This window comes from Ruegeria sp. CRTD044, assembly GCF_059613485.1.
On sequence record NZ_JBXWSP010000005.1, the window covers coordinates 53425 to 108422 of the forward strand.

Sequence of the window (54998 nt, forward strand, 5' to 3'; positions counted from 1 at the left end):
CGTGGCGGGCTCTGCCCGGTCCTGCAGTGAAGCTCTGGCTGGAGCTTCACACCCGCTTCAATGGCGGCAACAACGGCAAGGTGTTTCTGTCGATGAACGAGGCGGCAGAGATACTGGGTCTGGGCAAGGCCACCGTTCAACGCGCTTTCGAGGATCTGCAGGACAAAGGCTTCCTTGTGCTGGAGCAGGAAGGCAACTGGTATCACCGGCGAGCGCATGAATGGCGGTTGACGACTAAGGCGACGCAGACCCGGTTCGGCAAGAAAGCCGCCACAAACGACTGGCGCTTTTGGCAGCCCGAAAAAACAAAACGCGGTTTTGGGACGGACCCGTCACCATCCTCTGTGGTTCCGTTTGAGAACCCAAAGACCTCCCATGGTTCCAAATCAGAACCCGTCAGGCCGGTTTCTATCAGGTCCCTCGGTTCTGAAACGGAACACTAATACTTACCACTCCCAGCTATGCGAGGCGGACATGAGCAAGACACCGAAAGACGAAGGCAACGATCTGCAGACAAAGAACTCCGAGCTTACCGAAGCGGAGACCATTGCTGTTGCCGATTTGAGGGAACGGAAGAGATCACGCGTCCGGGCCCCGGACATCAAGTTGGATTTTGATGAGGGCACACGCCGGCTCACGGTTGGGCACAAAGGAAAAGATCCAACGACGGCTTGTGCTCTGGCAATGCATGAGCTTGGCACAACAGACTGCCGGTTCTTCGAAGGCGTCATGGATCAAATCGCGACTCTTGGGCAACAAGACAGCTCTGTCTCAGAGACGGCATCGAACTTTGTGATGTCGGTTGTCGCTGGGGTTAAGCCGCAAGACGAGATCGAAGCCATGCTTGCGATCCAGATGGGCGCGATCCATCAGGCCACGATGATGATGGCACGTCGCCTGAACCACGTAAAAACTCTCCCGCAGCAAGATTCTGCGGAACGAGCGCTCAACAAACTTGCGCGGACCTTCACCAGACAGGTTGAAACCCTGAAACGATATCGATCCAAGGCAGATCAAACCGTCCGCGTCGAACGCGTGGAAGTCAATGAAGGTGGGCAGGCAATCGTTGGTAACGTCCAAAACAGGGGGCGGGGTGAATGAAAAAAAACAACGACAACCTCATGAACCCCACCAAACGGCTCAATGATGCGCCCAGATGCACCGCTACGGCGAAATCCACTGGCAAGCGGTGCCGCGCACCCGCCGTTCAAGGCTGGAGTGTCTGTCGCATGCATGGGGCAAGAGGTGGGCACGTTGCTGGACCAAGCCATCCGTCTTGGAGACATGGACAAAGGTCCAGAGAAGCTGAGGAACTGCGCAAGACGATCACTGAATTGATCCGAACAGACAAGACGCTGCAGAAGCTGATCCATTGATTGGGCAGGGGCTGGTAACCGACACAAAGTAGTCATTCGACAGAACTAGTCGGATGTCTGCACCGAGCCCAAAGACGACATAGATACAGATTTTGAGAGTTGCGTTCTTCGCTCAGGGCGAAAACCTGACTTTCGCAGCAATCGCAAAAACTCGCGTTGACTTTGACTGGTTTTGGGTTCCGAGTGAAATTAGAAACAGCTTACGGGACTATGGGAAGCTCAAGCGTAATGCTCGCTCCTCTTTCGACTTGGTTGATTTCGATCGTTCCTCCGTGGCGCTCCGCCACTGCAGAGACGATGGACAAGCCCAATCCGCTGCCCCCGGAATACTCCAATTGAGAAAACCGATTGAATGCCGCTTCGCTTTGGCCTGGCGAAAGGCCAGCACCATCATCGGTCACAGTTAGGTTGACGTTTTTGCCGTTACACCGCAGCGCCACTGAAATTTGGCTCAACATTGCGCCACCGTGTTTGACTGCGTTGTCCAACAGGTTCTTTAGAGCCTCAATCAGAAAGATCCGGTCACCGATTACCGGGACCGCCGTCTCAGGTATCGTGACCTCGAACTCGATACCCTTTGCCAGGATTTGAACTCCCATCTCCGCGCAGGCCTCTTCCACGACCGAACGGAAGTCAATTTTATCCATTTGGTCTTGGTGCGTCGGCTGCCTGAGCCTTTCAAGTGATAACAGCTGTTCCGCCACCGTCGCCGAGTTTTTTGCAGCCGCCACAAGTTCTGAGATACGTTTTTCTCGGTCGTCATCCGTTTTCGCGTCCTGCAGTGCTTCGGCCATCGACTGCACGGCGGCTGCTGGATTCCGCAGTTGATGTGCAGCTTCGGATATGAACACTTGATGGGCGTTGATACTTTTTTCCACCTGTCTAAACAGCCGGTTCAAGGTTCTGACAACGCCTTGAACTTCGATGGGGACAGGGCGCTTGATCTCGCTGAGGTCATCCGGTGAACGCAGGTCAATTGCGTCCTGCAAGTCCAACAAGGGCCTAAGACCACGAGCGACGCCAAACCATACCACAATGGCGAGGGTGGCCAGCAGAATTCCCATGAGGATTCCCGCGCGGATTGACAGTTCAGTCGCGAATGCGTTGCGATCCGCCAAACGCTGCCAAACTGTAACTGTCGCATCTCCAACTAGATTTTCTATGGTCACCCGTTCCGTCATCTTGAGCACGCGGACTGGTTCCTGGCGGTAGAGCGCTTCGAAAAACTGCGGCTTGTACGCCTCCTGAGCAGACTGGTTGGTGGCCGCCGGAGGGTACGCATAACCTGTTACATAGAAGCCGCCGGGACCCGTTACGTGGTAAAAAATCTCTCCGCCTGACGCGTCGCGGATCATGCTGCGTGTCGTTGGCGACAGCGCGTCACCCCCGGAAATCGCAACATCACGCGATATTGCGAGGCCAGCTGACAATAGGCTGTCGTCGAACAATTCCTGAGCCGTATTTTGGGCAACCAAAAATCGCCAAAGACCAAGCAGAGCGGCAATTAGCACCAACGGGGTTACGATAAGAATGAAAAGTCTTAACCTTAGTGAGCCGTGATTGATCACTTCTGTACCTCAAGCAGGTATCCCAGGCCACGGGCCGACTTAATTCTGATACCCAAATCTTGAAGGCGTTTTCTCAGTCGAGATACATGAGGTTCAACAGCCGAGGACTCGACATCGGCACCCACTCCATAGACAAAATCTGTAAGTTGGCTCTTGGGAACGATTCTGCCTCTGCGCTCTAAAAGGCATTCAAGCACTGCGATCTCCCGCCGCGGAATATCTATAACACTGCCCTGCACACTTACCTGACGTGCGACACGGTCGTATTCCAGGCCACCGATGCTCTCTTTTGCTCCGTAGTCGAGTTCCTTGCGTCGGGAAAGGGCCCGTATGCGCGCTTCCAACTCGTCCATTTCGAATGGCTTTACCAAGTAATCATCTGCGCCCATGTCCAGACCCGAGACCCGGTCACTGGTTTCAGCACGTGCCGTAAGCAAGATCACCGGTACTCCGTCACCACGATTGCGCAGAGATCGCAGGATTTCCAGTCCTGACTGTCCGGGTAAATTAATATCCAGAACAAGCAAGTCGGCGCCCTCTTGCGCAAGATAAACGTCAGCCTCGTCTCCATCCGTAAGCACTTCCGCCGCATGACCGCGATCCCGCAGACGATAAGCAATAGCGTTGGCGAGGGTCTCGTTGTCTTCGACGATGACGATCCGCATCGGGTCTCCTGCAAGTTTCGCGCAAGGTTGGCGCTCCATGATTGCCAGATGGGAGGGGGAATCAACCCCACAGTTCTATTTGCGATCACGGTGGCGCAGAGGGCGCTAGCGTGGTTGTCTGGTCAACAGGGAGGAACCAATGACCATTTCCAACTTCACCCGCCGCGCCGTCGTGGGGCTGATCGCCGCCGCAGGTATTGCCGCACCTGCTGCTGCCGAAGTAGATTTTTCGGGCAAGACTGTTGAATGGGTTATCCCGTTCTCAGAAACGGGCGGGTCGGCCAAGTGGGCCAACTTCTTTGCGCCGCTTCTATCCGAAGCACTGCCGGGTCAACCGACTGTCGTTGTAAAATTTATGCCGGGTGCCGGTTCGACCAAAGGCGCAAACTGGTTCCAAGAGCAGAGCCATAAGGATGGAACGCTGCTTTTTGGCACCTCCGGTTCGACTCAATTCCCGTATCTGCTCAGTGATCCGCGCGTGCGCTACGAATACAACGACTGGATCCCGGTTATGGCATCGGGCACCGGTGGCGTTGCCTACCTGAACGCCGAGGATGGAGCCAAGTTTGATGGCTCTGCCAATGCGCTGAAAGATACCAACTTCATCTACGGCTCGCAGGGCGCGACCCGTCTTGACCTCGTGCCGCTGTTGGCTTGGCAAATGCTGGGAATGAATGTGGAGCCTGTCTTTGGTATCAAAGGCCGTGGCGATGGTCGCCTGATGTTCGAGCGCGGCGAAGCCAACATCGATTATCAGACCTCGTCTGGCTACCTGGGTGGATCGGCCGCGCTGGTCGAATCTGGTCAGGCTGTGCCGATGATGACCTGGGGGGCGCTGGATGCGGATGGAAATATTGTCCGTGACCCTACCTTCCCGGATATCCCGACTTTCAAAGAAGTATGCGAAGCCACCGATGGTTGTGAGACCAGCGGTGAGGCATGGGATGCGTGGAAAGCGTTCTTTGTAGCCGGGTTCCCGGTTCAGAAGCTGGCCTTCCTGCCGGGTGATACACCTCAGGAAGTGGTCGACGCATACACCGCGGCGTTTCAGGCTGTAACCGAGCGCGGCGACTTTGCCGAAATCTCGTCAAAGCGCGTGGGCAAGTATCCGGTGTTTGTAGGTGACGGCTCTAAGGCGGCACTGCAAACCGCGACAAACGTCGACGACAACGCCAAAGCCTATGTCCTGAACTGGCTCAAGGAAGCCTATGGTGTCGAGCTGAACTAAGCCCATACAACATTGCGCGTGCCCCTATGTCGGGCGCGCGCTTTTCCAAACACAAGAAAAATTATGAAAGGCGGCCGCTATGGAGGTTTTCGCCACCGCTCTTCCTGCGCTCAGTGATGCGTGGGGTCTGATCCTGCAACCTATTGTTCTGGGGTACCTTGTTCTCGGTGTCGTTATGGGACTGGCCGTAGGTGTTTTCCCAGGTCTTGGTGGTATTGCTGGTCTGTCTTTGTTGCTGCCTTTCATGTTCGGCATGGACCCTATTCTTGGGTTGGCGCTGATGATCGGGATGGTTGCCGTTGTTCCGACCTCTGACACCTTCGCATCGGTTCTTATGGGCATCCCCGGCAGCTCTGCCTCACAGGCGACGGTGCTGGACGGCTTCCCGATGGCAAAAAAGGGCGAGGCCGCGCGTGCATTGTCAGCGGCCTTTGCGTCATCGCTGTTTGGCGGATTGGTCGGCGCAACTTTTCTGACCATTTTCATCTTGGTCGCACGACCCATCGTTCTGGCATTCGGTCTGCCCGAGATGCTGATGATCACCATTCTTGGCTTGTCGATGGTCGCTATCCTCGCCGGACGTATCCCGCTGAAGGGTGTCGCCGCCGCAGGGTTGGGCCTGATGGTTGGTACGATTGGCGAAGCGGACGCAGGCGGTTCGCTGCGTATGGCGACGTATGACATTCCTTATCTGACCGACGGTCTGAAGCTGGTCATCGTTGGCTTGGGTATCTTTGCGGTGCCCGAAATCGTCTCGCTGCTGCGTCAAGATCGATCCATTGCCAAGGGTGCCTCACTAGGCGCGGGTTGGCTGGATGGCGTCAAAGACTGGGCTGCGAACATCTGGTTGTCGGTCCGCTGTTCGATCATTGGTGTGGTTGTTGGAGTCATTCCCGGCCTCGGAGGCTCGGTTGTCGACTGGATCGCCTATGGCCATTCGGTTCAATCGACCAAAGACAAAAGCAACTTCGGCAAGGGCGAAGTGCGGGGTGTCATCGGGCCGGAAAGCTCGAACAACGCCAAAGAGGGCGGGGGGCTGGTCCCAACGCTGCTATTCGGCATCCCCGGCTCGGGTTCGATGGCGATCTTTATCGGTGCCGTCGCACTGTTGGGATCCGGCGATATCGAGGTTGGTCCGAGCATGCTCAAGGATAATCTCGACATCACTTATTCGATTGTCTGGTTGCTGGCTCTCGCCAACGTGGTTGGCACCATCTTATGCATCGCGGCCTCGGGTGGGATAGCCAAGCTGACGACAATCCGCTTTACCTATCTGGCACCGTTTCTGTTCATGCTGATCAGCTTTGCGGCATTCCAGTCCGGTCAGAACTTCGAAGATCTGCTGGCCTTGTTCGTCATCGGCCTGATCGGTATTTTCCTGCGCCGCTTCGACTGGTCGCGCCCGGCCTTTCTGATTGGGTTCGTTCTGTCGAACCCGGTTGAGAAATTCACCAACCAGGCATTCCAGATTGCCTCTTTCCGCTTCCGCAAAAGCTTTGGCGAAGGCATGGAGTACGTCTTCAGCCCGATCGTTATCGTACTGATCGTGGTCACCGTGGTTTCGGTAATTTTGGGCATTCGTCAAGCCAAGATGATCATGGCCGAGGGTGAGGTAAAATCCGGCAGCAAGCGCGCGCCGCTGATCTTCCTGCTGGTGATCATGGCCTATCTGATCGTGGCGTTGATCAATGCCAACACGATCCCTGACTACAACATGACCGACAAGATCATCCCGCTGGTGATCGGCAGCGTGTCACTGTTCTGCTGCGTCATTCTGTTGATCCAGATGATGCGGCGACCCGAAGGGGATGCGATCTTTGCGGACAAGGAACTCGCCGGTGAGGATGCGAACGCGCCGCATGGACTTTGGTCGACCATCGCCTGGTTTGCAGGTCTGATCGCGGCGACCTGGGTTGTGGGGTTCATCCTCGCCCTGATCGGGTTTTTAATCGCTTTCTTCCGCATTCGCGCGGGGTCCAGCTGGCAGATGACGCTGCTCCTGACGGCCTGCGGCATCGGTTTCATGTGCTTCATGGCGGGCGCTCTGAACCGGGATTTCCCGCCGGGCCTGCTGCAAGACGTGGTGAACCTGCCATGGCCGTTCAAGTAGGCGCTCAGCGTCTGCCCGGCCTGCCTATCTGGCAACCGGGCAGCACTGAAATCAGAAATTTCAACGGTTTGTAAAGGAGGGTTCGCAATGACCCAGACAGCAATCCCATATGTTTTCATGCGCGGCGGCACTTCCCGAGGGCCTTATTTTCGACTCTCTGATCTTCCTGAAGATATGGACAAGCTGGCTGATGTGCTGGTTGCTGCTCTCGGGGCTGGACAAGCGCTCAATATCGACGGGATCGGTGGCGGTAACGCGGTGACGACCAAAGTGGCGATGCTGTCTGCCAGCGAGGACGGCTGGGCTGATATCGACTATTTCTTCGCGCAGGTTTCTGTTGATGAGAAGCTGGTCGACTTCAAACCCACCTGCGGAAACATCCTCTCAGGAGTTGGTCCAGCAGCGATCGAAATGGGATTGTTTCAGCCCAACGGCGATGAGACTGAAATCCGCATTCGCGCCGTCAATACAGGCGCCCGTGTCGTTGCCAAAGTGCAGACCCCAGGCGGTGAGTTGGTCTATGAGGGCGATGCGGAAATCGCCGGGGTTCCCGGCCATTCTGCACCGGTGCACCTGAGTTTCATGGGCGTTGTGGGCTCGGCAACAGGTGCATTTCTGCCCACAGGAAATTTGCGCGATACAGTGCAGGGGATTGAGGTGACGTGCATGGATGTCGCCATGCCGATGGCGATAGCGCGGGCGGCCGATTTCGGACTGACGGGATATGAAAGCGCCGAAGAGCTGGACGCCAACCGGGCTTTTTTTGATCGGATGGAGGCCGTGCGGATCGAAGCCGGGCAACTGATGGGTATGGGGGACGTATCGAAATCGGTAACTCCCAAATTCGGGCTGATGGCACCCGCCAGAGAGGGTGGAACCCTTGCGGTTCGGTATTTCATGCCATGGAAAACCCACCCGACAATGGCCGTTACGGGTGCGCAATGCATGGCATCTTGCGCTTTGACGCCTGGAACCGTCGCAGACGGGTTGCTTGATCGCCCGGATTCAAGCCCCGCTGAAGTTGTGTTGGAGCACGCCTCGGGCAAGATCGACGTTCTGGTGGATTTCTCATACGACGGGCAATTCAACGTGAATGCCGCCGGTCTGGTGAGGACTGCGCGCAAATTGGCGGATGGGCATGTTTATGTACCGGAATCTGTGTGGAACGGCAGTTGAAAAAGCGACCCCGAAAAAGTATACTATGGTATACATTATGGGGGTGTCACAATGGATGACTATTCTGAATGCCTTGAAATCGCTCGCCAGGAACTCCGGCTGGCGCAGTCGGCTCTGCGGAGGGACATAGCGGACTACCCCACCCCGATCGCCGGGTGTGATGAACAATTCAACCATTTGCTGGATCAACGCGAACGGGTTCGCGATGCGCTAAATGCACTCGACACACGCCATTTTGTACCGACGCCGAGAAAACCGAGCACCGAGCAGGGCAAAGAAAGCCGATGAAAGTACACATTCTGGATGACTGGTTCGATACACTGCAGGGCCTGCCCTGTTTTGAGAAGCTATCTCGCCATGATGTGAAGGTCTGGACAGATCATGTCGAGGATACCAGCGAACTGGCTGAACGCTTGCAGGCGGCGGAGGCGCTGGTGTTGTTTCGCGAACGCACCAAGATCACCCGCGATTTAGTTGAAAAACTCCCAAACCTGAAATTGATCAGTCAGCGCAGCGTGTATCCGCATGTTGATGTGCAGGCATGCTCGGATAACGGAGTGCTGCTGTGTTCGAACATGCATGGCGGGACGCCTTCATATGCAGCAGCCGAACTGACATGGGCGCTGATCATGGCCGGGATGCGCGATTTGCCTGCGCAGATGACCTCGGTCAAAGCTGGTCGTTGGCAGGCAGGAGTTGGCAAGACCCTGAGGGGGCGGCAGCTGGGACTGTATGGATATGGTCGCATCGCCCGCGCTGTTGCTGGCTACGCCGAGGCATTTGGGATGAATGTGGTCTGGTGGTCCTCGGACGAAGGCCGGGCGCGCGCGAAAGCAGATGGCGTTCAGGTCGCTGCAAGTCGCGAAGCCTTCTTTGCCAACAGCGATGTTGTCTCGGTGCATGTTCGCCTGAAGCCAAGTACACATGGCATCATCACAGAGTCGGATTTCTCGCAGATGCAACCGAGGGCATTGTTTGTGAACACCTCCCGGGCCGGGCTGATCGCTCCGGGTGCTTTGTTGGACGCGTTAAACGCCGTTCGCCCGGGTAAGGCCGCAATTGATGTCTTCGATACTGAGCCGCTCACCGACCCGAATGACCCGTTACTCTCACATCCTAACCTGATCGCGACGCCGCATATCGGCTTTGTGACCGAGGACGAATTCGACCTGCAATTCGCAGACATTTTTGATCAGGTGAACGCCTATGCTGAAGGCGCTCCCATTCACATGATCAACCCCGAGGTTTGGACCAGCGCAGGATAAGATTTGCCGCTATCGGCGCACCGATGATCACCAGCACGATCCTTGTCAGATGGTGCGTGATCACAAAGCCCAGATCCGCACCCGAGACAATGGCGAGAACCGTCATCTCGGCCTGGCCACCGGGGGCAAAGGCCAAGAACGCCTCGACCGGCTGGCCCAAGCCCAACGTGGTGACAACGGCGGTGAAAGCGGCTGCGAGGATCGCAAGAACGATGACATAGGCGAAGCCCGCTGCGACCACCCGGCGGATTTCGACCCAAGTGACGCCCACGAATTTCACGCCGATCCCGCAACCGATGAAGAACTGCGCTGCAAGGATGGCCTCACGCGGTGGCCGGGTATGAATGAAGTCCCCCAGTGACAGGGCTGCTGTCAGGATCATCGGGCCGAGGATGGACGCCCCGAACAGGCCGATCCGCTCACCACCTTTCCAGCCTATAAGGGCCGCCAGCACCATCAACGCCAATTCATGTATTGGGAGGTCACGCACAGGCTCACCGATTGGGTTGGTGAGTTGGGCATCGTAGAACACTGTCAGAAACAGCGGGGCCAGCGTCACGATGATCAGCACGCGCGTACCGTGGATCAGGGATAGCGTTCGCGGGTTGGCGCCTGCTTCGGCTCCAAAGATGATCATGTCCTGCAATCCGCCAGGCATGGCGGCGTAAAACGCGGTTGTGGAGTCAAATCCCCAGACTTTGCGGAAAAAGGGTACTCCGACCAGTGCGATCAGCAGGATGAAAAACGGGATTAGCGCGATAGACGCGGCCATCTTCGGCAGCTCTGCAAAAAGGGCAGGGGTAATCGAAGCCCCAACTGCAACGCCGAGTATGGTGCGCGCCGCAACCGAGACCTGACCAAAACCTTCCATAGGGGCATGCGCCAGGGCGGCGATCAGACACGCGCTCATTGGGCCGAACAGAAAGGGCAGCGGCAGGTTCATTGCCCAAAATACTCCGGTTCCCAGTAATGCAAGGACCAGTGTTACGGCCCGCTTTGTCAGGAGAGAAGGTGTTTTGTTTTGGGTGGGCAAGGCGCGGCTTCCGACAATATTGACTCGCTATGTATCCAAATGTATACAACTGGACGCAAGAAGACAAGAGAGCGTTCGATGACCATTCAAGACGACCCCATACAGCCTGGTCCCCAAGGCAATTCAGCGTATCAACGCCTGCTGGACGAGATTCGGGATGGCACACTTCTGCCTGGCGAACGCCTGCGGGAGATTGAGCTGTCGGAAAGACTTGGCGTCAGCCGCACCCCTGTGCGCGAGGCTATCCGTCAGTTGGAGGCCGACGGGCTAGTCACTCATGTGCCACGGCAGGGCGCAACCGTTCGCAGCCTCGACTACGCCGAAGTAATGGAGCTCTATGAAATGCGCGCGGTACTCGAGGGGACTGCGGCCCGTTTAGCTGCGCGTGCTGCATCAGATGTCGAGTTGGATGAGCTGAGCGTTTTGAATGATCGTTTGGCCGAGGCTGGTACCGGTTCGGAAGCGGCTCGGATCAACCGGATTTTCCACGCCACACTTTTGGACGCAGCAAAGAACAGGTTTCTCGCCAAGTCTATGTTGTCTTTGCAAAAAGCTCTGTTGATCCTTGGGCCATCTCAATTGCTGGACGGTGATCGAGCCGAGACAGCAGTGGCAGAACATAAGCGCGTCATGGCTGCCTTAACGGCCCGCGATGGCGCAGCGGCTGAAACAGAAATGCGGGCGCATATTCAGGCCGCACAACGGATGCGTATTCGGGCGTTGCAGGAACGCGATCGGACAACCGACGAAAATCGATAGGTAGACAGGATATGGCCACCCAAAAGGAAGCTTATGATATCGCTGTGATCGGCGGCGGGAATGCTGCCCTCTGCGCGGCGATGACTGCTGCCGAGGCAGGCGCCCGTGTTTTGATCCTCGAGACGGCACCAAAACCCTATCGTGGTGGAAACTCCCGCCATACACGCAATTTTCGTTGTATGCATGGCGCTCCTCTGGGCCCTCTGATCGAAGAATACAGTGAAGATGAGTATCTTGAAGATCTGCTCAAAGTCACTGGCGGCAAAACCGACGAACATCTTGCCCGCCTCGCGATCCGAACATCCGAGGAATGCCTGCCGTGGATGGAAGAACATGGGGTGCGGTTCCAACCCTCTCTATCCGGGACACTGTCGCTGGCGCGGACCAACGCCTTTTTTATGGGGGGCGGGAAGTCTCTGGTAAACGCCTATTACCGAACTGCTGCTGGTTTGGGTGTCGATGTTCTGTACGAAGCTGCTGTATCGCATCTGGAGCTGAATGGTGATCGGATCGAGTGGGTCGATTACACCTATGAGGGCCAGTCTCATCGCATCACGCCCAAGGCGGTCATAGTTGCCGCGGGTGGGTTTCAGGCCGACACGGATTGGCTGACCCGCGCATGGGGTGAACCTGCTAAGAATTTCTTGATCCGCGGCACACCCTATAACCGGGGCGTGGTTCTGTCCGATCTGCTGGATCAGGGTGTGAACAGCGTCGGGGATCCGACCCAGTGCCACGCCGTCGCCATTGACGGGCGCGCGCCTAAATTTGACGGCGGCATCGTCACCCGCCTGGACTGCGTGCCGTTTTCAATTGTCGTGAACAAGAATGCCGAGCGGTTTTATGACGAGGGCGAAGACGTATGGCCCAAGCGCTATGCGATCTGGGGGCGTCTTGTCGCGGCCCAGTCGGATCAAGTTGGTTATGTGATCATCGATGCGAAGTCGCTGAACCTGTTTATGCCCTCGGTCTTTCCTCCGTTGAAGGCAGACACCTTGGAAGAACTGGCTGGAATGATGGATCTGCCTGCCGACAAGCTAAAGGCCACCGTTGCTGAATTCAACGAAGCATGCGGCGATACCAGTGGATTTCATCCGACCGAGTTGGACGGGGTCAGGACCTCGGGTCTGGCGCCGCCCAAGACGAACTGGGCGCGTCCGATCACGGAGCCGCCCTTTTATGGCTACTCGCTGCGCACCGGCGTGACCTTCACCTACCTGGGTCTGAAAGTCGACGAGACAGCACAGTGCTCAACCCCTGACGGCAAGATCAAGAACCTTTGGGCTGCTGGCGAGACGATGGCCGGATCGATCCTTGGGCAAGGGTATCTCGCAGGCTTCGGCATGACCATAGGAACCGTTTTTGGACGCATCGCAGGACGTGAGGCCGCCGCTTATGCAAACTGAGCTTATTCAAGAAGCCCGGCGTCAGGCCGAGATTTGCAACGCCTGCCGGTATTGCGAGGGCTACTGCTCAGTCTTTCCATCCCTGCATGCGGAACGCGCGTTTTCCGACGGCGACATAACGCAACTCGCCAACCTCTGCCACAACTGCAGAGGCTGCTACTATGCCTGTCAGTACACAGCTCCGCACGAGTTTGACCTGAACCTGCCAAAAGCTCTGGCCGAAGTCCGGCGGGACAGCTGGGAAAGCTTCGCCTGGCCGCAGCCTCTGGCGCGCCGGTTTCACACTTACGGCGGGGCTATTGCCTTGGCTCTGGTGATTGGACTTGCCCTGTTGTTCTGGGCAATTCGCACCATTGGATCAAGCGGAGGAGAGGGGTTCTATGCTGTCCTGTCCCACAATGCGATGGTCGCAATCTTTGCGCCGGCCTTCTTGTTGCCACTCTTCAGCGTGGCTATCAGTCTAAGGCGCTATTGGGCGGAAGTCGGTGGCAAACCCCTCCAATTGTCCGATTTGATGTCTGCCTTCAAACGCGCTGGCAAGATGCAGGATCTGGCTGCCGGGCATGGTGAGGGATGTAACTTTGAAGATGAAGATCGGTTCAGCCAGGGGCGCCGTCACATTCACCACGCTATCATGTACGGTTTCTTATTGTGTTTCGCGTCAACCTCGGTGGCGACTGTTATGCATTACGGGTTCGGGTTGCACGCGCCCTACGGGTTCTGGTCCTTGCCTAAACTCTTCGGGGTTACCGGAGGCATTCTGCTGACTGTGGGATGCGGAGCTATGGTTCTGCTCAAGCAAAAATCTGATCGAGAGCTTGGCGATCCGTCTGCTTGGGGTGGAGACATCGGTTTCATCCTGCTGCTCGGTTTCGTCGGCCTGAGCGGGCTGGTCCTTTACGCCCTTGGTTCAACGTCTGTGATGCCTGCGCTGCTTGCCATCCACCTTGGATCGGTTCTGACCTTCTTCCTGCTAATGCCCTACACCAAGATGGCTCATGGCTTCTATCGGCTCGCGGCTTTGATCAGAGACGCGCAACGGCAGAGAGAATTGTCAGTTGGCTGCTAGCAAACATCCAACGCCAAGGGAGTAAAAAGTCGCAATTCAAGCGTATTTTGATGCCCTTGCAGGCTTCGTTCCAGCGCCCCGGGTAGCGGTCAACGTCTGGAATGGGTTTGTTTACAGTGATTGACAACATCGACACGAAAGGCCGCTTTGTCCGCAAAGCAGACATTTCGCTCAGTTGGTTTAAAATCCGCTTCGAGCCCAGATTACCCATTGGCACGTTCCGCAGAAATTGTCGCGATGGGCGGCAAGCCGACTTTCGCTGCGTTTTGCTCAGAGGTCTCCTTTGCGGACGAAGCCGCCGTTGCCCTTCCGGGTGTTTGCCGGCGCAGCATCTGCTCGCAGGCGCGGCAAGTTCTTCGCTGCGTTGCAGCCGATGTCGCCAGACCGGTCATTCAATGACACGTCGATGCCCAAATCTCAAACCGCCCTTTCGCTGCAGTCAGGTCGGACAAACGAGACGCGGATAGAGTGGATGGCGTCTACTCCCAAACACCGCGTTTGCGGCAACGGGTGTCGGTCGCAATCTGGCGTTCGGCGCTTCGCGTTTCGTCTAAATCCACCGGTTCTTCCGTCTTCTCTTTGTCCTCCGATTCATCAGCGTTCGGCCGCAGCCGTCAGGCCGGGAGGGAGAGGAGACGTGCTCTCGACCGGCTCTCCGGCCTCCATTCCTCTCAGGAACCTGAAAAGTTCGCTGTCCGTTGTCAGGACCAGCGTCGTTCCGCCTGAAATCATGTCCTTGTAGGCCTGCATTGTCCGGGTAAACGCATAGAATTCGGCTGCTTGGGCGTTGATGTTGTAGGCTTCCGCGTAGATCGCAGCCGCCGAGGCGTCAGCCACGCCGCGGATTTCCTCGACGGCGCGATACGCTTCGGATTGTATCTTGTTCAGATCGCGAACCCGGTTGCCGCGAATTCGCGCGGCTTCGCCATTGCCTTCGGAAAGAAAACGTTCAGCGATCTGGCGACGCTCGGAGATCATGCGGTCATAGATCTTCGGACGCACACTCTCATTGTAATTGATCCGCTTGAAACGGATATCGAGAAGCTCGATCCCAAATACACGAACCTTCTCTGAGGCGGCTGCGAAAATCTCCTGTTCCACAAGAGCGCGGCCTTTCTGGATAGGAACCAGAGAACCTATGTCCTGCGCACGCTCCTCATCGGTTAGAAGCGTGTCCCGCAGCGGGATCCGGCCTTTCGTAGTCCGGATAATCTCTATCAACTCGTGTTTGGCGACGGCATTGCGGGTTTCGCTGCCGAGAATATCGTCTAGTCGGGATTGCGCGCTGCGCTCATCGCGCAGCCGCAGGAAATATTGCAATGGGTCGGTGATTTTCCAGCGGGCGAAAAGATCGACGGAGATGTAGAGCTTGTCCTTGGTGGGCATGTCGGACGGATTGCCATCCCACTCAAGAACCCGGCGGTCGATCCGGTTGACTTCCTGAACGATGGGCAGCTTCAGCTTTAAACCGGCCGTTATAACTGGTTCTCCCACGGGTTTGCCGAATTGGGTGATAATAGCCTGTTCGACTTCGCCAACTGTGTAGAGGGAACCGGAGGCAATCACGCCAACTGCAGCCGCAATCCCTGCAATGAGACCCAGTCTGATGTTCATGACGGATCCTCCTGAAGCCTGTCGAGGTTCAAAAGCGGCAGGATGCTCGCAGTCGATCCTTCGACAATGATTTTTGACAGGATTGTGGGCAGAACATCCTGCAGTGTCTCTATGTATATCCGCCGCCTCGTGACCTCTGGTGCCTTGACGTATTCGGCCAAAAGCGCGGTGAACCGCGCGGCGTCGCCTTCCGCCTCGTTGATCCGTTTCAGGCGATAGCCGTCGGCCTCGCGGATCCGCTGATCTTTCTCGCCCTCGGCCAGCGGAATGACTTTGTTATATTCGCGGCGCGCCTCATTGATCAGGCGTTCCTTTTCCTGCTGGGCCTGGTTGACCTCATTAAACGACGCCTGAACGGGTCCCGGCGGGTTGATGTTTTTCAGCTGCACCTGGTCAATGCTGATGCCCATGGCGTATTTCGTGGACAGAGCCTGCATCTTAAAAAGTGCCTCGCTCTCGATCTCTTGCCGGCCGATGGTGATGACCTCGTCAACCGTGCGGTCTCCAACGACCTCGCGCATCACGGACTCAGAGACGTAGCGCAAAGTCGCGCTTGGCTCGCGTACCTCGAACAGGAACTTCAGGGGGTCCGAGATCCGATACTGCACCACCCATTCCACAAGCGCGGCGTTCAGATCTCCCGTAACCATTTCGGTTTCACGTCGGCCGTCTGACGGGCTTTGGAAGGGATCACTCCTGCCCGGCGTGGTGAATCCGAATTCCTGCTTCAGCTGCCGTTTTACGGGCACCAGTGTGGCAACGTCGATGCCAAACGGGAATTTGAAATGCAGGCCAGGCGGAACCTCAGCAGTGTATTTGCCGAAACGCTGGACAACGGCGACCGAGTCGCTCGGGACTGTGTAATAAGAAGACCAGGCTGCAACCGCCGCCAAGACTATCGCTCCTGCAACCAGTACCCCTCTCACTGGCGGCCGCCCTTCAGGGAGTAATCCGCTCAGGCGGTCGCGGCCTTGACGAAGAAGATCGTCAATCTCGGGAGGATTGCTCTTCTGTTTGCTTTGCCATGGCCCACGGTCTTCCGGGCCGCCGTTCTGTTCGGGCATATCGTTTTCTCCCTTGCTCGTGCGAACCGGCACCCGGCGCAGACTCTGGCGGTCCGCGGGGTGGATCCACGTGTCTTATTCCCTCTGTGTCGGCATTCCTTCGTTCTCCGCAGCCTGTATTTGTGAGTTTTCTTGTGGCGATGTACCTGCTGTATCCGCATCCCGTGCCTCTTTGTCCGCCTGAGATGCGCGCCCGCCCGCGTAGAGATGCCGAAGCTGCATCTCGGAAACACCGTCGGCCTCCATCACCAGCCGAACCATCGGGTCTGCCAGCATTTCTTCGAGGAAAATTTCGGCCAGATCTTTTCCGGTCAGCTTGTCCTTTGCCAGGGCATCATCGAGGTCGGCCAGTGAAACCGCCAAGGTTCTCGTCAGGCCGGGGTGGGATGCCCGAGAATGCAGTCTCACCGCTACAGATGCTTTCCAGGCTTCCGGGTGCAGATGGTCGGGCGGTGAACACAGTTCCGTTTCAATATCGTACTCTCCTGCCGGAAGCGTCTCTTCGAAGCCAGGCACACTGAAAGGCCGGGCGAAAACCGCAATGGACTTTCTGACTAGCTCGTTCATAGGAGAAGTCCTCTCATCAAAGCGACAAGCGCGCCAAAGCTGCGGCTGCCAGAGCAATGCCCTTGTCGTGGTAGTCTCCGTGGAACACGCCATCCACCTTGACCTCCCAAATCCCATTCCTCTCTCTGACACAGACACGATCAGCTTGCGCAGTGGGATAATAGGGGTGTGCCGAAGTTTGTCTCTTTTCCGGTTGGTGCAATGGCTTAACGAGTACGCTGGAGCTCACTGTCTTTGGCAATTGCGTTTCTCCAAGGGCCATCACGGCGCGAATAAACTCCTCCGCGTAGTCATCCGCGTTCCGGTGGTCATGCTCGTGCCGCACCATGGCCATCGGCTCAACAAAACGCTTCTTCAGGTGCTCAAGAAAACGCGGTTCCGTGTGCGACATGTAAGCAATGAGCGACTGGAGAACCCGTTCATGGGCTAGAACGCGCCGTTCAAGATCGGTTGTTTCAGTCAGTTGTGGTGACATGGCGCTGCTCATCCTTCAGTGATCGTGTTTTCCGGACGCTCCGGTGACTTGTCTACGTCAAGGGCTGCAAGGCAGGCTTGCGCGATGTCCCGGTTCGGGGTCTCTGTGCCTGGTACCGTCGCCCAGCCAGCCGCCATGAGGGCCTCTCGCTGCCGGAAGGTAGAGGCTGCCCGGATCGCCGCCATCTTGGCAGCCCGTTCCGGATCGGATCGGGCCATGTCCAGACAGACTGGCACCAATGCGGTGGCAACATGTTCACGGGCCATAGCCACGGACCTGTCGTTCGAGGTTCGGCCGGTTACCCAGCCGCCCCAAGAAAATCCAGCTACACTGACAAGTACCGCGCCGATGACGGCGCCGTAGAGGCCGGGTTTAAGCCATTCGGGAGTGTTCATCGTAGTTCCTCCAGCGGCAAAGCGCCGCCTCGCTATCTTCAGATGTCATATTGAATGCCGCGGCCAAGAGCCTTTTCCAGGTCGGTCCAGGAAATTGGCCGCATTTCTGTTCGGCCCAGCGAACGCCCTTTGCCGTTTATGGTCAGGAAAATCGCTGTTCTGCGGTAAGCCGGGAAACTCAGCGTCTCGATAAGTTCTTCCTCAACCAATACTTCGTATTCACCGGCAGGCAGCTCGTCCGAATATCCGGATAGGGTAAACGGGCGCGGGAAGGTCACGGTGGATCTGATTGAACGCAGCGCCATCTCCGGTCTCCGCGATGTATACGTGCCTTCCGCACTGCCTTGGCTGCAGCATACCGATTGCACAGTGGCAACCGAACTTTACGGTCATCATACTTATATCCCAGAACCGGGCGGTACGCGCTGACCCATGTTAGCGCCGCCGGGACCCGGGCCGCGCTGGCGAACCCTGGAGCTGCCCTGATGTTTGACTTCAGAGGTTTGGACACCGGCTGATCTGCATCAGCGCGTACTCCAGGCGACGCGGGTATGATCGAAACAATCCGAAACATTTTGATCTTGCCAGAGGAGGCCCCGATCAGTCGGCACGTTCGCTCCCAAGGTCCGAAAGCACTGAAAAGGAGGAAGTGGTGATGCCCGCAGGTGGCATTCTTTACCCGCACAGCCCTGAGTTCGATCGGTTTTTGCAAGCCTTCGTTGGTGAGGACCGGAAAGGCAATGCTGTTACGGTACTTTCGGCCCTTGCAAGGCTAGAACTCGAACCTTGGGAAGAGGCAGCCGCGCTTGCCGCTTTGGAGGAAGAGGCCGCTGGTTCGCGACTGGAGATGCTGTTGTCGCAATTCCGTGACGTGCCCGAACTCAAACAGGATTACAGATCGGTCGCGCGAGAACTGACCCGTCTTCTTCCCAAACGCCGCAAGCGTTTAAGGGCTGTTTCTGGTGGTGTGGAAAACCGGCCGGCAAATTTGTCTGGATTGATTTGGGTGGTACTGACGATCTTCTTTCTGATTGTGCAATTAATGCTCGCTGGCACTCCGGGAACGGGCCAATGACCTTGGGCAAAGCACAGGACGGCGATCGCAGGCAGGGCGGTCTACCCGGTCATGACAATGCGATCCTCTGGGATCTGGAGGCGCGGCACTGGACCAGCGGCGCGGACAGCGCTCGCACGGTGACTGCAAAAAATGCAGTGATGATACTTCCCTATCCGCCAGGCATCCTTCAGGGCGGACAGATTCTGGAGCATATGAAGAAAAACACGGGCTGGCGAACCGTGGAAATGAAAGACCGCAGCCAAATCCGGCAAGGAGCCATTGCCGTGCTCGCCTATCGCGTATTCGCTGAAAAGTCGGGTTCACCAATCTATGAGGCGCTCTGCGCGTCCACATATCTTCTGGACAACGGTCGGTGGCTGCGGCTGTCACATCAGCAAACCCCCACCACCTGACTCCAGCAGGATGAATCTTCACCTTGGGGCGAAACCTCTAACGAACTTATTGACATGTGAACCGGCCCCTGGGGTCTGGATTCAGAACCAGAACTTGACCACTACAGCCGATGCCCAAGCGGACAGTACAACTTTCGAGTGTCCCAGGCTAACCTGCGTCAGTGCAGCGGAGCGGAGAAGATGAGTACATATATTTGTGCCTGCCGAATCTCCGGCGGCACTCAGTTCCGAGCGAAATAGAAGCGCGTGAAGCGTGCGGTTCTTGAAACGAGCCGCATTGCCCAGCGTCTCCTACTCTCGGAATGTCCAGGAAAGGACATTCTAATGACACCTGAACAAACCAATGCCACCGAGAAGATGACCTCGGTCAAAGCAGCTTGTGACAAAGCGCCTGCCGGTCCCAGAAAGGATCGGGCGCTGGAACACTACCAGGCTGCCGAGAAAGCGCACGAGGCGAATAACTACGGCGAGACGAACAGGGAACTCGACGCGGCTGCAAAAGCGATTAGCTGACTTATCTCGTCTTAGAAGAAAATCAGGCCGCCCCAAGTTTAGCGAAGGGCGGCCTCCTTCATTTCAAAAGTGGGTCGGTCTGATCCAGATACGCCAGATCGAAACCCGAAAAGCCCACCAATCCGTCATAGTCGTCGAACGTCACGCGGCCGTCCTGAAAGGTCAGCAGACCGCTTTCGCGAAGCTTCCGCAAAACACGGTTCACATGGACAGCGCTTAGGCCGAGTGCATCAGCAAGATGATACTGTGTCAATGGGCAGGCGTACCCTTCCTTGCTCCCCATTCCGACCAACTTCAGCCTTGCCCCCAGTTCCAGAAGGAAGTGCGCCATGCGCGCATCCGCGGCGCGTCGGCCAACTCCAACGAGATGCTCGACCACCATGGCTTCGTCCCGTGATGCTGCCCAAAGAAAGGCTGCCGCCAGGCGAGGGGTTTTCGTGAATGCATCCAGAAGGTCGTCCGCCAGAACCTCCACCGCCTGAATGTCCGTGACCGGCTCGAAACTGTGGTCGGAGGTGCGCAACAGCACGCTGCGCAATCCAAGAAAGTCCCCTGGTATCTGGAAGTCCACAATCTGGCGGGTTCCGTCCGGCTGAAGCTTGTAGGAACAAACCCAGCCGGCAGCCAGAATGTAAGCGGCCTGATCAGACTGCCCCTGATGCACGAGATCACGCCCCGCCGTGAAGGACCGGCGGCGCAGATGCAAACGCTTCAAAACGTCCAATTCGTCGTCAGACAAGGCGACGAAGACTTGCAGCTTCCGTGTCAGCGGGCTTTCTAAGATATCCGTCATCAGGGCCTCTCAAGCCGGAAAAGCTCCAGACGCAATCGTGCAGAGACTGCTTTCGGTTAGCCCAGCTTAGCCTTTTTTCTGCGAAGATGCTTGTGATAAGCGAGGCCGCCCGGTCGCGCGCTACTTTAACCGTTACCTGGAAGGAAGCCATAAAATGCGTAGCGAGCAGGACTTCTCGGGAATGGCGGCCCTCGCAATCTGCGAGTCCATGCTGCTGGCGATGAACGATCACAAGCTCCTCGCTGAACGCGAGATCATGGGCATCCTTCGCGATGCTGCAAAGACGCATGAAAACGCAGCTGCAACTGATGGAGAGATAGAGGCGCATCGGGCCGTGGCGGTTCTCATCAACCGGATCATTGCTGGCGGGAACTCCGTTCGGAGGCCGCCGGGATGACACATAATTTCAGCGAGATAAATATCGTCCATGCCGTTTTCGTCCAACTTGAATAATGCACGGGGCCAACAGCCCGGCCAGCAGGACATGCCGGGCGGCATCCAACCTGACAAGCAGAATGCCGGATCTGCATCGACCGCGCGGCAAGCGCGCGTCCAGCCAGGACCCTTGCCCGTCACGGGTGGGGCACCCGGCGCGGGATACCCCTCCGGTGTAACCGGTCCGATACAGGAAGAGGCGCAGCTGACCGCATCAGACTGGACACGAACCCTGATGAAGTACCGGCAGCCAATCCCCTCCCGCAGCATTTTCGAACTGACGGTCACGCTCGTGCCTTTCGTGGCAATATGGGCGGTTGCCTGGTGGGTGCTCTCGATCAGCGCCGTGTTGGCACTGGCTCTCGCGTTGGCGAATGCAGCCTTCCTGCTCCGGCTGTTCATAATCCAGCACGACTGCGGACATGGTTCCCTGTTCCGCGACCGGCGTCTGTGCGATTGGATCGGTCGCGTGATCGGCGTTATCACGCTGACACCCTACGACGTCTGGCGCAAGACCCACGCGATCCACCACGCCACGAGCGGAAACCTGGACCGGCGGGGCATCGGAGACCTGCCGGTGCTGACAGTCAGAGAGTACCGCAAAAAGGGATGGCCCGGCCGTACGCTTTACCGCCTGTTGCGCCATCCGGTTTTCCTGTTCGGAGTGGTGCCGTTTTACACGTTCTTTCTGCACAACCGGCTGCCCGTCCATCTGATGCGGTCCGGCTGGCGCTACTGGTTGAGTGCGATGGCGACAAACGCTGCCATAGGCCTCACTCTGACAGTGATTGTCTTGCTGGGCGGGTGGGAAGTACTGCTGTTCGTCTTCCTGCCGACAATGCTTCTGGCCGCAATAGCCGGCATGTGGTTTTTCTACGTGCAGCATCAGTTTGAGGAAACCAGCTGGCGGCACGAGGAAGACTGGAACATCCGGGACGCGTCCCTTCACGGCAGTTCGCACTACGCTCTGCCTGGCATCCTGCGCTGGATCACCGGGAACATCGGAGTCCACCATGTGCATCACCTGGCCAGCCGCATCCCGTTTTACCGTTTACACGACGTAGTCAAGGATCACGACGTCCTGGCACAGACCAGACGCATTACGCTTTGGGAAAGCTTCCGCTGCGCGCGACTGCACCTTTGGGATGAGAAAAGCCGCAGATTGCTGTCGTTTGCAGAGGCCCGGGCACTTCCCACCTGAGCCTTGCGTAATATTGCCACTGGTCAGTGAATTGGTGCGTTGGATAGGAAACTGGGAGCATCTCAATAGGCCATTTGTCGCTCCACGGACGGCCACGTCTGTGCCAGTTGGGTTTCTTTCTGAGCCAGTATTGTCGGGACAATTGGGCTGATTATTCAGTTGTCGCTCTAGTCAGGAAGGTGGATGCTGCGACCGGCATATCGTCAGCGGCAAAGGTATGAATGAAGGAGGGCGGACTGATTGATCTCATCACCGACTATGAACCCTATCTTGCGCTCGCAATTGTCATCCTTCTGTTCGCAGCATTTCTTTCCGAGCGCTTCGAACCGGACGTAACCGCTGCGGGGGCCGCCGCGCTGTTTGTCGTCTTGGGGTTTGTCCCCACGAATGAAGTTCTGGCAGCGTTTTCGAACCCTGCACCCATAACGATCGCCGCGATGTTCGTAATCAGCGGCGCGCTGGTCCGAACCGGGCTTCTCGACGCACTTGCGAACAAGGTTGTCGCCGCAGGGAGCAAGCGCCCGGTCGCCGGTATAGCGGCGTTTCTCATCGCGACGCTAGTCGCCTCGGGTCTGATTAACAACACGCCGGTCGTCATCGTCCTCATACCGGTGGCCATTCGTTTGGCGCAGAGCCTGGGCTTTGCTGCGACACGCCTGTTGATTCCGCTATCCTACATGTCCGTCCTGGGCGGGACGTGTACTCTGATCGGCACGTCGACCAACCTTCTGGTGGACGGCGTTTCCCAGGCGTCTGGCTTGGAACCGTTTTCAATTTTCGAGATCACACCGGTCGGTCTGGTGGCCGCGGCCACAGGCGGTGTGGCGCTCCTCCTGCTTGGACCTGTCCTGCTGCCAGACCGAAAGGATATTTCGGAACAGGGCGGCGACGATGAAGCGACTTTTTTGACCGAGGTACGCCCGCAAGAGGACTACCCGAATATTGGTCGAACGATTCATGAAATCGCCGCCTTCAGCCGAAGAGGTGTTGAAATCGTCGGCATCCGTGCGCGTTCTGGAGTCAAGAGAGAGGGATTGAGTGAACACATACTCGAACCGGGCGACAGGATCATTGCCAAGGTTGCGACATCAGAACTGCTCACCCTCAGGAAACTTGAAGGGATCGAAGTCGGGTTGCGCCAGGGGCCAGCGGCCGAAAACACCTCGGAGCTAATCGTCGCCGAAGCTATCGTGACGCTTTCACGCCGAAGCCGTGGAGTGCGCATTGCCCAGCTTGCCATGGGGCACCGATACGGCATGCGTGTTCTTGGCGCCCACCGACATGGGGAAGTGCTTGGACCCGACCTGTCGACGGCGCTTTTGCGCCCCGCCGATACACTGCTTTTGGAAGGAACGCCTGAAGGCTTTGCCCGAATGACCGAGGCGGGCGATCTTGCCGCGATCACGGATGCCGGGGGGCGCGCCTTCCGCCGCGGGAAAGCGCCGCTAGCTCTGTTCACGCTTTTCGCGGTTGTGGCGCTCGCTGCAGCCGGGTTCGCCGAGATCAGCGTGCTTGCCCTTGTCGCGGTCGCTGCCATCCTCGTGCTCCGGTGCATCGACAGCGGCGAAGCCTGGGCGTCCATCGACGCCAGCGTCCTTGTGCTGATCTTTTCCATGCTAATCGTCGGCAGCGGTATGCAGAATGCAGGAGCAGTCAACCTGATCGTGGAGACATTGGTGCCGACTCTCGTAGAGTTGCCCCTAATTGTTACGCTCGCTGCGATCTACATACTGTCTTCGGCGCTCACCGAGGCGGTTACCAACAACGCCGTTGCCGTCGTCGTTACACCTCTCGCGATCGGTGTTGCGGAACAGCTCGGTGTCGACGCCAAGCCGTTCGTCGTCGCTGTGATGTTTGGCGCAAGTGCAAGTTTCGCCACTCCGGTCGGCTATCAGACCAACACATTGGTATATGGCGCTGGGAACTACAAGTTTTCCGACTTCCTCAGGATCGGCGTTCCGATGAATCTTATCGTCGGCGCAGCCGTGGTCGGGGTGATCCCGGTATTCTTCCCATTCTAGGGTACCCGGTCTTGTTCTGCGGTGCTTGTGGCGCTTTTCCTAACACCAGGCCGACAATTATCGCCAAGGAGACCGGTTGTTCGAAATCGGCACCGTGAACCGTGATGCCGGCATTTGCCAGCGCGAAGATCGGCATGATTGCAAAGCCGACCCAAGGGTGCAGCATTGTCTCGAGCCGTTCGAATGGCGAGAGTGCCTCCGTGACCGCTCTGCTTGCTTGACGCAGGTTATGGCGGGTTGCGGTATCTCCCCGCTGCCGATCGCCGGCCGAAACGGCGCGTAGGCGCCCAAGGATTGCATGCAGCCGGGCATCGCTTACCCATATGCGCGTCGGCGTCATAAGGCCCAGAATGACCCCTGCGATGGTCGCGTGAACGCCGGAGGCGTCGATGCATAGCCAGACTGCCGCTCCGAGAAGGAAATAAACCGGGACACTTCTGATCCCGAGACGCGAGGCGCTTGCGACGATACCAATTCCCAGCAGACCCTAACCGAGCGCCGACCAGTTCAACGCTTCCCCGTAACCGAAGGCGACCACGAGAATTGCGCCGACATCGTCAAAAATGACCAGAGAAAGAAGGAACAGACGCAAGGTGGACGGGATCCGGCTTCCGAAAAGCGCCAGGCACCCAATCACGAACGCCGTATCGGTTGCCATCACGGTTCCCCAGCCGTGCGCCCCGGGCTGCCCGGACATCAACAAAAGATAGAGCGCGACCGGCACCACCATGCCACCCAAAGCGCCCGCGAACGGCAGGGCGGCCTGTCGCGGGTTTCGCAATCGCAGACCACTCTGCCAGGCTTGCGGCGTGACCGCTCTATGATCCGCTCATGTGAACAAACGGTTTGACCCTCAGCCACGATGACCAGACGTTCGGGGTAGACATGCAGGCTGATACGCTGGTTGGCAAAGCTGGCCGGCACGCTGTACCGGTTGCGTTCGAAGGTCACCAGGCATGTCGGCGATACCCGTTTGCTGTGTTCGACAAATCCATCGAAGGCGGGCGGCAGCGCCATCAACGTGGGCTTCAGCGTGTCGCTGGTATTGATTGTCTTTGCATGGACGGGATGGCGGATTGCACGCTGGGAGGGTCTGGCTCTGTTGGTCGCTTACGCGGGCTACGTTTATGTGCTCTGGCCATGATTTGACACGCTTCCCAGAGCGGCTTCACCCGCTTACTTGAGGAAGCCGCTAATGATTTTTAGGTGACTGCATTTACTGAGATAATAATTTACTGTCGCATCTTGTATTGCGCATCGACCAAGGCCACTTCTTCAATAGGCGAAGCAATATGGATCGCCACATCTCTGATGGAGAGAAAAATGAGTAGAGTTGCCATTGGTGCTCTTCTCGCGACCTTCGTAGCCCTCTCGGCTCACGCCATGAGCACCGAGATCGATACCGACGGGGACGGAAAAGCATCCCTCGCTGAGCTTCAAACTGTCTTTCCCGAACTCACCGAAGAATTGTTTCAAGAGATCGACACGGACGCCGACGGCTTCGTGAACGATGAAGAAATGATGATCGCGGTTGAAACCGAGATGCTGCCCGATATCGAGACCGACGCATGACGCCGTCACACAATCGTCGGCCAGTGCTCGTGCATGACAGGTTCAGATGGGTCTATGTGAGCCTGGGTTTTTGGCTGATCGTTTCACCTTTTCTGCTTCTTGGCGGTGAAAAATCGCTGATGAACGCGCGGATAGGTGAGACAGCAGTACTGATGCTTGGCGGCTTGGTGGCGCTTTGGGTGGCGTGTTTGAACCATCCAAGGCAAGACCTGATGCAAGCGATGGCCGGTCTGACATTGGGGTCGTCGATGATCGCAGCGCCTCTGGTGCTTGATCTCAACGAAAGCTCTGTGGCTGTTTGGAACGCTCAAGTGATTGGTTCCGTGTTCGTGCTGAGCGCTCTCATCGAGCTCTACTACCACTGGGCAGGCCACAACGTCCAGTAAACCCTCCGGAGTGCGGCGATTGTCGCCGCACCCGTCTTTTGCTCGGGGCCTATCGTGCCTCGTCAGCATCACACCGTGACAATCAAGACGCTTTTGAAGGACCCGAAGGTTAGCCTGCGCACAATTGCGCCAACCGCAAAAGTCGGCGAGGCAATTACAATGCTGGCTGCTGACGACACCTCGGCGCTTCTGGTTACGGCTGATGGCGCATCGATCGATGGCATTTTGTCGAGCAGTGATATCGTCAAGTATCTCGACGACAACAAAATAGTGTCGGACATACTTCTTGTGCTGGACGTAATGACAAAGGACGTCATCACCTGCGATGTGAAAGATCCTGTCCAGCGCCTTGAGCTGCTGATGACCCAGAACAATGTGCGCCACATTCCGATCACGGATGCAGGCGTGCCCGTTGCACTGGTCAGCATCATCGACGTGACGCGCCACCGCTTGTCTCTGGCCGAAGGCGAGATGTCACAGATGCGCAATTTTGTCAGCGGTGCCGGGTAACGTCCGCGGCCCGCCGGGGCCAGGACCTCCAAACTGAACGTGTCGCTTTTCGCGACATTAAACCAACCAACTCTGAAAGGAACGACAATGTCCAAAGATAAACACGGCAAACGCGGCAACAAGGAAGCCAAGAAACCGAAGCAGGAGAAGCCGAAAGTCTCAGCCACAGCCAATTCCCTTGCAGGCAAGCCTGCATTGGAGATTAGCGGAAAGAAACTGAAGTAGCTCTGGCTTGCCCCTGCGGTGATAACCACCGCAACGAGGTTCGTCGCAAGACTGAAGGGAGCGCGCGCAAGTTTCGCGCGCTCCTGCAAAGGCACTGAAAAGTGGCAAGCGCCCTTGCACCTGAATTTTTTTGGCCATACCCATCGGAACTCTCCAGAAGGAGCTATTCCATCATGTTTACGCCTCTACACGACCGCGTTCTGGTCCGTCGCATCGAAGGCGACGAAAAGACGAAGGGTGGCCTGATCATCCCCGATAGCGCCAAGGAAAAGCCCTCTGAGGGCGAAATCATGGCCGTGGGCGCAGGCGCACGGGATGACGACGGCGACCGGATCGCCATGGACGTCAAAACCGGTGACAGAGTCCTGTTCGGGAAATGGTCCGGCAGCGAGATCAAGATCGACGGCGAAGACCTCATGATCATGAAGGAGAGCGACATCCTAGGCATCATCGCCTGACACCCTCTGTCCTCCCCTCATTTATTAGGAATACCGACATGTCTGCAAAAGACGTCAAATTTGGCACGGATTCCCGTGACCGCATGCTCAAGGGCATCAATACACTCGCCAACGCCGTCAAGGTCACGCTGGGCCCCAAGGGCCGCAACGTTGTCCTGGACAAATCCTGGGGCGCGCCGCGCATTACCAAGGACGGTGTGACTGTGGCAAAGGAAATCACCCTGTCCAACCCGTTCGAAAACATGGGCGCACAAATGGTCAAGGATGTCGCGTCGCGCACCAATGACGAGGCCGGCGACGGAACCACTACAGCGACTGTGCTTGCGCAAGCCATCATCAAGGAGGGTATGAAGTCAGTCGCCGCCGGCATGAACCCGATGGATCTCAAACGCGGGATCGACAAAGCGGTGGCCGCCGTTGTGGCCGAGGTCAAAGAGATGTCGCGCCCAGTCGGCGACACCGATGAAATCGCCAAGATCGGCACGATATCGGCCAATGGCGAGACCGCGATTGGCCAGCAGATCGCGGACGCAATGGCCAAGGTTGGCAACGAAGGCGTCATCACTGTCGAGGAAAACAAGGGGCTCGACACCGAAACAGAAGTCGTCGAGGGCATGCAGTTCGACCGCGGCTATCTCAGCCCGTACTTCGTCACTGAAGCCGAGAAAATGACGGCGAACCTGGAAGACTGCGTCATCCTGCTGCACGAGAAAAAGTTGACCTCTCTGGCTCCTATGGTGCCCCTACTCGAAGCGGTCATGCAAGCAGACAAGCAGCTCCTTGTTGTCGCCGAAGACATCGATGGCGAGGCACTCGCCATGCTTGTTGTGAACAAGCTCCGCGGCGGCTTGAAGGTCGCAGGAGTCAAAGCGCCTGGCTTCGGGGATCGTCGCAAGGCGATGTTGGAAGACCTCGCCATTCTTACGGGCGGCCAGGTGATTTCCGAAGAACTCGGGATCAAGCTCGAGAACGTCACCCTGGATATGCTGGGCGTCGCCAAGAAGATCACCATCACAAAGGATGCAACGACCGTGATCGATGGGGCGGGTGACAAGGCGGCCATTGCCGCGCGCGTGTCTCAAATCCGCACACAGATCGAAGACACCACGTCGGACTACGACAAGGAGAAGCTGCAGGAACGTCTTGCAAAACTCGCTGGCGGGGTGGCAGTGATCAAGGTCGGCGGTGCGACCGAAATCGAAGTCAAGGAGCGCAAAGACAGGGTCGATGACGCCTTGAACGCAACCCGCGCGGCCGTTGAGGAAGGCGTTGTTCCCGGCGGTGGTGTCGCGCTGGTCCACGCAGGCAAGGTGCTGGCTGGTCTTACGGGTGACAACGCAGACCAGACAGCAGGCATCGCGATCATCCGCAAAGCACTCCAGGCACCGCTGCGCCAAATCGCCGAGAATGCCGGGGTCGACGGATCGGTCGTTGCCGGAAAGATCGTTGAGAATGGAAGCAACACGTTCGGCTACGATGCGCAATTGGACAAATACGGCGACATGCTGAAGGCGGGTGTCATTGATCCGACGAAGGTCGTGCGCATTGCTCTTCAATACGCAGCCTCCGTCGCTGGCCTGCTGGTCACGACCGAAGCGATGATTGCTGATCGACCGACGAAATCGGGAAGGACCGAGATGGCTGACATGGAAAGCATGATGTAGATGGTTGCCCCGGACGAAAGACGCCTTGATTGGCGGAAAGCGCTAAAATGGGTCGGCACTTAAAAGAGTGTTCTCGCATTATGGCAAATTGCCACCCACTTGTGGTGGCCAGAACTCCGGGGGGGGCGCACATCGAACGGCCGTAAACGGTAAATTCAACAACTCAGCGGAGTATCCACATGAATACCCGATCGTCCAAAACGAAGGTGACGTTTTCGAACCCGTTTTCCTTGCCCGGTTATGTAGGTGAGTTGCCAGCCGGTGAATACGAAGTCCTTGTTGAAGAGGAGCTTCTTGAAGGGCTGAGCTTCGAGGCCTGGCGGCGCACCTCGACATTCTTAACAGTGCGCGGGAGGGGGAAATCTACGGGCCGTACAGAGTTAAGGTCGATCTCCGACAGTGACCTGAAAGCCGCGCTCAACCGGGACGCGGCCGTGGCGGACATTAGGCATCAGAGCGGTGCGACGGTTCCTCCGCGAGGAGAAGACCAGTGAACCACGACATGCAACCCAAGACACGAGTCCTGGCGGCGCTGGACTTTGGTATGACTTTCGCGGCAACCGCGCGCGCGTTCCCCGCCTTTCCGGTATTCGCGCATGACCGAACCGCTTCCAGTCCGCAAAACCCGCAGGTGCGAAGCAGCCACCTCTCCGGCGAGGTTTGTGTCTTTGGCCGGTGATGTTGACAATTCTCTTCGCAGCGCCGCCGGTATGCGGGTCAGCATTGGCTGCCGGTTGCGCTTCAGCTTCCCTCAGCCGACGCCGTTGATCGCGATGCTGAACGTGCACTATTCGCGCTTTGGGGACCTGGAGCGCGCCGACTATCTCGTGACCTCGCCAAGCGTACCGCTTAAGAGTTTCCGGGACAGCTTCGGCAACTGGTGCACGCGCTTGTTGGCTCCGGCGGGCGACTTCTCCCTGTCCACGGATGGCATTTTCCGCGACACCGGCCGACCGGACCCTGTGTTCCCAAACGCGCAGCAGCAAGCGGTTCAGGAACTGCCCTTCGAGACACTCATTTTTCTTCAAGGCAGCCGGTATTGCGACACAGATCTCTTGTCAGAGGAGGCTTGGCGTCGTTTTGAGGCCACCGACCCCGGATGGTCACGGGTCCAGGCGATTTGCGACTTCGTGCATGGACATGTTTCCTTTGACTACATGCAAGCAAGGGCGACGCGCACTGCATCGCAGACACTGGCTGAGCGGCAGGGTGTCTGCCGCGACTTCACCCATCTCGCCATCGCCCTGTGTCGCTGCATGAATATTCCGGCACGCTACTGCACCGGATATCTGAGCGACATTGGAGAGCCTTTTCCGTATCCGCCTGGGGACTTCGCCGCTTGGATGGAGGTGTTCCTCGATGGCGAATGGCAGATGTTCGACCCTCGCAACAACACGCCACGTTTTGCGCGAATTCTGATCGCGCGCGGCCGCGATGCTGCCGACGTGCCGCTGACACAGACATTCGGGGAAAACACCTTAACGGAGTTCAAGGTTTGGACCGAAGAATTGGCATAACCTGAATGTCATTTGAAGCGCACGATCGTAACTCGTTTCGCAAGTACCCATATTAGAAGCACTGAGGCTAAGCATCCTAGTCCGGCATGGACGGGAATTTCGCGACGCCCAAGTTCAAGACATTTTGAGACACATTCAGGTCACGCGCCCCTTCTGAGAGGGTGTCTTTCGCCGCTGCAAGGCGATGAATGCCTGGCGAAGCTCAGCATGAATGGCCGGTTTTGCGCTCGTCCGCGGCACCAAATTTTTTGCTAGCGCAGTATTCTCCACGCTGCGAGCGCACGCAGCGAGATTATCGAATTTACATTAAGGGCTCGGAGAAAACGTTCGCTGCACTTTGTATGAGTGTCTGCTATTCTTAGCTACCGGTCGTTCCGTCATGGTCGAACCTGAGACTTGAAGCGCCAGTTCCAATGACTGGTGTGGTATATTTAGTGGTATACATCTTAATTTCTGAGATTTTATAAATTACTAACAAATAGTTATACAAAAAGTATTGTTGCTCCTCGGTCCGCCACTGGTAACTTCCGATAAACAGTGTTTTTTGCAGTTTGGCCCGTGTGGTGAAACCGAGGTGTTTTGTCTCAAGACAACTTCGAGGCAACCGCGCTGGGTTTAATGGGGTGTTTCACCGCATTCCATATGGTCCGCCTTCCTGTAGTTCGCCGAATGCCGCCCAAACCTCGTGGCAGGCGCGTTCGAACGCCACATCATCTTTTGGGATGCTGGCCTTGAAATTGGGGTAAGACATGTGGTTGCCCAAGTTCATCAGCACGGTCACGAGGTGGTTGCGCGGTATGAATGCCCGGTAACGGTAATCGCCGCCCGGTGTTTCGATCACCTGACCGTCCATGCCATAGTCGCGCAGCAATTCGGCGTCCTGTGCGCGGCGAAACCGCAGGCAGACGCGGGATCCCATGTGCGGCCCGCTGGTGTTGCCGTCCTCATCCTTGGCAACGGCTGAGAAAAAGCCCGAACCCTCGGGCGTCGAGAATGCTACCCACATCTGCAGGTCCTCCTATTTTTGGGAAAGGGCGCGCTGTCTATCAGAAAAAATACAGGGTCGTCAAATCGAGGGGGCTTGCGCGCTCGGTTGTTTGGCCTAGAGGCGTAAACCGAGACCTCAAAATCCGGCAGCGGATACGTGATGGTTGGAGACTATTCGTGCCCATACAGTTTTGCCTTGATCGCCTTCCGTTGCGGCGATCTTTCTGAAAAGCGGTCGCTGATATCTTTGAGCTGCTGTGCTGGATTGACGCTCTTGCCGATGGTTCCTTTGTGGGCCGGTTCGGGCCATTTTTACTTGCCGGCCGCGTTGGCGGCTTCGTCCGCAGAGCGGCCATCGGTGGATGATGCGGCGAAGGGTTGCTTCGCCGGCGGGCCGTGGTTTTGGCGGCCACAGAGTTTCAATACTGCGGCGAACTGGTGGTCGGACGAGCCGAGTGGCAGGGAAGGGTTGTCTGGCTCAGTATCCGGTGCCTACCCTATGCCCACAGCCAGACTTACTCCAACTTGACCCAAGCCGCGCTTCTGGACGAGCTTTGCACACAAGCGGCTACAAATTTAACACCGTCTAGCCCGTCATGCACGGTTGGGTAAACAACGCCCACCTCAAGTGAAATCCCATTTCGGAAAGCCTGGATCGCCTCAGCAGCCTCTCCGTAAATATTGGCGAACCCTTCAAGATATCCCTCGGGATGGCCCGGAGGAACTCTGCTCAAGCGATTGGCAGCGTCACCAGCTCCAGCGCCATTGCGAGTGATCAGACGCTTTGGTTCGTTGTAGGGCGTGAACCAGAGATAGTTCGGGTCTTCCTGAGCCCACTCCAGCCCACCTTTTTCACCGTAGACCCGCAACCGAAGTGCGTTTTCATTGCCAGGAGCCACCTGAGAGGACCACAGCATACCCCGCGCTCCGCCTTCGAAGCGAAGCAAGACATGTGCGTTGTCATCGACTTGGCGCCCAGGCACAAAGGCCTGCAGATCCGCCGCAAGGCTTTCCGCCCTCAGCCCGGTCACAAAACAAGCGAGGTTGTAGGCATGGGTTCCGATGTCACCGGTTGATCCGCCCGCGCCCGAGCGTTCGGGATCGGTTCGCCACTCCGCCTGTTTGAAATCCTGCTGCTCGGTCAGCCAATCCTGCGGGTACTCAACCTGGACGACGCGGATCTTGCCAATATCGCCGTTGGCAACCATTTCACGCGCCTGCCGAACCATCGGATAACCCGTGTAGTTGTGGGTCAAAATGAACAGGGCATTCGCGCTTTCCGCCGCTTTGACCAGTTTTTTTGCATCGGCAAGGGTCGAGGTGAGTGGCTTGTCACAAATGACGTGAATCCCGCGTTTCAGGAATTCACGCGCGGCGGCATAGTGGACGTGATTTGGCGTGACGATTGAGACCGCTTCAATCCCGGATTTGAGCCGGGCTTCCCGGATCGCCATTTGTTTGAAGTCTTCATAGACCCGTTCGAGACCCAATGCCCGGCCGCTATCAATGGATTTTTCGGGCGTCGAAGACAAAGCGCCGGCAACCAGCTCGAACCTGTCGTCCAATCGCGCTGCTATGCGATGAACGCCGCCTATGAAGGCGTCATTTCCACCGCCGACCATGCCAAGCCGAATGCGACCCGAGGCTTCTTCACTGCGTCCTGTAACCATTATTCGATCCCCAGCATCTTGCGATTGGCGGCTTCGTCAGCGCCACCGTCCGCGAAATCATCAAAGGCTTTCTCGGTCACACGGATGATGTGATCCGACACAAACTGAGCGCCTTCACGCGCTCCATCCTCGGGGTGTTTGAGGCAGCATTCCCATTCGACCACAGCCCAGCCATCAAAGTCGTTCGCCGCCATTTTTGAGAAGACCGCCCCGAAATCCACCTGGCCATCACCAAGCGACCGGAACCGGCCGGCACGATCGACCCAGCTTTGGTATCCTGAATAAACCCCTTGCCGCCCGGTCGGGTTGAACTCGGCATCTTTGACATGGAACATCCGGATCCGATCCTTGTAGATGTCGATATTGTCCAGATAGTCGAGGCATTGCAGCACGTAGTGCGATGGGTCGTACAACATGCAGGCCCGTGGGTGATTGCCTGTCCGTTCGAGGAACATCTCGTAGGTCACGCCGTCGTGGAGGTCCTCTCCGGGGTGAATTTCGTAGCAGACATCGACGCCGCATTCCTCGGCGTGGTCAAGGATCGGCACCCAGCGGCGGGCGAGTTCATCAAATGCCGTTTCAATCAAGCCGGCAGGGCGCTGCGGCCAGGGATAGACGTAGGGCCATGCCAACGCGCCCGAGAATGTCGCATGGGCCGAAATGCCCAAGTTCTTCGAAGCGGACAATGCTTTTTTGACCTGGTCTACGGCCCATTCTTGCCGGGCTTTCGGGTTTCCTCTGACGCTCTCGGCGGCAAAGCCATCAAAGGCGCTGTCATAGGCCGGGTGAACGGCCACAAGCTGACCCTGAAGGTGCGTTGACAGTTCAGTGACTTCGACGCCATTTTCCCTGGCTTTGCCTTTGAAGTCATCGCAGTAACCGGTGCTGGACGCGGCCTGTTCAAGGTCGAACAACCGGCCATCCCAACTGGGAACCTGGACGCCCTTGTATCCACAGTCAGCCGCCCATTTGGTAATCGCGTCCCACGAATTGAACGGCGCTTCGTCCCCTGCGAATTGTGCAAGAAATAGTGCTGGACCTTTGATCGTTTTCATAAGTTTCCTCCCCAAAAGCTAAGCCGCTATGGCGGTAAATTTTCCCTCAGATAGATGTCGATACGGATACGTTCCTGCGCTTTGTTGAATGGGACCTTGTCTGAAGTCGCACGCAGAAGACGGACGGCTGAACGAACAATGTGCCCGGTGTCTTGCGAGATCAGGGCGTCAAACGTGCCAAGCCTCAGAGCCTCTCGACTAAGCGGAGTCAGCTCATGCGCTATGATCACCAGATCCTTGCTGAGCTTGTTTTCCGAAAGGAACTGAATAAGGCCGGCATTGCCCGCTGCTGACGAGTATATTCCGACCAGATCCGGGTAGGTTTCGAAGATCTCGGGCATCATCTTGTAAATCAGATCCGGGTCATCCCGGCCCTCAACAGACGCCACGACTTCGAGATGCGGAAACTCCTCGGCGACAACAAGATCAAAGCCCTGGCGACGCTCCAGGTGGTCACGTGCCAAACGAGAGCCAGTCAGAACCAGGACCTTGCCTTCCCGATGCACGAACCGCCCCATCAATTGACCGGCGGTTCGTCCTGCGGAAACGTTGTCAATTCCTACAAAGTGGTCTCGCTCGGAACTCGGCAGGTCAGACACCAAGGCAACCACCGGGACCCCTTTGTCCTTGAGCCGTCTCACCGCATCGCGAACAGAAGGCGTTTCGGGTCCGAAAACGGCAACTCCATCAACATCCAAACTGTCGACAGCATCCAGAATGTTGACGATATCCTGCGGTTCAAACGGAGCGACCCTTTTGATCGTGATGCGAGTCCGCTCGATAAACTGGTCACGGGATTGCTCTGCGATCTGGTTGCTGATCGCTTTGACAAATTCGTTGTCGGTGTCCGGCAGAACAAAGAGGAAATTGTAAACCCGGTTTCGTGCGAGGTTGGCCGCGGCGGTGTCGCGCACATACCCCAGCTCATCAATTGCCTTTTGTACTTTCTGAACGGTCACTGCGCGCACGCCGGGGCGCCTGTTCAAGACCCGGTCCACAGTGGCCAGGCTGACACCCGCAACCCGCGCGATGTCATTGACGGTTGGCTTCTTCACCAATTCTAGTTTTTGTTTTTGGTCTGCCACGTGTTCTTCAGCCCTCAAGCTCCCGCGCCAAGCCCTCGAATAACAAGGCAACGGCCTCAGCGCCGGGATCGTTATGTCCAACTAGGTTTTCTTCGGGAACATAGGCTGCTCGGCCCGCCTTCGCACGGCGAATTTTGGCCGTATTGTTCGCACCTTCGCGGGCGGCACTTGCTGCATGGGCCAACCCCGACGGGAGAGCGGCAAGCGCGGGTGCCAAGGCGTCAATCATAGTTCTGTCGCCGACCTTGGCGCCTCCAACTTGGCTGACGCGTTTCAGGCCTTCTTCCAAGGATTTGGCAACGGTTGCCCCATTGGCACATGCATCACCAGCTGCGTTGAAGAAAATTGCAAGTATCACGCCGGAGGAGCCACCCATGGTTTGGCTCAATTCATTGCCCAACGCCGGAAACAGCTGAGTCAAATCAGCGAGCGGCATGCGGTCAAGGCTGCCTTGCAGCGCTCTTGCGGCCGTCGCCAATGTGCTTCCTGTATCGCCATCACCGGATTTCGCGTCCAGTTCGTTCAGGTTCTTCTCAGCGTTGATGAGGAGTTCAGACAAGCGCGAGATCGTTTCCCTTGTGGTGGGATTGTTCGAAGGAATTGGATCGATCGGGGTCAGGCCGTCAGGCAATGGTGCCACTTTGACCGGGTCGATGGAATTGACTCCGGGCCACGCGGCCAGACCAACGGGTGCTTCAAGAGCTGACAAATCGTCCTGATCCACGGGCAGAATGGAAACAGAAAACCCGTGCATATCCAGAGATGTCATCATGGGGGCCGGGCCGATGATATGGTGGGCAATACCGGTTTCGGACAAGGCGTGCGTTAGGACGGCCATTTCCAGCGGAGTCGTGGAACCGAGGTTGTTGACCAACGCCACACATTCCCCGGCCCCAAGCCGTTGCCTCAGTTTCTCCACCATTGTGGACATGGCCGATACGGCACTTGAGAACTCGACTTGCTGCACACCCGGCTCGCCATGGATGCCCAAACCAAGTTCCGCTTTGCCAGGTGCGATCCTGTCTTCTTTCGGAGATCCCGGAACAGTACAGGTGTCCAGGCTCATACCGATGCTGACAACCTTCTCGATGGTGCTTCTGGCTGCTTTGGCAACGGTGTCCAGGTCAGCACCACTTTCAGCAAGTGCTCCGGCGATTTTGTGCACGAACAACGTGCCTGCCACGCCACGTGGCTGCGGCAGGTCGGGCAGGGCGATGTCGTCGTCGACGACCACCATTTCAACCTTGCGACCCAATGCACGGGCACGTTCAGCGGCCAGCCCAAAGTTCAACCTATCACCGGTATAATTCTTGACGATCAGCAAGCACCCAGCCTCACCCGTGACCGCAAGAATGCCCGCCAGAACCGCCTCGACCGACGGGGACGCAAACACTTCGCCGCAGACAGCGGCCGTCAGCATACCGGCGCCAACAAAGCCCGCATGGGCGGGTTCGTGACCTGACCCTCCACCGGACACCAACGCCACCTTCGACTTGTCCCAATCCGACCTGTAGACAACTTTGATATGCGGGTAGCCGTCCAGCCGGGTAAGCCTCCCTCCAGAGGAGGCCAGAAGACCATCTATGGCATCTGTTACCAGCGTTTCTTTTGTGTTGAGGAACTGGGCCATGCTTTGCTCCTTAATTCACCCGCGCGCCGGACGCGTCAAAATACAATGGGTTACGGGGGCGGATTTTAATAATTTTTCCAGATGGATAGTCCTGGTGGACATCTATCAACGTCACGACCGGGTGACCGTTTAGGTCCAGGTGCAGCCGTGTTTGATCGCCCAGGTGCTCGGCGCGTATCACGCGCGCCTCACTGCCTTCACCTTCAACGATGTTTTCCGGGCGAAGACCAATCTGCGGGCCTTTGTGGTCGCCTCCGAACAACTCGGACGGCAGGATGTTTATCCGTGGCAGACCCAACCTGCTGGCCACGTAAACGCTGCCGGGATTTTCGTAGATATCGCGGGGGGTACCGTATTGAACCAGCCTGCCGTTTTCCAACACGCCGATATGCGTGGCCATTGTCATGGCTTCCACCTGATCATGGGTCACATAAAGCAAGGTTGATCCCAGGTCGGCCTGAATCCTCTTCAACTCGACGCGCAAATCCGCTCGAAGCTTGGCATCCAAAGAGCTGAGCGGTTCGTCCATCAGGAATATCTGGGGGTCGCGCACCAGCGCCCGTCCGATCGACACACGCTGCATTTCGCCGCCGGACAATTCGGTGGCTTTGTTCTCCAGCTTGTGCGGGATCTGCAGGATCTCCGAGACTTCGTTGACCTTCCTGGCGATCTCATCCTCTGGCGTCTTCAGGATCGGCGACCGCAGAGGGAAAGACAGGTTTTCACGCACTGTCATATGCGGGTACAGCGAGTATTGCTGGAAGACCATCGCCACGTCGCGCTGGGCGGGTGTATCCATCCCGACGTCGCGCCCGGCAATGCGAACTGTGCCTGAATCCAGCTTCTCAAGCCCGGATATCAATCTCAGCGTTGTTGTTTTTCCCGCACCCGTCGGACCCAACAACACCACGAAGGCACCGTTGGGGATCGTCATTGAGATATCATCCACCGCTTTGATGTCGCCGAATGACTTCGAAATGTTTTCCAGAACGACTTCAGCCATTGCTCAGTACCTCGTCGTTCAGTGCGGACCTCAACGCGCGTCCGGTAGATTTTTCGAAAAGGGTCACTGCGGATGAGCGGAATTCCAATCCAACCGTCTCGCCGGGATTGACGGTTTCGCGTGCATCAATCCGGGCTTTCAACTCTCCGTTCGGGCTTTGCAGCGTCACGATCTGGGTGGTTCCAAGATATTCTGCGGCCAGGACCTTGGCTCGGTAGGCGCTGGCATCCGACAGAAAAACATGCTCGGGTCGAACGCCGAAAACCAAGTCACCTTCCGCACCTTCCATCAGTTTGGGTACGGCTTCGTCATGGCCATTCAGTCGAACCATTTCCGAGCCGGGCGCGACCTTTCCTTGAAACGGCAGGAAGTTCATCGAAGGCGATCCGATAAAGTCCGCAACGAACATTGTGGCCGGTTTGTCGTAAATTTCCTGAGGCGTGCCGAATTGCTCGATCACAGCGTTGTTCATCACAACGATCTTGTCGCCCATTTGCATGGCTTCCAACTGATCGTGTGTGACGTAAACAGTGGTTGCGCCCATGCGATCATGAAGCGCACGCAACTCTTCGGCCATGTGCTCGCGAAATTCGGCATCCAAAGCGCCCAACGGCTCGTCCATCATGAACGCCTTGGGTTCGCGAACAATCGCGCGCCCCAGCGCCACGCGTTGCCTGTCGCCACCTGAAAGACCGCCTACCGGGCTATCGAGGATGTCCTTGATCCCTAGTATTCCCGCGACTTCCTCTACTTTGGCTTTGACAGCAGCCCGCGGCATGCCCTGCGATATCAGGGGGTAGCTGATGTTCTTGCGCACGTTCATGTGCGGATACAGCGCGAACATCTGGAACACGAAGGCAATGTCCCGCTCTGATGGCGGCCGCTGGCTGATCTCTTCGCCGTCCAGATAGATTTCGCCCGACGTAGGAAGCTCCAATCCCGCGATCATCCGCAGCGTCGTCGTTTTCCCGCAACCGGAGGGGCCCAGCAGCATGAAAAACTCGCCGTCTTCAATCGTGAACGAACTTTCGCGGACAGCTGTGAAATCGCCGAACATCTTCTTTACGTTTTTGACTACGATCTGGGCCATTTCTACTCCGGGAAATGGCTGACGATGATGAACATGACGGTTCCGATCAGCGTGACGATGAAGGAATAAGTGAAGGCCCAAAGGACAAAGGGCTGCATCAGCATGAAGACACCCAGTGCGATGAGGATGGTTGCGACCATCTCCCATGGGCCGCGGCGGAGCCGCATCAATCCGGAAAGAAACTCGCTCATTTGCGTACGGCTCCGAATGTAATCCCGCGCAGCAAGTGTTTGCGCATCAGGATGGTGAAAATCATGACCGGGATCAGGAAGATCGTCGCGCCGGCCGCCACCGCGGGCCAGTCCAGGCCGCCAATACCGATGATGGTCGGGATGAACGGCGGTGCGGTCTGTGCATTCGCAGATGTCAGCAGCACGGCAAACGCGTACTCATTCCAGGCGAAGATCAGGCAGAAGATCGCAGTTGACGCGATGCCCGTGGCGGCTTGCGGCAGCACCACTTTGTAGAAAGCCTGAAACCTCGTGTAGCCATCGATAAGGGCGGCTTCCTCGTACTCTCTTGGGATTTCGTCGATGAACCCTTTCAGCAACCAAACCGCCAGAGAGATATTTACCCCTGTATAGAGCAGGATCATTCCCAGATGCGTGTCGCTCAGCCCAAGGTTTCTGAACATCAGGAAGATCGGGATGGCGACAGCGACCGGGGGCATCATCCTTGTACTCAGGATGAAGAACAGAAGGTCGTCCTTGAGCGGGACCTTAAATCGGCTGAACGCATAGGCGGCCAGCGTGCCGAGGAAGATACTCAAGAACGTCGAGCCAAATCCGATGATGACCGAATTCATGAAACGCTCGCCGAACTTGGAGGGCCCAACGATCACCATGTCGTATTGGCGGACGATCTCATCGGCCCAGTTCTGCGGCGGGTTGGCTTCCAGAAACTCCTGCGTTTGCCTGGTGCGCGTGGTGAAAAGATTGACGTAACCTTCGAGCGTTGGGTCAAAGACCACTTTAGGCGGGTAGCTGATCGCGTCGGCGGGGGATTTGAACCCGGTCAGCAAGATCCAGACCAGCGGGATCATCGTGATCAGCGCATAAGTGATGACCAGGAAGCCTGCGATCCATTTGGACCGGTTCGAAGGTTCAGTGACGGAAAAACTGCTCATCTCTGTTTCACCTTGTTCAGGGCTTTGACGTAGATCGACGCAAGGCCGAACACGGTGACGAACAAGATGATCGCATAGGCCGAGGCGTAGCCCGTCCGCCACTTCTCAAACGCCTCTCGCTTGAGATTGATTGAGGTGAGTTCCGTTACAGATCCCGGTCCACCTCCGGTCAGCTGAACAACCAGGTCGAACATTTTGAAGTTCTCGATCCCTCGAAACAGCACCGCGAGCATCAGGAACGGCAGCACCATCGGAATGGTGATTGTAAAGAACTGCCGCAGCTTGCTGGCCCTGTCGATCTCAGCCGCCTCGTAGATGTAGTCGGGGATGCTGCGCAGGCCTGCCAGACAGATCAGCATCACGAAGGGGGTCCACATCCAGGTGTCAACAATCACGATCGCCCAAGGGGCCAAAGTGACCGATCCCAGCATCTCAAAGCTTGAGGGGTCCTTGCCCGTGAACCAGGACACGATGTAGTTGAATAGGCCGATTTGAGGCTGATACAGGAATTTCCAGAAGTTCCCAACAACGGCCGGGGACAGCATCATCGGCAAGACGATGATCGTGGTCCATAGATCGTTGCCCTTGAATTTCTTGTTGATCAACCAGGCCAGCGTGAACCCGATCAGGACCTGGAAAAAAATCGTCCAGAACAGGAAATGCGCCGTCGCCTGCATGTTCAGCCAGGTGTCCGAGTCTGTCAGGATACGCTCGTAATTCCTGAGACCGACATCTTTGACTTCACGCCCGATCCGGTTGGCCTTGTAGTTGGTAAAGCTCAGTTGGATGGTCCAGATCAACGGAAAGATGTTGATCGCCAGCAATAGAAAAATCGTTGGGGAGATGAATATCCAAGCGATCGCGCGGTCGGATAATCCTCGGATTTTTCGCGCAACTCGCTCGGGCGTTGCCTCCGCAACGCGATCTACGGTCCTGTCAGACATCTCTTTGCCAGCTCTTGTTGGTTTAGGACTCACGGGTGAAGGTGGAGCGGGATTGCACCCGCTCCTACCTGTGTACGGGCTACAGCTTGCCTTCGTCTTCGAAGACTTCGGTCCAGTCTTGGATCAGAAGATCAAGCGCTTCTTGAGCAGTGCCCTGATCCGCAACCACGTAGTCGTGGATGCGTTTCTGCATCGCCAGCAACAGTTCCGCATAAGCAGGCTCCTGCCAGAAATCCTGCACCCCGGCCATTGCTTCCAGGAAGTCACCGGCAAACGGCTGGCTGTCAACGAAACCCGGATCTTCCAGTACGGAGTTATGGGCCGAGTAGCCGCCAAGCTCCCACCATTTGGCCTGGACGTCCGGCTGTGCGAACCACTTGATGTACTCAAGTGCGGCGTCCTGTTTGTCAGAGTAGCTGACAACCGAGATACCTTGTCCGCCCAGTGTCGAACCTGCCTGATTTTGTGGTGGGTTCACGAAGAAGTCGATCTTGTCACCGCCGGTATTGGGATCGGCGTAAAGACCCGGGAAGAACGCAAACCAGTTCATCGCCATGGCGACCTGACCGGACTTAAATGCGTCCAGACTCTCACCCATGTAAGAGTTGGTGTATCCCGGAGGCGTCGCCGTTTCGTAGAATTCCTTGTAGAATTCCAGAGCTTCGACCGCTTCGGGCGAGTTCACGGCGCCTTCCATGTCATAGGAACCCGGCGTGTTTTCGTATTTGAAACCCCAAGGATACAGCGCTCCTGTCACACCCATGGTGATCCCTTCCGAGCCGCGCTCGGTAAAGATGGCTGCGCCATAGACAGTCTTGCCGTCGATCTCACGACCTTGGAAGAACTGCGCGATCTGCAGGAGTTCTTTTTGCGATTGAGGCTCGCGAAGGTCCTGACCCGTCGCCTCTTTGTAAGCGGCTTGGATGTCGGGGTTTTCGAACCAGTCCTTGCGGTAGAACCAGCCATTCGCATCGCCCATCGCTGGCAGCGCGTAGTAGTTCGGCGTGCCCTTGGGCCAGGTCGAGTAGGCATATACGGTGGCCGGCGCGAAATCGTCCATGCTGATGCCTTCAGCATCGAAGAAGTCGTTCAGTTTGACATAGTGGCCATTCTCAGCGCCCCCGCCGATCCACTGGCTGTCACCGATCAACAAGTCGCAGAGCTTGCCCCCGGAGTTCAGCTCGTTCAGCATCCGATCCGCAAAATTTGGCCAGGGAACAAACTCGAAGTTCATCGTGTGACCGGATTCGGCTTCGAATTCCTTTGAAAGCTCAACAAGCGCGTTGGCCGGGTCCCATGCAGCCCAACAAAGCGTCAGATCTTCAGCATTCGCCTTGGTGGAAAGAGTAGTAGCGGCAAGGACTATTGCGCTGGCCGAGGCCAGTTTTGTGTAAGTCATCCATTCCTCCCTTTTTGCGCCGTCAATCGAGGATGTGCGAATCGCGGCATACCTCCAAGGCTATTTGAGGTACGCACATCAAGTCTAGACATTTTTGAGGTTCGTACCTCAAGCGGACGGCGGTTGACGATGAACGCTCCTCTTAGACACTGATTTTATGTGATTTTATTCCGTATCGTCGTTGCGCATGTATTTTCAGCAGTGGGGCATTTAAGGGCCGCACCCGCCAAAATCGGCGCAGCTCACAATCACGGCCATCATGCGGCCAACCGGTTTTTGGCACCCGCTTGTGAAGCTCTAGCGGATTATTCTGTCGATACCTTTGAGGATTGGAGATAGCGTCAAACGGCACGGGTCACTCTGGATCGTGCAAAACTCGGTTGGACAGGTGCAGACGTATGAACACGCTCTCTATCGTCAGATTGAACCGGTACCCAATCAAAGGCTTGAGTGCCGAGCCGATGCAAACCGTGACGCTGCGGGCAGGGGACGGGATCCCGGGTGATCGCCTGTTCGGATTTGCGCGCTACAACTCCGGGTTCGACGCGCAGAACCCTCAGCCACTGCCGAAAGATCGCTTTGTTGTTCTGTTGAATGAGGCCGCGCTGGCGGGTGTTGAGACCAGTTTTGATATTGAGACCCAAGATCTTGAGATCAAAGCGAACGGCAAAACACAAAGCTTCAATATGCGAACACCAGAAGACCGGATGAATGCGGCGAGTTTCTTGTCTTCGGAGATCGGCTTGAAAGATCCCGAATTGCCGGAATTCGTCTCGTCTGCTCCTCATCGGTTTACGGATGTGTCCGTCGTCTCACCAAAAATGATGAACGCGATATCCGTTCTTAATCGCGCGTCGGTGCGAGAGTTGGGTGAAAAACTGAACGCAGAGATCCAGCCAGCGCGCTTCCGCGCGAATATCGAGATAGACGGCTTGCCTTCGTTTTCCGAGTTGGACGCAGTTGGATCGGTTCTGAGATTTGGCGATGTTGAGTTGAAGATACTATCGCGAACGAAAAGGTGTGCGGCCACTGAAGTGAACCCGGATACGGCCGAGCGTGACTTGAAGATACCATATCTTATCAGGCAGTTGATGGGGCACATGGACATGGGGGTCTATGTCGAGGTGACCAAAGGCGGAACCCTAAGTGTCGGCCAAGCTGGGGAATTGCTTGCCTGAATGCCGCCCCTTTAGATTAGCAACCCCGGGAAACCTCTGTTCTATATTCCATTGCGAACCGGGTTTACTATTTTCGGTATTCGCTGGTTCGACCGGGGTAGCAATATCTAGGCAGCGACGTTTCCCCAATAGCCATACTCCAACCATTCTCGGTCTTTGGGATCCAGGTGTGCATCCATCACGGCGTCGTAGTCTGCCAGTTCCTCCGCCGTCAGTTTTCCGCGCCATTTGCCACTCGTTCCGCTGTGAAAAAACTCGGCATCCGACTTGAAGAACCCCTTGCCACCTGAGGGAGCATAGCGTTCTGCTTTGTCCTTCATGTTGTCGAAGGTCGCAGCTTGAACCAATTGATCCATGACTGCCTCTGAATGGGTCGTGCCCAAGATGTCAGCCAGCCTGAAGATCGTTCCTCTCAAGTCTCGGGTCATGTCTGCGTAGTGGAAAAGCGATACGTTCGGCCGGTCGGAAACTGCCGCAGCAGCTTTGTAATGCCGAATGATATGTGCCAGTGGCATCGCATCGGTATCGAACCCTTCCGCCCCGCCGTCCAGAAAACGACGGAATGTGATACCTTCTTCATCGTTCTCGGGATACCAGGTGTCAAACCAGGTCATTGGAATGTTTCTGACGTGCTTGCGAAACGAGAAATGCGCATCGAGGGGATGACGAAAAACACAGATGTACTGTGCTTGATCATCCAGAGGTAACCCATCCATAGGTGTGTGGCTTTTCATGCTGCGCCGATGCTGCATGGCTTCGAGCCGCTCTGCGACTTCAGGCATTTCTCGGATTCGGATGTCTACCCAAGGCATCTTCACGGACAACTCCGTTTCAACTTCGGGATCACCAGAAAACAACAGCGATACGATGGTTTGCATCCAGGTCGTGCCGCATTTCGGAGGTGTCACCACGAACACATCGTCGGGGCGGATGCGAACCATATCCCAGCGTCTATTGTCGGTCAGGGGGCCAAGGTAGAGCTTTCGGTTTTTCACGTCTAAAAACTCCTCCGTGCGAATTGGTTCAGGAAAAGTGGAATGAATGTGAAAGGCGACTGATTCTCATGGCAGAAAGCCCAAAAAAGCCTGTTGCTGCCTTGTTGAGTTAGGCCGGCAACAGAGTGAGAGCGGTGCAGCACCTATACGTTATTCCAACGACCGCTCAGGGGTCTGTCCAGAAAGCAGCGCTCAATGCCCGCAAAACGGAACCAAGTCGCCGTTCATCCTTTCCCTTGGACTGCGCCGGTCTTCAGTCCAAGGGGATGACTTACCAGTCTGAATTCGACAAACAGTTGTCCGTGAATTCAGACTGGCGAACACAGCTCACGGCGTCCCGTTGGTGCTATTGGTTCCCGGCGCGGCTCGTGAGTTCCTCCATAACGTTGTCGAGGTTGAAACTGCCGGGTTTTTGCCTTGGCGGAAATTCCTCGAAGCTTTGCAGCCATTGCCCAACGTAGGCGGCGGCTGGCGCTATCGCGAACATATGCTCGAGGAACCAGCGCTGGTATCCCATGGCGTTCTCTTCTTCGGCTCGCTCGAACGGATCGCTGCGGAGGTTTGCCAGCATCGGTGCGCGCAAGACTTCAAACGGTGAGAGCCATACATCAAGCCCATGAGCATTCTGCTTCAGGAATGTTACCTTGTACTGTTCGTATCGCAAGGCGGCGACGCTGCCATCATCGGTCCAATAGATGAACTCACTGCGCGGCCACTCATCAGTTTCACCCGAGAGCGACGGTAGAAGATTGTAGCCGTCCAGATGGGCCTTGTATTGGCGGCCGATGGCTTCAACGCCACCATCGAGCAACCGTTCTTTGATGTCTGGCTCACCGACCGCAGCCAGAATGGTAGGCAACATATCCGTATGCGATACTACGCCATTGACCTTCGATCCCGGCTCGATAACACCCGGCCACTTGATGACCGTTGGGACGCGATAGCCACCTTCCCATTGTGTGTTCTTCTCACCGCGGAAGGGTGTCGTGCCGCCATCCGGCCACGTGAACGTCTCCGCTCCGTTGTCGGTTGAATACATTACGACGGTGTTTTCGGCGATTCCGAGCTCATCAAGTTTATCAAGCAGTACACCGACATGCCCATCATGCTCGACCATGCCGTCAGGATAAACTCCAAGTCCCGTCACTCCCTCGGATTCTTCCTTCAGATGCGTAAAAATGTGCATGCGGGTGGAGTTCCACCAAAGGAAGAAAGGTTTGTCCTGTTCAACGGCTCTATCCATGAAATCCAGCGCGCTGGCCGTGACTTCTTCGTCAACGGTTTCCATGCGCTTTTTCGTAAGCGGCCCCGTATCCTCGATCGAGCCATCAGCGGTCGACTTGATCACCCCGCGCGGGCCGAAGTTTTCCCTGAAGGCTTCATCCTTGGGGTAGTCAGGGTTTTCGGGCTCTTCTTCTGCGTTGAGATGGTAAAGGTTTCCGAAAAACTCGTCGAAACCATGGTTTGTGGGTAGGTGCTCGTCACGGTCACCCAAATGGTTTTTGCCGAACTGGCCAGTCATGTAACCGTGGTTTTTGAGCAGCCCGGCGATGGTTGGGTCTTCGACGGGCATGCCCTCGGGCGCGCCTGGAAGGCCGACCTTGGTCAGGCCCGTGCGGATGGGAGATTGTCCTGTGATAAAGGCCGCTCGCCCTGCGGTGCAGGACTGCTCTCCGTACCAATCAGTAAACAACGCGCCTTCTTTGGCTATGCGGTCGATGTTGGGTGTCTGATACCCCATCATGCCATGGTTGTAGGCACTGATATTCCAAAATCCAATGTCATCTCCCCAAATAATCAGGAAGTTCATGGGGGGATCATCTTGTGCGGAAACGGTTGTGGCAGCTGCAGCAAACAAGGCCGCCATTATGGTTGATCTTGTTTTGTTTTTCATTTTCGTCCTCCCAAAATTTTTTGTTAATACCGAGTAACCTACCACAAAATCGGCGGTTTTGTCGGGGTACTTGCGGTTTTCAGTATTTCGGGCGGAAACGCGCAAGTGATCCAAGACACCCAATCGACTTTGTTGGCTTTGCTTTATGAGCCGGCCGAAACTTTTCCCCGCGCTTCAAGGCGTGGTTGATAAAGACGAGTTGCGTCGAAACTCGGATTCACGCCAATACGGTTTCTGGAGCACGTCTTCTGCTTTGGGCGCAAAGAAGGCACCTGCTAAACGTTGTTTGGGTGTGTGTTTAGTAAGTCTGCCGGTCGTTCCGGCACAATCGATCCCGTGCGTTGGCGACCGAAAAGCGCCGCGCACCGTTGATCAGCCCGGCCGCCTCGGACGTCGGTGCTGCTGCCGTCTATCCTTTGGCTTACCGCCGGCTTCGGAACATGGGCGTTTGGGTTCCTTGACAGACGCAGTATGGCGACCTGCGTGCCTCGGCCCCCTTGCCGTCGGAACGCCCAAACCTGCTGCGGGATATGATCCGCCGAAACCGATTTCAGCGGATCAAGTGCAGTCGTCAGCTGGTGATTTCTTGCACCTTCATGACCAGTTCGTTCCAGTTTCTCTGGTTCTCGATATCATGCTCGAGCCCTTGTTCATCGGCAATTCGAAATCGCTTGACCGCCGGCGTCTTGCTTGTCGCCTGGTACAGCCAATAGGCCTCGGCTCTCAACGCCTCGGAAATAGGTTTGTCGATGGATTCGTAGACCATCTGCTTGCACGCGTTGATGGATTCGGCGGGGAACTGGGCAATGCGCTTGGCCAGCGCATCGACATAGGGACCGATCTCGTCGGGGTCCAGCGCCTTGTTGATGGTGCCCATGCGCTCGGCATCGTCGGCATCGTAGTCCTGCGCACTCAGGATGATTTCCAATGCCCGGCCAAGTCCGGTTTGGCGCGCCATGCGAGAAGCTCCGCCGCCGCAGGGCAGGATACCCATGCCAACTTCCATCTGCATGAACTTGAACTTCCCGCGTGCCGCAAAACGCATGTCCAGCGCGAGTGCGAGTTCGTGTCCGCCGCCACGGGCAAAGCCTTCAAGCTTTGCGATTGTTGCCTGCGGGACCTTGCTCAGCCGTTCGCAAACGGACTGCAGGTCCAGCAGCTGGGCGTCTTCCCGCGAGACGGCCTCGGTCGAAAGATCCTTGAGCAACTCGGTATCGTAGTGACAGACCCAGATTTCGGGGTTCGCCGACTGGAAGATCACCACTTTGGTTTCCCGGTCCCGCTCCAGCCGCATCGCAAGGCTGTTGAGGTCGGCCAGCATCTCTTGGCCCTGAACATTGACCGCTCCGAAGTTGAACGTCACGGTGGCGATTGCATTCTCGACCGCGACGTCAAAGGTCTGGAAGTTTTCGTATTTCATTGGACAGTCCTCTCCTGTTCTCGCCATCAAAGATGCGAGGGTTTGCATGGATTGGCAGGGCGCGGGAATGCGCCCGGCTTAGCCGTATTGGCGGGTAGTGTCTTGAATGGCCTTCATGACGTCGGCTGCGTGTTCGGACTTCAGCGCCGCGGGGTGCGGGTCTGCAAATGTACCGCCGTCATTGTCGAAATAGGCGCCCGACGCCTGCGCGAACCGATCGCTAAGTGCGGCGTCGATCAGGATGTCGGCGCCGATGTTGAGGTCGTTGCCGGCGACTCCGAAACCGTCTTTGACCATTTTGGAGGCCAGCAATGAACCCGGATTGACCGCAATCAACGCCGGTCCAGCGGGTAGGGCGCGGGCCTGTTCGCGCGTCCATATCGTGATTGCCAACTTGCTTTGCGCATATGCGCTCATATCGGCCAACCGCGTTTTGCCGGTTAACGCATCCACATCCACAGGGGCCTGGGCGGCCGAGGACAGGTTCACGACGCGGCCAGCCTTGGGAATGATCGGAAGCAGAAGTTCGGTCAGCAGATAAGGCGCGAGCGTGTTGACGACGAAGCGGATATCGAGACCGTTTTCGAGAGTGGTCTGCGGAGCCTTCAGGACGCCGGCGTTGTTGATCAGCACATCCAGTCGGTCGTGATTGGATCGGATGGCCTCCGCCAACGACCTCACGGCTGATAGGTCGGACAGATCGGCGCTGTAGGTTTCCGACTGCCCTCCAACCTCCAGGGCGGCTGCCTCCAACTTTGTAGTGTTCCGCCCGTGCAACAGAACACGGTGACCGTCAGCCGCCAGCTTCTTGGCGGTGAGCAGTCCGATACCGTCGGTTGCGCCTGTGATCAGAATGGTTTTGGTCATGTGATCAGTTCCTTATGAGAATTCCGGCAGGATCGTATCTGCCAGGCGTTTGAGTGTCGGTTCGATGGCAGCCTCGTTGAAACGCAGATTCAGGGCGACGTGATTCATCCCAACCTCACGGATTTCAGCCAAGTAGCGGTGCAGGAAATTCGAACCCGACTGGAACCCCAGATGTATGGGACGTGCGGGGGCATTTGGGTCCTCCAGCAAGTCGACATAGAGCGACTGCATCACCGGTTTGTCCGGTTGCCCCAGTGCTTTCAGACGGTTCCGGTAATCTGCCACCGCGCGCCCCTGCGATGCCGCATCGCGCGGATAGGTCATCCACCCATCGCCGTTTTCAGCCACCCAATCCGGGGATTGCCGACTGCCGCCCGTGATCAACAGCGGCAGGCGCGATCCCGAGGGTTTCGGCACGAGGTCAATGTCGCCGGACAGATGTCCCTGCAGGCTTTCGTGCTTGGGATAGGGTGTTGCCGTTGCACGGATATAGTCGACACTGTCGCGGAACCGCTCACCGCGATCGGGGAAGGATTGACGCATTGCCGGATACTCTTCCGGTCGATCGCCAGACGCCACACCCAACAGCAGACGGCCATCGGACAAAACATCCGCCGACGCGGCTGCCTTTGCCACATGGGCCGGATGGCGCAGCGGCAAAACGATGCTGGCGGTCCCCAGGGCAATGCGATCCGTTGCGGTCGCCAGTGCACCCAGATAGACAAACGGGTCAAAGATCTGGCCGGGGTCCCCGAAACTTGGAACATTGAACGGCACGTCGCGCAGCCAAAGCGCGGCAAAGCCCAGAGACTCGGCCAATTGCGCGGCCTTCATGTGGCCCTTCATCGTGGGCTCGGATCCCACCGGGTAGGCCTCGAGCGGCAATACCAGCCCTAGCGTCAGCTGATCTGGCCGAAAAACCTGACCGTAGGCCTTGTTGATCGGGGCAAAGGACAGGTTTTGTTTTTTGTCCAACATGATGGTTCCTTGCTCAGTACCGCACCAAAGTGCGGGTCTCGATGCTCTTCCGGATGGTGTTGACGGTCGGGTCCTCGACCATATCGAGCGCGCTGTGCGCGACGGAAGGCAACCCCTGAATGTCGTAGATGTTGAAAACAGCGATTTCATCCAGGCTCATTCGAGACAGATAGACCCAGTCATGGCTTGCATTCCCGACAAGCCCCATGATCTGCCCTTTGCGGTCAGGATAGATCAGGTCAAGCAGGATCCAGTCTTTGGGGTCGACGGACGAAGGACGGACGAACCCCAGCGGCGCGCTGTTGATCGGGTGATCGACCGGCCGCCAGAGATTGACAAAGGCATAGTGCCCTTTGCTCCACTCGGCCGCCCGCTCGGCGCCAAGCAAATCCTCCAGCCGTTGCCGAGCACCGTCCGCGCTGTAATCGCTGTGGACATTGCGCGCGGCCTTGCGCGTGGCCTTTGGGTCGTCCACGCGCAAGGTATGGTCAAAGATCACGACCTCGCGGACGCCGATCTTTGTGGTCAGCAGTTGAGCCAGCTCGTGTTCGTAGGTCCGTTTCCACTGATCCCCGGAAAAATCGCGGATGGCACTGGGCGCATTCAGAAACTCGACGCCGTCGGGCTCAAAGCGCAGGGGCCGCCCGGATGTCCGCATATCCGTCAGATTCACCTGTGTCGGCAACAGTTCGGGCGAAATCAGGTTGCCGACAATGCCGCCGGCGTCCAGTTGGAACGCCTGCCGTTCAGGTTTGTGAACGTGATAGTTTACGATACCGGTTCGTTGCATCTGTACCCTCACTGAATTGCGGATGACGCAGCCCCTGGCTTTATCGACGTTGGCTCAGAACCAGTTCACGGTTTCGGCCATCGGGCGGCGGGTCTTGGGGAATTGCGGATCACTGGCGCGATACCCAAAGGCAAACATCACCGCGGGTTTCCATTTCGAGGTATCTACCCCGAAATGATCGGCCAGAGTCTGGGTGGTGAGTTCCATGTCAAACCCTTCGATGGGGCAGGAATCGATACCCATCAAAGCAGCGGTCGTCATCATGTTGGCCAGAACGATATAGGCCTGTTTGCCGGACCAGTCGGTGATCTCGCGTTCAGTGGTGATGCGATGGTCGGTTGACTGGAACTTTCCATAAGCACCGTTGAACAATTCGATGACGTCCTCGGGCAGTTGTTTGACCTTGCGATAGTGGTCCTGCAGATAATCAGACCCAGCGGTCATGGTTGCCGCAGTGCTGGCCAGAATGATGCCAAAATGGCTGGCTGTCCCCAGCTGGCCGGAGCTGCCGTTCATCATGCCATTGGCGCCCCATGAAAACTCGCGCAAAAGCTCGCGTTTGTCGGGCGATTGGATGACCAGAATCTTGAACGGCTCGTGCCCGAAAGAGGTGGGCGACAGGCGGCCAGCCTCAAGGATGGTTTCGAAATCGGCGTCGCTGATCTTTCGGTCGGGATCAAAGACCTTTGTTGCGTGCCGGAAATTGAAGGCTTCGAGGATCTGTAACTGAACGTTCGGGCGAACGGACATTTGTGGCTCCATTTGGTTTGTCTTCCGTGGAGCCAGAAATATCACTTGAGAAATCCGATGAAACAGCAGATATCAGGTTTCAGTTTTCGGATTTTGCGTATAATAGGCTTATGGACACACAGGCGCTTCGGCTTTTCGTGCTTGCAGCGGACAAGCTGAACATATCGGCCGCCGGGCGCGAACTGGGGTTGGTGCCCGCAGTCTCGAGCGCCCGACTTGCCAAGCTGGAGCATCAGTTGGGTGTCGAGTTGCTGCACCGCTCGACCCGGAAAGTATCGCTGTCTCTGGAGGGCGCCGAGTTTCTACCTTATGCGCGCGAAATTCTGGCGCAGGAGAATGCGGCCTTGGCCGCTTTGGGGCAGGGGTCGGCCCAAGCCACCGGCACTTTGCGGTTTACTGCGCCCAGCACATTTGCCCAGCTCTACATTGCTCCAATCCTTGCAAAGTTTCAGGAACAGCATCCGGGTGTGACCCTGGACCTGCGATTGTCGGATGCTCAGTTTGATCTGATCGAAGGCAGCTATGATCTTGCTTTGCGGAACGCACCGCTGATCGATACCAGCCTCAAGGGGCGCAAGCTGGCGGATGACAAACGCATCCTTTGCGCGGCACCGGATTACCTATCGGCCCACGGAGAGCCCGAGACGCCGGATGATCTGGCGCATCATCGGCTGATTGCATTTCGCCACACCCGGGCCCGGGCGCTGAAAACTGCCCGGGGGGCCGTCGCAAGCTTCGATCCCGGAGCCACGAAATGTCCATTGATCATGGATGACGGTCTCAGCCAGAAGCTGGCCACCGTGGCAGGTGCGGGGATCTCGATGAACTCACTGTGGAGCGTTCAGGAGGAGCTTGCCTCGGGCAGGTTGCGTCATGTCCTTCCCGAATATGAGGCGGCGGAAGACAACGTGCTGTGGCTGATCTATCCAAAGTCGAACGTATTGTCGCCAAAGGTGCGGGTCTTCATGGATTTTCTGATCACCGAGATCGGCGTGAAGCCGCCGTGGGAAAGACCACCGGACTGATCGATTGCGCCCAGTTGCTTCGGGCTAGCGCAGCAAAGGCCCGATTAGCCGTTCTGAAAGTAGAACGACAGCTTCCGGCTGACCCCGCCCGGAGGTCTCGGGAAGGGCGATGCGCGACGGACCTGTTCCTTGGCGGCCCTGTCGACCTCGGTCGAGCCGGAACTGTCGATGATCTCGACCCAGGCCAGTGTTCCGTCCGGGTTGATTTCAAAGAAGACTTTGGCAAAGCCGCGAACCGAGACATAGACCGGCGGAGTTCTGTTGAGGTGGACAAGAACCTGCCCGGCATAATTGGTGACATTCGAGTTGCCGGGGCCTCGACCGCCGGACTGATTGGAGTTGCCCCCGCGGGTAAATGCGTCGACCCCCTGTCGGCGATAGGTCGTCAGCGGCGAGTCGATCTGCTTGTTGGGAAATCGCAGGTTGTCAAAACTGTCCAGCCGGCTGGCCCGTTGGTCGGGCGCAGGGGCCGGTGCAGGGGTGCGGTCCGGAAGACGCGGCCGGATCGATGTCGCAACCGCCAGATCCGAGGTGCCGTCGTCGGTGTCGCTTTCGACCGGTTGCTGCTCCTCCGCCGGCACTGAGGGCTCCGGTATCGGTGAGGGGGCAGGCAGGGCAGCGAGTTGCTCCGGCTCTGAAATCGGGGCCTCTATGGGTTCAACCGGTGCTTCGGGCGCCGCTGCGGACTGCGATTCGGCTTGGACGGGCGGTGTTTCGTCGACCTCATCAGCGGCCTGCCGATCACCTTCGGCCGAGTCCGCCGGCTCAACGATTTCCGGAACGGGCTGATCAGGCTGCACCGGGTTGGTTTGTCCGATATCAGGCGAGTTGACCTTTTGCGGATCCGACGAGGCGACCAGTGTTTCGCTGACGGGTATTTCGGCCCGGTCCGGCTCTGTCGGCTGTTCGACTTCGGGCTCGGGCTCTTCTGCGGGGGTCGGCGGCTCAGGCGGGGTCGCGGTTTCCGCCAGATCCTCGAACGCGTTGCCCAAGGCAACCGTGTCCGGTTGCGATCCGGCCGTCGCAGGTTCCGCAGGGTCCCGCGCAGCAGGCAGCAGCAGAAAAAGGTGGAACAGCACCGAAAGCACAACGGCCAGCGCCGCGACAAACAGAGATTCCCGGATCATTCGAGCGCCCGTTCGGTCACCGCAAAGACTGCGGTGGCGCCGAGACGGCGCAAAGCGCCGGTGACTTCGATCAGGCGTGCCCCGGAAACGTTCCGGTCAGGCACGATCCGCACGGGTTCCTCGCCACGAATGGTCATGTAGGTCTGCGGATCCGTCGGTGTTCCGCGAAAGCTGAGCGTCCCGTCAGCGTGAAGAACCAGTGCATCGGGTGGTTCGCGGCCATCCAGATCGGATGTGTTGACCAGCTCCAAGTCCGGGTCCAACGGTTGAGCAACGGTTCCGGCGATCAAAAAGAAGATCAGCATCAGAAAGACCACGTTGATCAACGGAATGGTCGAGTCGCGCTTGCGGCTTGGGCGGTCGTGGCGGATCATGGCGTCACTCCAGAACCGTTACCGACAGACCGTCGAGGCCGCGCAGTTTCACCAGAAAGTCAACAAGCCGTTGGGCGGTGACGTCGCCGTCAAGGCTGACCAGCACCTGCCCGGGCTGCAGTGCCTGTGCCAATTCATCCAGCGAGAGCGGAGCTCCGTTCAGCACCACGCGGTCCGCCCCCAATTGCACAAAAGCGCGATCCGACGGGGCGCTGGGCTCCGATGGACCCGCGGCAGCGCTGCTGAGTTGAATTTCTCCGAATGTCGAAAAGGTCGACGTCAGCATGAAGAACAGCAAAAGCAGAAAAATCACGTCGATGAGCGGTGTCATCGACATGGCGCGCCGAACAAATGGGGCAGCGTTACGCATGTCCCGGCGCGGCGACAAACGCGGTGCTTGTAGCTGCTGTCGGCAGCGCCTGGGTCGGTACGAGGATCGTGCGCAAGGCCTTGTCTGCGAATACCCGCTCGCGCGCGGTGCGGCTTTCGAACCAGGACAGGACCATGGATGTGGGCATCGCAACCGCCAGACCCACCGCCGTCGTCACCAGCGCAACCCAGATCCCACCTGCCAGCAACGACGGATCCACACCGGCCCCGGCCGTCTGCAGGCTTTGGAAGGCTTCGATCATGCCCAGAACCGTGCCGAACAACCCCAGCAAGGGGGCCAACTGCGCGACTGTATCCAAAAGCCGGAACCCACGCTCGAGCCCGGCCAACGCCAGGCCGGCTTCGGCGTCCAGCCGCTCGTCCAGCCCCGCCGTATCCGGGGCGTTCATTGCCGCACCCACGATCGGGGCAAGGTAACTGCTGCTGGCGGCCAGACGCTCGCGCGCAGTGTCGTGGTCTCCGGCATCCCAGGCCGCCAATGCCTGGGACAGCACCCGATGGCGGCCGACGCCACAGGCCGCAAACTGCCAGAGCTTGTAGATCGAAACCGCTACGGTCAGGATCGACATCACAAGAAGGATCGCCACTACTGGCCCGCCCAGTGCAAGAATCTGGCCAAGCGCGTTGAAGATGTTCATCCCAAAAGCTCCATTTCCAAGCGGCTGGTCACCGAAAGGGTCGAATTG

General features: G+C 57.2%; 59 protein-coding genes and 2 pseudogenes (2 of these 61 only partly in view). 26 read left to right on the plus strand and 35 right to left on the minus strand.

Features of this window, described 5'->3' with window-relative positions:
* Both AC2FNL_RS07305 and AC2FNL_RS07310 read left to right on the plus strand, forming a co-directional pair.
* A protein-coding gene (locus AC2FNL_RS07305; RefSeq protein WP_496832976.1) for a helix-turn-helix domain-containing protein crosses the window boundary here: on the plus strand, positions 1-443 show its 3' portion. It extends 16 nt beyond the left edge of the window; the window shows 443 of its 459 coding nt (coding positions 17-459); its start codon lies beyond the left edge, outside the window; it ends in the stop codon at positions 441-443.
* Positions 444-474: 31 nt separating this feature from the next.
* The gene (locus AC2FNL_RS07310; protein WP_496832977.1) at positions 475-1101 is read left to right on the plus strand and encodes a hypothetical protein; all 627 of its coding nucleotides are present in this window, start codon (positions 475-477) and stop codon (positions 1099-1101) included.
* Between the two features lie 475 nt (positions 1102-1576).
* Here the strand turns inward: AC2FNL_RS07310 and AC2FNL_RS07315 are convergent, their stop codons facing one another.
* Entirely contained in the window at positions 1577-2944 is a 1368-nt protein-coding gene (locus AC2FNL_RS07315; protein WP_496832978.1) for a sensor histidine kinase, read from the minus strand.
* Positions 2941-3609 carry a response regulator transcription factor gene (locus tag AC2FNL_RS07320; RefSeq protein ID WP_496832979.1) on the minus strand — a complete coding sequence of 223 codons (669 nt, stop codon included), beginning with the start codon at positions 3607-3609 and terminating at the stop codon, positions 2941-2943. Before AC2FNL_RS07320 ends, AC2FNL_RS07315 begins: the two co-directional genes overlap by 4 nt.
* Positions 3610-3748: 139 nt before the next feature.
* On the opposite strand from AC2FNL_RS07320, the gene AC2FNL_RS07325 reads away from it, so the two are divergent.
* The 5 genes from AC2FNL_RS07325 (at position 3749) to AC2FNL_RS07345 (ending at position 9388) form a co-directional block, all read left to right on the plus strand.
* Complete coding sequence (locus AC2FNL_RS07325; RefSeq protein ID WP_170436660.1) at positions 3749-4837, plus strand: type 2 periplasmic-binding domain-containing protein; 1089 nt, start codon at positions 3749-3751, stop codon at positions 4835-4837.
* A 79-nt stretch (positions 4838-4916) separates the two neighbouring features.
* Complete coding sequence (locus AC2FNL_RS07330; RefSeq protein ID WP_496832980.1) at positions 4917-6947, plus strand: tripartite tricarboxylate transporter permease; 2031 nt, start codon at positions 4917-4919, stop codon at positions 6945-6947.
* 87 nt (positions 6948-7034) lie between these two features.
* Complete coding sequence (locus tag AC2FNL_RS07335) at positions 7035-8123, plus strand: 4-oxalomesaconate tautomerase (protein ID WP_496832981.1); 1089 nt, start codon at positions 7035-7037, stop codon at positions 8121-8123.
* Between the two features lie 51 nt (positions 8124-8174).
* Positions 8175-8411, plus strand: coding sequence for a hypothetical protein (locus AC2FNL_RS07340; RefSeq protein ID WP_496832982.1), 237 nt, complete (start codon positions 8175-8177; stop codon positions 8409-8411).
* Entirely contained in the window at positions 8408-9388 is a 981-nt protein-coding gene (locus AC2FNL_RS07345; RefSeq protein WP_496832983.1) for a D-2-hydroxyacid dehydrogenase family protein, read from the plus strand. The genes AC2FNL_RS07340 and AC2FNL_RS07345 overlap by 4 nt, the downstream gene beginning before the upstream one ends.
* Here AC2FNL_RS07345 and AC2FNL_RS07350 read toward each other — a convergent pair.
* A complete protein-coding gene (locus tag AC2FNL_RS07350) occupies positions 9357-10331 on the minus strand; it encodes an AbrB family transcriptional regulator (RefSeq protein WP_496832984.1) in 975 nt (324 codons plus the stop codon). The genes AC2FNL_RS07345 and AC2FNL_RS07350 overlap by 32 nt on opposite strands.
* 168 nt (positions 10332-10499) lie before the next feature.
* Here AC2FNL_RS07350 and AC2FNL_RS07355 point away from each other — a divergent pair, with 168 nt between their 5' ends.
* From AC2FNL_RS07355 to tcuB, 3 genes are read left to right on the plus strand one after another with little or no spacing between them, the layout of a single operon-like run.
* Positions 10500-11180, plus strand: coding sequence for a GntR family transcriptional regulator (locus AC2FNL_RS07355; protein ID WP_496832985.1), 681 nt, complete (start codon positions 10500-10502; stop codon positions 11178-11180).
* 11 nt (positions 11181-11191) lie between these two features.
* Positions 11192-12586 (plus strand): FAD-dependent tricarballylate dehydrogenase TcuA, encoded by a 1395-nt coding sequence (gene tcuA / locus AC2FNL_RS07360; protein ID WP_496832986.1) that lies wholly within the window; start codon positions 11192-11194, stop codon positions 12584-12586.
* Positions 12543-13655 (plus strand): tricarballylate utilization 4Fe-4S protein TcuB, encoded by a 1113-nt coding sequence (gene tcuB, locus AC2FNL_RS07365; protein ID WP_496832987.1) that lies wholly within the window; start codon positions 12543-12545, stop codon positions 13653-13655. The genes tcuA and tcuB overlap by 44 nt, the downstream gene beginning before the upstream one ends.
* Before the next feature lie 594 nt (positions 13656-14249).
* On the opposite strand, the gene hflC is transcribed toward tcuB, so the two are convergent.
* The 6 genes from hflC to AC2FNL_RS07395 form a co-directional block, all read right to left on the minus strand.
* Positions 14250-15269: a protease modulator HflC gene (hflC, locus tag AC2FNL_RS07370; RefSeq protein WP_496832988.1), complete on the minus strand. Its 1020-nt coding sequence runs from the start codon at positions 15267-15269 to the stop codon at positions 14250-14252.
* A complete protein-coding gene (gene hflK / locus AC2FNL_RS07375; RefSeq protein WP_496809053.1) occupies positions 15266-16333 on the minus strand; it encodes an FtsH protease activity modulator HflK in 1068 nt (355 codons plus the stop codon). The genes hflC and hflK overlap by 4 nt, the downstream gene beginning before the upstream one ends.
* A gap of 75 nt (positions 16334-16408) precedes the next feature.
* Entirely contained in the window at positions 16409-16900 is a 492-nt protein-coding gene (locus tag AC2FNL_RS07380) for a hypothetical protein (RefSeq protein ID WP_496832989.1), read from the minus strand.
* A gap of 16 nt (positions 16901-16916) precedes the next feature.
* Positions 16917-17375: a hypothetical protein gene (locus tag AC2FNL_RS07385; RefSeq protein ID WP_496809055.1), complete on the minus strand. Its 459-nt coding sequence runs from the start codon at positions 17373-17375 to the stop codon at positions 16917-16919.
* A gap of 8 nt (positions 17376-17383) precedes the next feature.
* Entirely contained in the window at positions 17384-17770 is a 387-nt protein-coding gene (locus tag AC2FNL_RS07390; RefSeq protein WP_496809056.1) for a hypothetical protein, read from the minus strand.
* A 38-nt stretch (positions 17771-17808) separates the two neighbouring features.
* Positions 17809-18075, minus strand: coding sequence for a hypothetical protein (locus tag AC2FNL_RS07395; RefSeq protein ID WP_496809057.1), 267 nt, complete (start codon positions 18073-18075; stop codon positions 17809-17811).
* 350 nt (positions 18076-18425) lie between these two features.
* On the opposite strand from AC2FNL_RS07395, the gene AC2FNL_RS07400 reads away from it, so the two are divergent.
* From AC2FNL_RS07400 to AC2FNL_RS07410, 3 genes are all read left to right on the plus strand, one after another.
* Entirely contained in the window at positions 18426-18845 is a 420-nt protein-coding gene (locus AC2FNL_RS07400) for a hypothetical protein (RefSeq protein ID WP_496832990.1), read from the plus strand.
* Positions 18842-19240 carry a hypothetical protein gene (locus AC2FNL_RS07405; RefSeq protein ID WP_496832991.1) on the plus strand — a complete coding sequence of 133 codons (399 nt, stop codon included), beginning with the start codon at positions 18842-18844 and terminating at the stop codon, positions 19238-19240. Before AC2FNL_RS07400 ends, AC2FNL_RS07405 begins: the two co-directional genes overlap by 4 nt.
* 324 nt (positions 19241-19564) lie before the next feature.
* Entirely contained in the window at positions 19565-19753 is a 189-nt protein-coding gene (locus AC2FNL_RS07410; RefSeq protein ID WP_496809060.1) for a hypothetical protein, read from the plus strand.
* Positions 19754-19811: 58 nt separating this feature from the next.
* Here AC2FNL_RS07410 and AC2FNL_RS07415 read toward each other — a convergent pair whose 3' ends face one another.
* Entirely contained in the window at positions 19812-20546 is a 735-nt protein-coding gene (locus AC2FNL_RS07415; RefSeq protein WP_299900794.1) for a Crp/Fnr family transcriptional regulator, read from the minus strand.
* 154 nt (positions 20547-20700) lie between these two features.
* Between AC2FNL_RS07415 and AC2FNL_RS07420 the strand changes: the two genes are divergently transcribed.
* The 3 genes from AC2FNL_RS07420 (at position 20701) to AC2FNL_RS07430 (ending at position 24203) form a co-directional block, all read left to right on the plus strand.
* Complete coding sequence (locus AC2FNL_RS07420; RefSeq protein ID WP_496809062.1) at positions 20701-20943, plus strand: hypothetical protein; 243 nt, start codon at positions 20701-20703, stop codon at positions 20941-20943.
* A 273-nt stretch (positions 20944-21216) separates the two neighbouring features.
* On the plus strand, positions 21217-22182 hold the full coding sequence (locus AC2FNL_RS07425; protein WP_496833027.1) for a fatty acid desaturase: 966 nt from the start codon (positions 21217-21219) through the stop codon (positions 22180-22182).
* Positions 22183-22403: 221 nt separating this feature from the next.
* Positions 22404-24203 (plus strand): SLC13 family permease, encoded by a 1800-nt coding sequence (locus tag AC2FNL_RS07430; protein ID WP_496832992.1) that lies wholly within the window; start codon positions 22404-22406, stop codon positions 24201-24203.
* Here the strand turns inward: AC2FNL_RS07430 and AC2FNL_RS07435 are convergent.
* Positions 24151-24933 (minus strand): annotated as a pseudogene (locus AC2FNL_RS07435) (Na+/H+ antiporter NhaA). The gene AC2FNL_RS07430 and the pseudogene AC2FNL_RS07435 sit on opposite strands and share 53 nt — an antisense overlap.
* Before the next feature lie 50 nt (positions 24934-24983).
* Positions 24984-25229 (minus strand): annotated as a pseudogene (locus tag AC2FNL_RS07440) (Mu transposase domain-containing protein); the annotation flags it as partial.
* A 297-nt stretch (positions 25230-25526) separates the two neighbouring features.
* On the opposite strand from AC2FNL_RS07440, the gene AC2FNL_RS07445 reads away from it, so the two are divergent.
* The 8 genes from AC2FNL_RS07445 to AC2FNL_RS07480 all read left to right on the plus strand — a co-directional run bounded on the left by AC2FNL_RS07445 (position 25527) and on the right by AC2FNL_RS07480 (position 30535).
* The gene (locus AC2FNL_RS07445) at positions 25527-25775 is read left to right on the plus strand and encodes an EF-hand domain-containing protein (protein ID WP_299900785.1); all 249 of its coding nucleotides are present in this window, start codon (positions 25527-25529) and stop codon (positions 25773-25775) included.
* The gene (locus AC2FNL_RS07450) at positions 25772-26161 is read left to right on the plus strand and encodes an SPW repeat domain-containing protein (protein ID WP_496832993.1); all 390 of its coding nucleotides are present in this window, start codon (positions 25772-25774) and stop codon (positions 26159-26161) included. Before AC2FNL_RS07445 ends, AC2FNL_RS07450 begins: the two co-directional genes overlap by 4 nt.
* Positions 26162-26236: 75 nt before the next feature.
* Positions 26237-26671 carry a CBS domain-containing protein gene (locus AC2FNL_RS07455; protein ID WP_496832994.1) on the plus strand — a complete coding sequence of 145 codons (435 nt, stop codon included), beginning with the start codon at positions 26237-26239 and terminating at the stop codon, positions 26669-26671.
* Between the two features lie 87 nt (positions 26672-26758).
* Positions 26759-26896 (plus strand): hypothetical protein, encoded by a 138-nt coding sequence (locus AC2FNL_RS07460; protein ID WP_496832995.1) that lies wholly within the window; start codon positions 26759-26761, stop codon positions 26894-26896.
* A 170-nt stretch (positions 26897-27066) separates the two neighbouring features.
* A complete protein-coding gene (locus AC2FNL_RS07465; protein ID WP_496833028.1) occupies positions 27067-27354 on the plus strand; it encodes a co-chaperone GroES in 288 nt (95 codons plus the stop codon).
* A gap of 38 nt (positions 27355-27392) precedes the next feature.
* Positions 27393-29018 carry a chaperonin GroEL gene (gene groL, locus AC2FNL_RS07470; RefSeq protein WP_496833029.1) on the plus strand — a complete coding sequence of 542 codons (1626 nt, stop codon included), beginning with the start codon at positions 27393-27395 and terminating at the stop codon, positions 29016-29018.
* A gap of 179 nt (positions 29019-29197) precedes the next feature.
* Positions 29198-29512, plus strand: a complete 315-nt coding sequence (locus tag AC2FNL_RS07475; protein ID WP_496832996.1) for a hypothetical protein — start codon at positions 29198-29200, stop codon at positions 29510-29512.
* A 216-nt stretch (positions 29513-29728) separates the two neighbouring features.
* Positions 29729-30535: a transglutaminase-like domain-containing protein gene (locus tag AC2FNL_RS07480; protein ID WP_496833030.1), complete on the plus strand. Its 807-nt coding sequence runs from the start codon at positions 29729-29731 to the stop codon at positions 30533-30535.
* Positions 30536-31163: 628 nt separating this feature from the next.
* Here AC2FNL_RS07480 and AC2FNL_RS07485 read toward each other — a convergent pair.
* The 11 genes from AC2FNL_RS07485 to AC2FNL_RS07535 form a co-directional block, all read right to left on the minus strand.
* Positions 31164-31541 carry a hypothetical protein gene (locus tag AC2FNL_RS07485; protein WP_496832997.1) on the minus strand — a complete coding sequence of 126 codons (378 nt, stop codon included), beginning with the start codon at positions 31539-31541 and terminating at the stop codon, positions 31164-31166.
* A gap of 496 nt (positions 31542-32037) precedes the next feature.
* The gene (locus tag AC2FNL_RS07490) at positions 32038-33192 is read right to left on the minus strand and encodes a Gfo/Idh/MocA family protein (protein WP_496832998.1); all 1155 of its coding nucleotides are present in this window, start codon (positions 33190-33192) and stop codon (positions 32038-32040) included.
* Positions 33192-34247, minus strand: a complete 1056-nt coding sequence (locus AC2FNL_RS07495; protein ID WP_093965426.1) for a sugar phosphate isomerase/epimerase family protein — start codon at positions 34245-34247, stop codon at positions 33192-33194. Before AC2FNL_RS07495 ends, AC2FNL_RS07490 begins: the two co-directional genes overlap by 1 nt.
* A 26-nt stretch (positions 34248-34273) precedes the next feature.
* The gene (locus AC2FNL_RS07500; RefSeq protein ID WP_093965428.1) at positions 34274-35332 is read right to left on the minus strand and encodes a LacI family DNA-binding transcriptional regulator; all 1059 of its coding nucleotides are present in this window, start codon (positions 35330-35332) and stop codon (positions 34274-34276) included.
* 7 nt (positions 35333-35339) lie between these two features.
* On the minus strand, positions 35340-36962 hold the full coding sequence (locus tag AC2FNL_RS07505) for a dihydroxyacetone kinase subunit DhaK (protein WP_496832999.1): 1623 nt from the start codon (positions 36960-36962) through the stop codon (positions 35340-35342).
* Between the two features lie 10 nt (positions 36963-36972).
* Entirely contained in the window at positions 36973-37965 is a 993-nt protein-coding gene (locus tag AC2FNL_RS07510; protein WP_496833000.1) for an ABC transporter ATP-binding protein, read from the minus strand.
* On the minus strand, positions 37958-39055 hold the full coding sequence (locus tag AC2FNL_RS07515) for an ABC transporter ATP-binding protein (RefSeq protein WP_496833001.1): 1098 nt from the start codon (positions 39053-39055) through the stop codon (positions 37958-37960). Before AC2FNL_RS07515 ends, AC2FNL_RS07510 begins: the two co-directional genes overlap by 8 nt.
* Before the next feature lie 2 nt (positions 39056-39057).
* Positions 39058-39246 (minus strand): hypothetical protein, encoded by a 189-nt coding sequence (locus AC2FNL_RS07520; RefSeq protein WP_093965435.1) that lies wholly within the window; start codon positions 39244-39246, stop codon positions 39058-39060.
* Positions 39243-40181 (minus strand): carbohydrate ABC transporter permease, encoded by a 939-nt coding sequence (locus AC2FNL_RS07525; protein WP_010442361.1) that lies wholly within the window; start codon positions 40179-40181, stop codon positions 39243-39245. The genes AC2FNL_RS07520 and AC2FNL_RS07525 overlap by 4 nt, the downstream gene beginning before the upstream one ends.
* Positions 40178-41125: a carbohydrate ABC transporter permease gene (locus AC2FNL_RS07530; protein ID WP_093965437.1), complete on the minus strand. Its 948-nt coding sequence runs from the start codon at positions 41123-41125 to the stop codon at positions 40178-40180. The genes AC2FNL_RS07525 and AC2FNL_RS07530 overlap by 4 nt, the downstream gene beginning before the upstream one ends.
* A 79-nt stretch (positions 41126-41204) precedes the next feature.
* Positions 41205-42524 carry an ABC transporter substrate-binding protein gene (locus tag AC2FNL_RS07535; RefSeq protein ID WP_093965439.1) on the minus strand — a complete coding sequence of 440 codons (1320 nt, stop codon included), beginning with the start codon at positions 42522-42524 and terminating at the stop codon, positions 41205-41207.
* A gap of 398 nt (positions 42525-42922) precedes the next feature.
* On the opposite strand from AC2FNL_RS07535, the gene AC2FNL_RS07540 reads away from it, so the two are divergent.
* Entirely contained in the window at positions 42923-43702 is a 780-nt protein-coding gene (locus AC2FNL_RS07540) for an MOSC domain-containing protein (protein WP_496833002.1), read from the plus strand.
* Positions 43703-43809: 107 nt separating this feature from the next.
* Here the strand turns inward: AC2FNL_RS07540 and AC2FNL_RS07545 are convergent, their stop codons facing one another.
* The 7 genes from AC2FNL_RS07545 to AC2FNL_RS07575 all read right to left on the minus strand — a co-directional run bounded on the left by AC2FNL_RS07545 (position 43810) and on the right by AC2FNL_RS07575 (position 51396).
* Complete coding sequence (locus AC2FNL_RS07545) at positions 43810-44697, minus strand: sulfotransferase domain-containing protein (protein ID WP_496833003.1); 888 nt, start codon at positions 44695-44697, stop codon at positions 43810-43812.
* Positions 44698-45043: 346 nt separating this feature from the next.
* On the minus strand, positions 45044-46591 hold the full coding sequence (locus AC2FNL_RS07550) for an arylsulfatase (RefSeq protein WP_496833004.1): 1548 nt from the start codon (positions 46589-46591) through the stop codon (positions 45044-45046).
* 571 nt (positions 46592-47162) lie between these two features.
* Entirely contained in the window at positions 47163-48011 is an 849-nt protein-coding gene (locus AC2FNL_RS07555) for an enoyl-CoA hydratase/isomerase family protein (RefSeq protein WP_496833005.1), read from the minus strand.
* A 78-nt stretch (positions 48012-48089) separates the two neighbouring features.
* Positions 48090-48878, minus strand: a complete 789-nt coding sequence (locus tag AC2FNL_RS07560; RefSeq protein WP_496833006.1) for an SDR family NAD(P)-dependent oxidoreductase — start codon at positions 48876-48878, stop codon at positions 48090-48092.
* A 12-nt stretch (positions 48879-48890) separates the two neighbouring features.
* Complete coding sequence (locus AC2FNL_RS07565) at positions 48891-49856, minus strand: LLM class oxidoreductase (RefSeq protein WP_496833007.1); 966 nt, start codon at positions 49854-49856, stop codon at positions 48891-48893.
* Between the two features lie 13 nt (positions 49857-49869).
* Positions 49870-50646 (minus strand): CmcJ/NvfI family oxidoreductase, encoded by a 777-nt coding sequence (locus AC2FNL_RS07570; RefSeq protein WP_496833008.1) that lies wholly within the window; start codon positions 50644-50646, stop codon positions 49870-49872.
* 54 nt (positions 50647-50700) lie between these two features.
* Entirely contained in the window at positions 50701-51396 is a 696-nt protein-coding gene (locus AC2FNL_RS07575) for an NAD(P)H-dependent oxidoreductase (protein ID WP_496833009.1), read from the minus strand.
* A gap of 110 nt (positions 51397-51506) precedes the next feature.
* Here AC2FNL_RS07575 and AC2FNL_RS07580 point away from each other — a divergent pair, with 110 nt between their 5' ends.
* Positions 51507-52421, plus strand: a complete 915-nt coding sequence (locus AC2FNL_RS07580; protein ID WP_093965450.1) for a LysR family transcriptional regulator — start codon at positions 51507-51509, stop codon at positions 52419-52421.
* Between the two features lie 44 nt (positions 52422-52465).
* Here AC2FNL_RS07580 and AC2FNL_RS07585 read toward each other — a convergent pair whose 3' ends face one another.
* The 5 genes in view from AC2FNL_RS07585 to AC2FNL_RS07605 are tightly spaced (at most 31 nt apart) and all read right to left on the minus strand, a layout consistent with a single transcriptional unit that may run on beyond the window.
* The gene (locus tag AC2FNL_RS07585) at positions 52466-53548 is read right to left on the minus strand and encodes an energy transducer TonB family protein (RefSeq protein WP_496833010.1); all 1083 of its coding nucleotides are present in this window, start codon (positions 53546-53548) and stop codon (positions 52466-52468) included.
* Positions 53545-53922: an ExbD/TolR family protein gene (locus tag AC2FNL_RS07590; protein WP_170342891.1), complete on the minus strand. Its 378-nt coding sequence runs from the start codon at positions 53920-53922 to the stop codon at positions 53545-53547. The genes AC2FNL_RS07585 and AC2FNL_RS07590 overlap by 4 nt, the downstream gene beginning before the upstream one ends.
* A gap of 4 nt (positions 53923-53926) precedes the next feature.
* Positions 53927-54253: an ExbD/TolR family protein gene (locus AC2FNL_RS07595; RefSeq protein WP_170436458.1), complete on the minus strand. Its 327-nt coding sequence runs from the start codon at positions 54251-54253 to the stop codon at positions 53927-53929.
* A gap of 31 nt (positions 54254-54284) precedes the next feature.
* On the minus strand, positions 54285-54950 hold the full coding sequence (locus AC2FNL_RS07600; RefSeq protein ID WP_093965455.1) for a MotA/TolQ/ExbB proton channel family protein: 666 nt from the start codon (positions 54948-54950) through the stop codon (positions 54285-54287).
* Positions 54947-54998, minus strand: partial view of a hypothetical protein gene (locus AC2FNL_RS07605; protein ID WP_496833011.1) — the 3' end only. 290 nt of this gene lie beyond the right edge of the window; the window shows 52 of its 342 coding nt (coding positions 291-342); the start codon falls outside the window, past its right edge; it ends in the stop codon at positions 54947-54949. The genes AC2FNL_RS07600 and AC2FNL_RS07605 overlap by 4 nt, the downstream gene beginning before the upstream one ends.

Excerpts from the sequence above, each read along its gene's own strand:
- AC2FNL_RS07310 (WP_496832977.1), top strand. The coding sequence starts at position 475 with ATGAGCAAGACACCGAAAGACGAAGGCAACGATCTGCAGACAAAGAAC.
- AC2FNL_RS07320 (WP_496832979.1), bottom strand. The coding sequence starts at position 3,609 with ATGCGGATCGTCATCGTCGAAGACAACGAGACCCTCGCCAACGCTATT.
- AC2FNL_RS07325 (WP_170436660.1), top strand. The coding sequence starts at position 3,749 with ATGACCATTTCCAACTTCACCCGCCGCGCCGTCGTGGGGCTGATCGCC.
- AC2FNL_RS07330 (WP_496832980.1), top strand. The coding sequence starts at position 4,917 with ATGGAGGTTTTCGCCACCGCTCTTCCTGCGCTCAGTGATGCGTGGGGT.
- AC2FNL_RS07335 (WP_496832981.1), top strand. The coding sequence starts at position 7,035 with ATGACCCAGACAGCAATCCCATATGTTTTCATGCGCGGCGGCACTTCC.
- AC2FNL_RS07340 (WP_496832982.1), top strand. The coding sequence starts at position 8,175 with ATGGATGACTATTCTGAATGCCTTGAAATCGCTCGCCAGGAACTCCGG.
- AC2FNL_RS07345 (WP_496832983.1), top strand. The coding sequence starts at position 8,408 with ATGAAAGTACACATTCTGGATGACTGGTTCGATACACTGCAGGGCCTG.
- AC2FNL_RS07350 (WP_496832984.1), bottom strand. The coding sequence starts at position 10,331 with ATGAACCTGCCGCTGCCCTTTCTGTTCGGCCCAATGAGCGCGTGTCTG.
- AC2FNL_RS07355 (WP_496832985.1), top strand. The coding sequence starts at position 10,500 with ATGACCATTCAAGACGACCCCATACAGCCTGGTCCCCAAGGCAATTCA.
- tcuA (WP_496832986.1), top strand. The coding sequence starts at position 11,192 with ATGGCCACCCAAAAGGAAGCTTATGATATCGCTGTGATCGGCGGCGGG.
- hflC (WP_496832988.1), bottom strand. The coding sequence starts at position 15,269 with ATGAACATCAGACTGGGTCTCATTGCAGGGATTGCGGCTGCAGTTGGC.
- hflK (WP_496809053.1), bottom strand. The coding sequence starts at position 16,333 with ATGCCCGAACAGAACGGCGGCCCGGAAGACCGTGGGCCATGGCAAAGC.
- AC2FNL_RS07380 (WP_496832989.1), bottom strand. The coding sequence starts at position 16,900 with ATGAACGAGCTAGTCAGAAAGTCCATTGCGGTTTTCGCCCGGCCTTTC.
- AC2FNL_RS07385 (WP_496809055.1), bottom strand. The coding sequence starts at position 17,375 with ATGTCACCACAACTGACTGAAACAACCGATCTTGAACGGCGCGTTCTA.
- AC2FNL_RS07390 (WP_496809056.1), bottom strand. The coding sequence starts at position 17,770 with ATGAACACTCCCGAATGGCTTAAACCCGGCCTCTACGGCGCCGTCATC.
- AC2FNL_RS07395 (WP_496809057.1), bottom strand. The coding sequence starts at position 18,075 with ATGGCGCTGCGTTCAATCAGATCCACCGTGACCTTCCCGCGCCCGTTT.
- AC2FNL_RS07400 (WP_496832990.1), top strand. The coding sequence starts at position 18,426 with ATGCCCGCAGGTGGCATTCTTTACCCGCACAGCCCTGAGTTCGATCGG.
- AC2FNL_RS07405 (WP_496832991.1), top strand. The coding sequence starts at position 18,842 with ATGACCTTGGGCAAAGCACAGGACGGCGATCGCAGGCAGGGCGGTCTA.
- AC2FNL_RS07410 (WP_496809060.1), top strand. The coding sequence starts at position 19,565 with ATGACACCTGAACAAACCAATGCCACCGAGAAGATGACCTCGGTCAAA.
- AC2FNL_RS07415 (WP_299900794.1), bottom strand. The coding sequence starts at position 20,546 with ATGACGGATATCTTAGAAAGCCCGCTGACACGGAAGCTGCAAGTCTTC.
- AC2FNL_RS07420 (WP_496809062.1), top strand. The coding sequence starts at position 20,701 with ATGCGTAGCGAGCAGGACTTCTCGGGAATGGCGGCCCTCGCAATCTGC.
- AC2FNL_RS07425 (WP_496833027.1), top strand. The coding sequence starts at position 21,217 with ATGAAGTACCGGCAGCCAATCCCCTCCCGCAGCATTTTCGAACTGACG.
- AC2FNL_RS07430 (WP_496832992.1), top strand. The coding sequence starts at position 22,404 with ATGAAGGAGGGCGGACTGATTGATCTCATCACCGACTATGAACCCTAT.
- AC2FNL_RS07445 (WP_299900785.1), top strand. The coding sequence starts at position 25,527 with ATGAGTAGAGTTGCCATTGGTGCTCTTCTCGCGACCTTCGTAGCCCTC.
- AC2FNL_RS07450 (WP_496832993.1), top strand. The coding sequence starts at position 25,772 with ATGACGCCGTCACACAATCGTCGGCCAGTGCTCGTGCATGACAGGTTC.
- AC2FNL_RS07460 (WP_496832995.1), top strand. The coding sequence starts at position 26,759 with ATGTCCAAAGATAAACACGGCAAACGCGGCAACAAGGAAGCCAAGAAA.
- groL (WP_496833029.1), top strand. The coding sequence starts at position 27,393 with ATGTCTGCAAAAGACGTCAAATTTGGCACGGATTCCCGTGACCGCATG.
- AC2FNL_RS07475 (WP_496832996.1), top strand. The coding sequence starts at position 29,198 with ATGAATACCCGATCGTCCAAAACGAAGGTGACGTTTTCGAACCCGTTT.
- AC2FNL_RS07480 (WP_496833030.1), top strand. The coding sequence starts at position 29,729 with ATGCGGGTCAGCATTGGCTGCCGGTTGCGCTTCAGCTTCCCTCAGCCG.
- AC2FNL_RS07485 (WP_496832997.1), bottom strand. The coding sequence starts at position 31,541 with ATGTGGGTAGCATTCTCGACGCCCGAGGGTTCGGGCTTTTTCTCAGCC.
- AC2FNL_RS07490 (WP_496832998.1), bottom strand. The coding sequence starts at position 33,192 with ATGGTTACAGGACGCAGTGAAGAAGCCTCGGGTCGCATTCGGCTTGGC.
- AC2FNL_RS07495 (WP_093965426.1), bottom strand. The coding sequence starts at position 34,247 with ATGAAAACGATCAAAGGTCCAGCACTATTTCTTGCACAATTCGCAGGG.
- AC2FNL_RS07505 (WP_496832999.1), bottom strand. The coding sequence starts at position 36,962 with ATGGCCCAGTTCCTCAACACAAAAGAAACGCTGGTAACAGATGCCATA.
- AC2FNL_RS07510 (WP_496833000.1), bottom strand. The coding sequence starts at position 37,965 with ATGGCTGAAGTCGTTCTGGAAAACATTTCGAAGTCATTCGGCGACATC.
- AC2FNL_RS07515 (WP_496833001.1), bottom strand. The coding sequence starts at position 39,055 with ATGGCCCAGATCGTAGTCAAAAACGTAAAGAAGATGTTCGGCGATTTC.
- AC2FNL_RS07520 (WP_093965435.1), bottom strand. The coding sequence starts at position 39,246 with ATGAGCGAGTTTCTTTCCGGATTGATGCGGCTCCGCCGCGGCCCATGG.
- AC2FNL_RS07525 (WP_010442361.1), bottom strand. The coding sequence starts at position 40,181 with ATGAGCAGTTTTTCCGTCACTGAACCTTCGAACCGGTCCAAATGGATC.
- AC2FNL_RS07530 (WP_093965437.1), bottom strand. The coding sequence starts at position 41,125 with ATGTCTGACAGGACCGTAGATCGCGTTGCGGAGGCAACGCCCGAGCGA.
- AC2FNL_RS07535 (WP_093965439.1), bottom strand. The coding sequence starts at position 42,524 with ATGACTTACACAAAACTGGCCTCGGCCAGCGCAATAGTCCTTGCCGCT.
- AC2FNL_RS07540 (WP_496833002.1), top strand. The coding sequence starts at position 42,923 with ATGAACACGCTCTCTATCGTCAGATTGAACCGGTACCCAATCAAAGGC.
- AC2FNL_RS07550 (WP_496833004.1), bottom strand. The coding sequence starts at position 46,591 with ATGAAAAACAAAACAAGATCAACCATAATGGCGGCCTTGTTTGCTGCA.
- AC2FNL_RS07555 (WP_496833005.1), bottom strand. The coding sequence starts at position 48,011 with ATGAAATACGAAAACTTCCAGACCTTTGACGTCGCGGTCGAGAATGCA.
- AC2FNL_RS07560 (WP_496833006.1), bottom strand. The coding sequence starts at position 48,878 with ATGACCAAAACCATTCTGATCACAGGCGCAACCGACGGTATCGGACTG.
- AC2FNL_RS07565 (WP_496833007.1), bottom strand. The coding sequence starts at position 49,856 with ATGTTGGACAAAAAACAAAACCTGTCCTTTGCCCCGATCAACAAGGCC.
- AC2FNL_RS07570 (WP_496833008.1), bottom strand. The coding sequence starts at position 50,646 with ATGCAACGAACCGGTATCGTAAACTATCACGTTCACAAACCTGAACGG.
- AC2FNL_RS07575 (WP_496833009.1), bottom strand. The coding sequence starts at position 51,396 with ATGTCCGTTCGCCCGAACGTTCAGTTACAGATCCTCGAAGCCTTCAAT.
- AC2FNL_RS07580 (WP_093965450.1), top strand. The coding sequence starts at position 51,507 with ATGGACACACAGGCGCTTCGGCTTTTCGTGCTTGCAGCGGACAAGCTG.
- AC2FNL_RS07585 (WP_496833010.1), bottom strand. The coding sequence starts at position 53,548 with ATGATCCGGGAATCTCTGTTTGTCGCGGCGCTGGCCGTTGTGCTTTCG.
- AC2FNL_RS07590 (WP_170342891.1), bottom strand. The coding sequence starts at position 53,922 with ATGATCCGCCACGACCGCCCAAGCCGCAAGCGCGACTCGACCATTCCG.
- AC2FNL_RS07595 (WP_170436458.1), bottom strand. The coding sequence starts at position 54,253 with ATGACACCGCTCATCGACGTGATTTTTCTGCTTTTGCTGTTCTTCATG.
- AC2FNL_RS07600 (WP_093965455.1), bottom strand. The coding sequence starts at position 54,950 with ATGAACATCTTCAACGCGCTTGGCCAGATTCTTGCACTGGGCGGGCCA.